The sequence below is a fragment of the Kocuria sediminis genome (assembly GCF_009735315.1).
Taxonomy (GTDB): Bacteria; Actinomycetota; Actinomycetes; order Actinomycetales; family Micrococcaceae; genus Kocuria; species Kocuria turfanensis.
This window is the reverse complement of sequence record NZ_WOGU01000004.1, coordinates 1-54,796: the sequence shown is the minus strand read 5'-3', so window position 1 is coordinate 54,796 and position 54,796 is coordinate 1. Positions and strand designations below refer to the sequence as shown.

Genomic DNA, 54,796 nt, shown 5'->3' with positions numbered 1-54,796 from the left:
TTGGTCACGGCCGACCCGGTAGTCGGCCACGGCTTGCCCCACCGGGGTGAACAGGGCCGGGTCCGGGGCGACCCGGACGGGACGCTGCACCCCGGCGGCGGCGTCGTCCCAGCGCTGGGCGAACTCCCCGGCCACCGTCTCGGTGTCCCGGAGCAGGGCGAGGAACGTCCTCACCAGCCGCCACAGCATCAGCCCGAGGAACGCGGCGCCGAGCAGGACGAGGACCGTCCACAGCAGGACCCAGGACCACCAGAGCATGTCCTCCAGTATAGGCGCGCCGGTCAGGGCTGTTCCGACGCCCCGTACGCGCGCAGCGCCGAGTTCACCCAGAGTTCCACCTGCGCCACCACGTCCTCGGGGCCGGCCACGGCCAGCTGCCCGCCGTAGCGGGTGACGAGCGCGCACACCGCCTCGACCGTCTGGAAGCCGATGAGCGCGGCCTCGTGGTCCGCGGCGGGACCGGTGCGGGGCCCGCCGGGCATCCGCACCACCGCGGTGCGGCTCGCGTGGTACTGGTCCGCGATCCACCGGCTGCGGCGGTCGGTGATCAGCACGACCTCCACGGTGTCCGGGGTGCCGGGGGCCGGGGGGGACGCCGCGGCGGCCTCCTGGGCGGCCGGGCGCTCCCCGGCCGGCCCGGCGTCCTCCACGGAGGAGATCCGGTCGAGCCGGAAGTTGCGCATCCCCTCGGAGGTCAGGCACCACGCGCGCACGTACCAGTGCGTGTTGGAGGAGAAGACCTGCACGGGGTCGACCACGCGCTCGGTGAGCTCGTCCCGGGACGGGACCACGTAGCGGATCCGGATCCGGCGCCGCTCCTCCACGGCCCGGCGCACGGTGGCCATGACGTCCGCCAGCGCCGGGGCGGGGGTGTCCGTGATGGGACGGGCGCCCACCGCGTTGGCCAGGACCCCGGCGTCCCCGGCGGCGCCGGCGACCTTGGCGATCGCCGAGGCCACGGCCTCGGAGTCCCCGCCGGGCACCGTGCGCAGGGTCTGCAGGCCCACCAGCAGCGCGGAGGCCTCCGGCTGGGTGAGCCGCACGGGGTCGGAGAGCTCGTCCGCGTTGGAGAGGTAGACGTGGCCGTCGTCCCAGGACGCGTCGATGAGCTGGTCGGGCATGTGCCCGGGCTTGCCGCACACGAACAGCGTGTTGAGGTCGGCGATCAGCTCCTGGTCGGTGATCCCGAAGCGGCGGGCGGTCTCCTCCAGCTCGGCGCCCTGGTGCGCGTAGACCCACCGGACGATCTCGAGCAGCCGGGAGAGGTGGTCGGCCGTGGAGAGCTTGTTGCGGGTGCCCTTGCGGGACTTCACGGTCCAGTCGACCGGCACGCCGCGGAACGCGGCCACGGCCGCGGCGGCGCTGCCGAGGCGGCGCACCACGGCGGCCCGGACCTCGGCCTGCATGGTGGGCGCCGTCCCGTCCCCGCCCTCGGGCACGACGACGCCGGGACCGGCCGCGGCGATCTCCTCGGCGAGGATCTCCGTCTCGGCGAAGGGGATGTGCAGCCGGTCCCACTCCCCGGCGGCCGCGGCGGGCTGCTGCCGGGAGGCCATCCGGCGCAGCATCAGGGCGTGGCCGGGGCGGGCGAGGACCTCGACGGTGCGCGCCGGGGCGTGGGAGACCATGTGGGAGAGCGCCTCGTTCATGGAGAAGCCCTCGGGCGGGTCGAACTCCTTGCGGGTCACCGTGACGTCGGACATGATCCGCGAGAGCCGGAACGTGCGGGAGTCCTTGCGGTCCAGGTCCCAGCCGACCACGTACCAGTTGCCGTAGCGGGAGCCGATCCCCCACGGCCGCAGCCGGCGGGTGGTGAGCTGGTCGGTGCTGCGGGCCAGGTAGTCGAAGCGTACCTCGCGGTGGCGCACGACCGCCGAGAGCAGCGGCTCGAAGGACGGCTCGTGGGCGGTGAGGGTGGGCTGGAGCAGCGGCGGGGCGTCGTCGTCGGGCAGTCCCCCGATGGCCGGCTCGAGCTTGCGCAGGGCGCGGCGGGCCAGCTCGCCCAGGGAGGCGTCCGTCCACGCGTTCGCCGCCAGGGCGAGCACCGCCGACTCCTCCGCGGTGAACTGCAGCGGCGGCAGGGTGAAGGACCCGCGCGGGATCCGGTACCGGTGCCCGTGCGTGTCGTCCGGGAAGAGGGGGTCCTCGGAGACCTCCTCGATGGGGTAGCCCAGGTCGCGCAGCTCCGCCTTGTCGCGCTCGAACATGCGCTCGAAGGCCTCGTCCGAGGCGGACTCCGCGTACGACGGAACGGCCTCCCGCAGCTCGGCGCGGGTGTAGCCGCGCTCGCGGGAGACCAGGGCGATGAGCAGGTTGAGAAGCCGCTCCGTCGATCGGGCTGCCATCCGGTGGGTCCTCAGCGCACGTCGAGGAGGTCCACCACGAAGATGAGGGCCTCGTCGGGGCCGATCACTCCGCCCGCGCCCCGGGAGCCGTAGGCCATGGCGGAGGGGATCTCCAGGCGGCGGCGGCCGCCGACCTTCATGCCCAGCAGGCCCTGGTCCCAGCCCTGGATGACCTGGCCGATGCCCACGGTGAAGTCCAGCGGCTGGCCGCGGTTCCAGGAGGCGTCGAACTCCTCGCCGGCGGAGAAGGTCACGCCGACGTAGTGGCAGGAGATCTGCTTGCCGGCGGTGGCCTCGGCGCCGGTGCCCTCGACGAGGTCGGTGACGACGAGCTCGGTCGGGGCCTCCCCCTCGGGGAAGTCGATCTCGGGCTTGGTGCGGTCGAGCCTGCGCTCTCCGAAGGACATGGGTGCTCCTGGTTCGTCGGGTCGTCGGCGGGGTGGCCGCCGGGGACGGTGGGGCCGCGGGCCCCGGCGGGGGCCGCGCCCCCACCGGGCCACCATAGCGGACCGGGACTACTCCTCGGTGGCCGAGGGCGACGCGCTGGGCGCGGCGGAGGGCTCCGCCTCGGCCGGGGCCTCGGGGGTGTCGACGGCCGCCAGGATGTCGACCACGAACAGCAGGTCCCCCGCGGGGTACTCGGAGTCCTCGCCGAGGTCCTTCTCCGTGCCGTAGGCCTGCTCGACCGGCACCGACAGGATCACGCGGGAGCCGGCCTTCTTGCCCGCCAGGCCCTCCTGCCAGCCCTCGATGACGTTGTCGAGGGGGAAGGACGCGGGGGCGCCCTTCTCATAGGAGGAGTCGAAGGTCTCGCCGTCGGACCACTTCACGCCCACGTAGTTGGCGATGACGGTGTCGCCCTCGGCGACCTCCTCGCCGTCGCCCTCGATGAGGTACTCGGAGACGAGCTTCTCCGGGGCGTCGCCCTCCGGCTTGGCCACGGTGGGCACGCCCTCGTCGTTCTCGGTGACCTCGGGCAGCCCCTTCGGGCTGTCCTGCGGCTCGCCCTCGATCTCGGTGGAGATCTTGCGCACGACCTCGTAGACCTCCACGGAGGTCGAGTCGTCGCCGGCGGCGCCGGAGGTCTCCGGGGAGGAGTAGGCGATGATCGCGCCCTCCTTGGCGCCCACCAGGGCGTCGTACATCTCCGGGATGGACTCCTGCAGCCCCTGCTCCAGGGTGAGCACCTGCCCGGCGCCCTGGGAGTAGGTCTCGCCGATCGAGGTGCCGTCCGAGCCCTTGAACAGCGCCGCCTGCAGCAGGATGGTGTCGCCCTCGGCGATCTCCGCGCCCTCGCCCTCGCGCAGCTCCTTCGCCCCGGCCTCCTCGGCGTTGAGCGGGGTCTCGAACGTCACGGACGGGGCGGTGCCCGAGGCCGGGTCGTTGCTGAGCTCGACGGAGTCGACGCCGGCCCCCGAGCAGCCCGCGAGGGCGAGCATCAGGGACAGGGCGGCAACGGAGGTGGTCAGGGTCTTTCGCACAGGTGTCTTCCTCGGGGGTCGGGCCGGGTGGGTCGGCGGAGTCGGGCGGCAGGGCCGGGCCGCGCCCAGCCTAGTGCAGGGCGCTGGATGTTGACTGGACAGCGCGCTCCGGCGGCCCGGCGCCGGGCCGCCGGTCACCGCCGCATCAGATGACGGGGGCGTCCCCGTGGGCGGGGCCGGCCTCGCCGGGGGCCGCCGCGCGCAGGGCGGCCACCAGGGCGTCGGCCTCGGGGTGCTCGGTGGCGAAGGGGTCCTTGCACAGCACGGTGTGCTGGGTGCGGTCGTTGACCTTCAGGTGCACCCAGTCGACCGTGTAGCGGTGCCCGGAGGCGACCACCGCGTCGATGAACCGGCCGCGGACGGCGGCCCGGGTGGCGGGCGGGGTGCGCGCCGCCTCCTCGACCCGTTCGCCGGGGACGAAGGTCGCGGCCTGTCCGCGCCGCTGCAGCAGGTTGAACAGCCCGCGCTCCGGGGCGGTGTCGTGGTAGGCGAGGTCCAGCTGGGCCAGGCGCGGGGCGGAGAGGTCGAGGCCGTCGCGGGCGGCGTAGCCGTCGAGCAGCTTCTTCTTGATGGCCCAGTCGATCTCGGTGTCGATGCCCGAGGTGTCCTGCCGGGCCACGGCGTCCAGGGTGCGCTCCCACAGCTCCAGCACCCACGGCACCCGGTCGTGGTGGGCGCCCTCCCGGTCGACGAACGCCCGGGCGGCCTCCAGGTGCTCCCGCTGCAGGTCCAGGGCGGAGCGCCGGGCGCCGTCGGCGAGCAGGACCGGGTGGGTGCCGGTGAGGTCGTGGGAGACCTCCCGCAGGGACCGCACCGGGTCGGCCATGGTCCGGTCCGGCAGGATCTGCCCGGCCTCGATCATCCGCAGCATCAGGTCGGTGGTCCCCGCCCGCAGGGCCGTGGTGGTCTGGGACATGGTGGAGTCCCCCACGATCACGTGCAGCCGGCGGTAGTGCTCGGCGTCGGCGTGCGGCTCGTCCCGGGTGTTGATCAGCGGCCGGGAGCGGGTGGTGGCCGAGGAGGAGCCCTCCCAGATGTGGTCCGCGCGCTGGGAGAAGGAGTAGCTGGGGGTCCCGGACCCCACCGGCACGGCCCCGAAGTCCTCCGGGCCGGCGGGGTGCACCTTGCCGGCGCCCACGAGCAGCTGGCGGGTGACCAGGAACGGGATGAGGATCTGCACGAGGCGGGCGAACTCGGTGCGCCGGGCGATGAGGTAGTTCTCGTGGGAGCCGAAGGAGTTGCCGCGGGAGTCGACGTTGTTCTTGAACAGGTAGAGCTGCCCGGGCACCCCCTCCGCCGCCAGGGCGTCCTGGGCCTGCCGCCGCAGGTCGTCGACCAGCAGCTCGCCGGCCTTGTCCTGGGCCACGAGGTCCTCGAGGCTCGCGCACTCGGCGGTCGCGTACTCGGGGTGGGAGCCGACGTCCAGGTAGAGCCGGCCCCCGTTGGGCAGGAACACGTTCGAGGACCGGCCCCAGGCCACCACGGGGCGGAAGAGCGTGCGGGCGGCCTCCTCCGGGCTGAGCTGCCGCGCCCCGGGGGCACTGTGGGCGATGCCGAACTCGGTCTCGATGCCGTAGATCCTGCGGTCCATGGGGGCTACTGGCCGCCCTTCTGGACGAAGCCCTTCACGAACTCCTCGGCGTTGGACTCGAGCACGCCGTCGATCTCGGCCAGCAGGTCGTCGGCGCTGCCGGTGCTGGTCTGCGCCTGGGACTGGGCCTGGGCGGCGGGGTGGGCGGGGGCGCCGGGCTCGGGCAGCTCGGTCTCCTCGCGGCGCTGGGCGCCGGTGCCGAAGATGCGTTCCTGGGCCATGAGTGGTCCTCCTGTGGTGGTGGGCGGGTGTGCTCAGCCGAGGGAGCCGGTGTGCACGAGGGCGGGGCGGGCGCCGGCGAGGGCGCGCACGAGGTGTTCGGCGTCGGGGGCGGCACCGATGAGGGGGCCGACGTCGTCGCGGGTGAGGTCCAGCGGCTCGGGCATCGCGATCCGCGCGCCGCGGCGGACTCCCGGCAGCGCGACGGAGACCGAGTCCCAGTTCGCGGTGAGCACGTCCTCGGGGAACCGGGAGACCAGGTGGCCCCGGAACCAGGCGCGGGTGTCCGCGGGCGGCGCGCCGGCCGCCCGCTCGATCTCCTCGGCGTCGAAGAGCGTGCGCATCCGCCCGCCCGCGACCAGCCGGTGGTAGAGCCCCTTCTCGGGACGCACGTCGGCGTACTGCAGATCCACGAGCGTCAGGCGGGGGTCGTCCCAGGCGAGTCCGTCGCGCTCGCGGTAGCCCCGCAGCAGGGCGTACTTGGCGACCCAGTCCAGCCGGTCGGCCAGGGACAGCGGGTCGGTCTCGAGGGCGTCGAGGACCTCCTCCCACAGCTCGAGGACCTCCCGGGTCTGCGGGTCGGGGCCGCCGCCGGCCTCCTCGTGGGCGCGGGCGGCCTCGAGGTAGAGGCGCTGCAGCTGGACCCCGGTGAGCTCCCGGCCGTCCCGGAGCGGGACGGTGGCGCGCAGCGACGGGTCGTGGCTGATCGCCTGCAGGGCGGCCACCGGGTCGGCGAGGCCGAGGTCCGGGGCGGCGCCGGCCTCGACCAGGCCCAGGACCAGGGAGGTGGTGCCGAACTTGAGCAGCCCGGCGGTGTGGGAGAGGTTGGCGTCGCCGATGATGACGTGCAGGCGGCGGTGCCGGCCGCGCTCGGCGTGGGGCTCGTCCCGGGTGTTCACGATGGGGCGGTGGACGGTGGTCTCCAGGCCGATCTCGCGCTCGAAGAAGTCGGCGCGCTGGCTGAGCTGGAAGCCCGGGCGCTGTCCGCGCGGGCCCAGGCCCACGCGGCCGGCGCCGCACATCACCTGGCGGGAGGCGAAGAAGGGCAGCAGGGCCGTGGCGAGCCGGTCGAAGGGCACGGAGCGGGGCACCAGGTAGTTCTCGTGGGCGCCGTAGGAGACGGACTTGTTGTCGGTGTTGTTCTTGTAGAGGTTCACGACGTCGAGGCCGGTGCTCGCGGCGCTGGCGGCCACGGCCCGGACGGCGTCGAGGGCCACGCGGTCCCCGGCCGCGTCCCAGAGGACGGCGTCCCGGGGAGCGGTGACCTCCGGGGAGGAGTACTCGGGGTGGGAGTGGTCCACGTAGAGGCGGGCGCCGTTGGGCAGGACGGTGTTCATCACGACCTGGGCCCAGTCCATGGACTCCGCCCAGAGCCCGGACTCGCGCAGGGCCTCGGCGGCGACCTCCTCCGCGGTGAGGACGGGGGCGACGTCGGTGAGCTGGGAGGGGTCGGCCTGCTCGCGCGGGACGGTGAACCCGCGGGCGTCCTCCAGGGGCGTCTCGCCGTGGTAGTCCCAGTCGGCGGTCGTGCGGGACGCGCCGAGGCGGCGGCGCACCAGGGCGGCGTAGGTGGTGACCACCTGGGTGGAGAGCACGGTGGCGTTGGCGTGCGGGTTGCCGGCGGCGAGCACACCGTACTCGGTCTCGGCGCCCATGACGCGGCGGACGGTCATGCGCCGGCCTCCCCCGGTGCTTCCCCCGGGGCCGCCGGCGGCGTGGCCGGCCCGGCGGGGTGGGGGTCGCGGTGCAGGACCACGCGCAGGTCGGTGATGGTGTCCCCGCGGCGCCCGGAGATCCGGGCCCAGTCCTCGGGGTTGGAGGTGTTGGGCAGGTCCTGCTGCTCGTGGAACTCCTCGTCCACCGCGCGGACCAGGTGGGCGCGGCCCAGGCCCCGCACCCCGGTGGTGAGCAGGTCCTTGATGGCCTGCTTCTTGGCCCGGTCCACCACGTTGCGGATCACGGCCCCGGAGGTGAAGTCGCTGAAGTAGAGGGTCTCCTCGGTGCCGTCGCGGTAGCTCAGGTGCAGGAACTGCGTGCCGGGGCTCTTCTCGTACATGCGGGCCACCGCGGCGTCCACGAGGGCGTCGACGGCGCCCGCGCGGGAGCCGGCGGCGTCGACCTCGGCCTGGCGCAGGGGCAGGTCCTCGGTGACGTAGAGGCGCAGGATCTCGGCGGCGCCCCGGGCGTCCGGGCGGTCGATGCGGATCTTGACGTCGAGCCGGCCGGGACGCAGCACGGCGGGGTCGATCATGTCCTCGCGGTTGGTGGCGCCGATGACGATGACGTTGTCGAGCCGCTCCACGCCGTCGATCTCGGTCAGCAGCTGCGGGACGATGGTGGTCTCCACGTCCGAGGACAGCCCGGAGCCGCGGGTGCGGAACAGGGAGTCCATCTCGTCGAAGAACACGACCACGGGCACGCCCCGGGCGGCCTGCTCCCGGGCGCGCAGGAAGATGGAGCGGATCTGGCGCTCGGTCTCCCCCACGTACTTGTCCAGCAGCTCCGGGCCCTTGATGTTCAGGAAGTAGCCCAGGGCCTTCTCGCGGCCGGCGCGGTCGGCGGCGCGCTCGGCGAGGGAGCGGGCGACGGCCTTGGCGATGAGGGTCTTGCCGTTGCCGGGGGGCCCGTAGAGCAGGATGCCCTTGGGCGGGGTGAGGCCGTGCTCCCGGTAGAGCTCGGGGTGGACGAACGGCAGCTCCACGGCGTCGCGGATCTGCTCGATCTGGGGGCCCAGGCCGCCGATGTCGTCGTAGGAGACGGCGGGGACCTCCTCGAGCACGAGCTGCTCCACGTCGGTGCGCTCGATGGGCTCGAGGGCGAAGCCGGTCCGGTGGTCGATGGACACGGCGTCCCCGATCTCCGGGCGCCGGCGGCGCAGCAGCCCGGAGAGGAGCAGGACCCGCTCCTCGTCGGAGCGGCCCACGGTGAGCACGCGGTCGTGGTCGACGATCTCCTTGACGGTGGCGACCTCCCCGGTCTGCTCGTAGTCCAGGACGGCGCCGACGGTGTAGTTCTGGTCCAGGAGCACCTGGCGTCCGGGCTCGCACGCGGCGAAGCTCACCAGGGGGCTCAGCGCCACCCGCATCCGCCGGCCCGCGACGAGGACGTCCAGGGTGCGGTCGGTGACGGCCGGACCGCTGCCGGTCTGCTCGCCCACGGGGGCGTGCCCCGGGTTGACCTGCACGACGGTGCCCTGGCTCAGCGGCGGGACGAGGTCGTTCTCCAGGGCGCGCTTGAGCTGGGTGATCTCGGTGCGGGTGGCGTCGAGCAGGCGCACCAGCTTCTGGTTCTGCGTCCCGGCGGCGGCGAGCTGCTTGTCGAGGGCGCGCTTCTGGTCCCGGAGGATGTTGACCTGCCGCTGCGCGTTGGTCAGGGCCCGGCGGGTCTGCTCCGCGTCGACCGGGACGGCCTGCTGCTGAGGGGGCTCGTTCACGGGCGGTCCTCCTGCTCCTCCCCCGGGGCGGGCGCGGCCGGTGCCGTGCCGCCGGGCGCCGTGCCCGCGACGTCGTCGGCGACGGGGCTCGGGGCGCCGGGACCCGTGCTCTCGGGCGCCGCGCTCGGGGGCACCGTGCTCGCGGGCTCCGTGGCGCTGGCGGCCCGCTCGGCCAGGCCGAGGGCCTCGCGGCCGGCCCGGCGCAGCTTCTTGTCGGAGACGTCGCGCTCGCCGAGGGCCACGGGGGTCCAGGCGTCGAGGTCCTCCTGGCTGTACTCGGACTTCGAGGCCCGGCGCTTGGGCGCCAGCCGCTCCGAGCCGTCCGCCAGCCGGCGGGCGGAGAGCAGGAACCCGGTGTGCGCGACCATCCGGTGGTCCGGGCGCACGGCCAGGCCCTCGACGTGCCAGCCGCGCACCATGGTCTCGGAGGCGTCCGGCTCGGTGAAGCGCCCGTGCGAGCGCATCGCCTCGGCGGTCCGGGAGAGCTGGGTGACGGTGGCGACGTAGCACATGACCACGCCGCCGGGGGCCAGGGCCGTGGCCACGGCGTCGAGGCACTCCCAGGGGGCGAGCATGTCCAGGACCACGCGGTCCACGGACCCGGGCTGCTCGTACTGGCCGAGCTCCTGGGCGAGGTCGCCGAGGGTGATCTGCCAGGCGGGGTGGGGCCCGCCGAACATGGTCTCGACGTTGCCGCGGGCGATGTCGGCGAACTCCGCGCGGCGCTCGAAGGAGTGCAGGTGCCCCTGGTCGCCCACCGCGCGCAGCAGCGAGATGGACAGTGCACCCGAGCCGACGCCGGCCTCGACCACGCGGGCCCCGGGGAAGATGTCGGCCATGGTGACGATCTGCCCGGCGTCCTTGGGGTAGACCACCGCCGCGCCGCGCGGCATGGACAGCACGAAGTCCTTCAGCAGCGGGCGCAGGGCCTGGTAGCGGAACCCGGCGGAGTTCTCCACGACGGTGCCCTCCGGCCGGCCGATGAGCTCGCCGTGGCTGAGCACCCCGCGGTGGGAGTGGAACTCGCCGTCGGCCGCGAGGGTGACCGTGTTCATCCGCCCGCGCTCGTCGGTGAGCTGCACGCGCTCCCCGGCCCGGAAGGGACCGCGCCGGTTGAGGGCGCCCCGCGGGGTGGCGGGCGTGGGGACGGCGGTCTGGTCAGCGGTTCCGGTCATCGGCTCACTTTCACGGGATGGCGTTGCGGTGCGGGGTCCTGCGGCGGACCCGGCAGGACCGTGGGTCCTCCCCCATTGTGTCACCGTGCCGTGCCCCCGTGGCGCGGGGCTGCCGCCGCGGGCGCCCGGGGGCTCACCCGGCCAGCAGGCGCTCGAGCGCCGCGCTGCGGAGCACCCCGGCGGGTGCGCCGCCGGGACCGGTGACCACGTAGCGGGGGTGGTCGGTGCGGGCGACCGCGCGCAGCAGGGCCTCCCCCTGCAGCTCCCCCGGCAGCACGGCGCCCTCGGGCAGCCGCTCCAGCACGGCCCCCAGAGGCGTGCCCGCACGCCGGTCGTCGGGCACGGCGTCGGCTGCGGCGGGCACGAGCAGGCCCACGGGCCGCCCGCCCGTGTCCACGGCCACGACGTGCGGCACGGCGCCGCCGGTGCCGGGGTGCCGGCCGGCGAGGTGGCTGACGACCAGCTGGTCGGTGCGGGCCAGGGACGCGTCGTGGGGCACCGTGACGGCGGGCTCGGCGAGGGCGGTGGCGCTGACCCCGTGCAGACGGGAGAGGATCCGGGCGGAGCGCAGCGAGGCGCCGGCGCCCTGCCACATGAAGGCGGCGATCAGGACCACGAGCACGAGCGCGGGGGTCTGCCGCCACAGCCCCGTGGCCGCGGTGCCGGCCAGCAGGAGGACGGAGAGGGCGCGGCCGGCCCAGGCGGCCACCACGGTGCCGCGGTGCTCCCGGCCGGTGAGCGCCCAGACCGCGGACTCGACCACGCGGCCGCCGTCGAGGGGCAGCCCGGGCAGCACGTTGAACAGGCCCACGATGAGGTTGGCCCAGGTGGTGAGGTCGAGCAGCACCCAGCCGAGGGACGGGGCGGGGTCCGCGGTGCGCAGCAGCGCCCAGCCGGCCAGGCCGAGGGCCAGGTTGACGGCGGGCCCGGCCAGGGAGACGACGGCGGAGGCCAGCGGGGTGGTGCGCACGTCGCCGAAGTGCGTGTGCCCGCCGAGGAGGCTGAGCACGATCCGGCCGGTGGGCCAGCCGAAGGCCCGGCCCGTCCAGGCGTGGGCCAGTTCGTGCAGCAGCACGGACAGGGCGAGGGTGAGGGCGAAGCCGAGGGAGGCGGCGTAGTTGAGCGCGCCCAGCTCGGGGTAGGCCCGCAGCAGCACGGGGGTGTAGAGGAGCACCGTGACGGCGGCGATCACGAACCAGGACCAGGACAGGGTGACGGGCACGCCGCCGATCCGGCCCAGGGGCACCCCGGCGCGTTCGCCGCTCACGCGTGGACCCCGGCGACGAGCCGTCCGAGGTCCTCGGGCGTGACACCGGCGAGCGTGGGCAGCACCGTGTCCGCCCCGGAGTCGTGGAGGGGGACCAGGTGGGGCACGCCCACCGTGTAGATTCCCGCGGCGGTCGCGGAGCGCACGCCCGTGCGGGAGTCCTCGACGGCGACCATCCCCCGGGGGTCCAGGGGACGCCCGACGCGCTCGGCCAGGCGGGCGGCGCCGAGCAGGTAGGGGTCGGGGGCGGGTTTGGCGGGGTGGCCGAGGTCGCCGGTGACGACGACGTCGAAGGTCCCGGGGCCGCCGTAGGCCTCGACGACGACCTCGGCGAGGGGCGCCTCGCTGCTGGTGACCAGGGCCAGGGGCACGCCGCGCTCGCGCAGGGCCGCGACGAGCTCCGGGGCCCCGTCCCGGTGGACGGTCCGCTGACGGGTGCGGGCGACGACCCGCCCCAGGAGGTGCTCGACGATCTCCCGGACCGTGAGGTCCACCCCGGCACGCCGGTAGACCTCCGCGGCGTCCTCCAGGCCGGTGCCGACCATGGCCAGGGCGTCCGCCTCGGTCCAGGTCCCGCCGTGGGCACGGACCAGCGCGATCTCGGCCTCGATCCAGTACGGCTCGGTGTCCACCAGGGTGCCGTCCATGTCGAAGAGCACCGCGGTGGGCAGGGGGGCGCCGGGGCGCGGGGCGGGCGGGGTGGGCATGGCCTCCATCGTAGTTCCCGCAACACGGGCCCCGGGCCCGGGGGTCCTCTTGCCGTGGATGCGCCTGCGCGTAGTGTGGGAGCGTGAGCAATTTCGACGAGACGTTCCCCCGACCGCAGGCCGGCCCGTTCGGCGTGGTCCGGGAGAGCGGCGACCAGGAGCGGGTGACCGTGCTGGTGGCCGCGTTCGAGGGGTGGAACGACGCCGGGGACGCGGCCACGGACGCCGTGCAGTTCCTGGCCGAGCACTACGGGGCGAAGGACGTCTTCGAGGTCACCTCGGACGACTTCTACGACTACCAGTTCTCCCGGCCGATCGTGCGCCGCGCGGCGACCGGCGAGGTGAAGATCGTGTGGCCGACGACCAAGCTGGCCACGGCCACGGTGCCGGGCACGAACCTGGACCTCGTCCTGCTGCACGGGTGGGAGCCGTCCTACCGGTGGCGCTCGTTCACCGCGGAGCTGCTGGAGCAGGCGACGCTGCTCGACGTCGACTTCGTCGTGATGGTCGGGGCGCTGCTGGCGGACGTGCCGCACACCCGGCCGATCCCGGTGACGAAGACCTCGGACACCGCGGAGCTGCAGGAGGAGCTGGGCGTGGACCCCTCCCAGTACGAGGGCCCCACCGGCATCGTGGGGGTCCTGTCCCACATGGCCTCCCTCGGCGGGTTCCCCACGGTGAGCCTGTGGGCGGCCGTGCCGCACTACGTGGCGCAGTCCCCGTCCCCGAAGGCGGAGCTGGCGCTGCTGCGGGAGATCGAGGAGCTGCTCAACATCACCCTGCCGCTGGACGTCATCGCCGAGGACGCCGAGGCGTGGGAGCGCGGGGTGAACGAGCTGGCCTCGGACGACCCCGAGATCGCCGCCTACGTCCAGCAGCTGGAGGAGGCGAAGGACACCACGGACCTGCCCGAGGCCACCGGGGACGCGATCGCCAAGGAGTTCGAGCGCTACCTGCGCCGGCGCCGCGACGAGAAGTGAGCGCGGCCGGGGCGCGGCGCGCCCCGGCCGGACGCAGGATCCCTGGCACCCGGTCCCGCCCGGTGCCGGTCCCCCGCTCGCCGACCCCCGGCGCGGCCGAGGCCCCGGCCGCGCCGCCCCGTGACCGGGGCCGCGGGAGGGCTCAGAGCACCACGCCCAGGCGGGCCTCCACCAGCTCCCGGACCAGGCGGGCGTCCGCGGCGGAGGGCTGCGCGGGGCCGGTGAGGGCGCGGGCGGCCCAGTCGTCCAGGGCCGCCAGGGCCGCGGGCGTGTCCAGGTCGTCGGCCAGGGCGGTGCGCACGGTCTCCAGCAGCGGGGCCGCGCTGCCCTCGGGGGCCGCGTCCAGAGCCCGGCGCCAGGTGTCCACCCGGGCCACCGCGCCGGCGAGCACGAGATCGGTCCAGAACCAGTCCTCGGAGTAGCGGTGGCCGAGGATCGCGGTGCGGATCACCGCCGCGTCCACGCCCTGGGCCCGCAGCCGCGAGACGAGCACCAGGTTGCCGCGGGACTTCGACATCTTCTCCCCGTCCAGACCGACCATGCCGGTGTGCAGGAAGTGCTCGGCCATCGGCCGGCCGGTCAGGGCCCAGCTGTGCCCGGCGCCCATCTCGTGGTGCGGGAAGACGAGGTCGGAGCCGCCGCCCTGGACGGTGAAGGGCGCCGGCAGGTGCTGGAGGGCGATCAGGGAGCACTCGATGTGCCAGCCCGGCCGGCCCGCCCCCAGGGACGCCCCGTCCCAGGCGGGCTCGCCCGGGCGGTGCACGCGCCACAGCATGGGGTCCAGCCGGTGGCGCTTGCCCGGGCGGTCGGGGTCCCCGCCGCGCTCGGCGAACAGCGCGAGCATCTGCTCCGGGTCCAGGTGGGAGACGTCGCCCAGGGCCCAGCCGTCCTCGGCCGCCGGCGCGCCGGCGGCCTCCACGTCGAAGTAGACGTCGCCGTCGGGCTCCCCGCCGGTGCCGGGCACCCGGTAGGCCAGACCGCGGGCGAGCAGGTCCTCGACGGCGGGCACGATCCGGTCGACGACCTCCGTGGCGCCCACGTAGTGCCGGGGCGGGAGGACGTTCAGGGCGCTCATGTCGGTGCGGAACAGCTCGGTCTGCTCCGCGGCCAGCTCCCTCCAGTCCACGCCCGTGGCCTCGGCCCGCTCGAGCAGGGGGTCGTCCACGTCGGTGACGTTCTGGACGTAGTCCACCGGTGTGCCCGCGTCCAGCCACGCCCGGTGCAGCACGTCGAAGGCCACGTAGGTGGCGGCGTGGCCCATGTGCGTGGCGTCGTACGGGGTGATCCCGCAGACGTAGAGGCTCGCCCGCTCCTGCCGGGGCAGCAGCTCCGCCCGCCGCCGCAGCCGGGTGTCCTGCACCACCGGCAGGGGGGCCTCGCCGGGGAGGTCGGGGACGGGTCGGGCGGACCAGGCTTTCATGCTCACCTCGGAAAGATCGGGAACGGGGCGGGGGCGGTCGCCGCGGCGCGGGACCTCTCACAACCTACCGGACCCGCAGGGGCCGTCCCGCCCGCGCTCAGGCGCTGAGCACGCCCAGGCCCAGCAGGACGAAGAGGGCAAGGCCCAGCGCGATCCGGTACCACACGAAGACGGTGTAGCTGCGGTTGGAGATGTAGTGCATGAACCAGCCGATGATCACGTAGGCGACGGCGAACGCGATGCCCGTGGCCAGCAGGGTCTCGGCCATGCCGTAGGGCCCGGACTGCGGCTCCCCCAGCGTCTGCGCCAGCTTGTACAGCCCCGAGGCGAAGACCGCCGGGATGGCCAGCAGGAAGGCGTAGCGGGCGGCGGCCTCGCGGGTGTAGCCCATCAGCAGGCCGGCGGTGATCGTGCCGCCGGAGCGGGAGACGCCGGGGATCAGGGCGAGGGCCTGGGCGAGCCCGAAGAGCACGCCGTGCTTGACGGTGAGGTCGTCGAGGTGCCTGGCCTGGCGGCCCACCCGGTCCGCCACGGCGAGGATCACGCCGAAGACCACCAGCATCGTGGCGGTGATCCACAGGGAGCGGAACTCCGTGTCGATGTAGTCCTCCAGCAGCAGCCCGAGCACGCCGATCGGCAGGGAGCCCAGGATGATCAGCCAGCCCATCCGGGCGTCCGGGTCGGAGCGCTCCACCCGCCCGACCAGGGACAGGGCCCACTGCTTCAGGATCCGGGCGATGTCGCGCCAGAAGTAGATGATCACGGCGGTCTCGGTGCCCAGCTGCGTGATCGCCGTGAACGCCGCCCCCGGGTCCGCACTGTTGGGCAGGAACTCCCCCACGATCCGCAGGTGCGCCGAGGAGGAGACCGGCAGGAACTCCGTCAGGCCCTGCACCAGGCCCAGAATGATGCTTTCGATCCAATTCACCCGGCCACCCTACGGCACCGGTGCCGTCGGAGGCGGCGGGACAGGCCCGCACGAGCAGAGGCACGGCCCCTCAGGCGGGGGCCGTGCCTCTGCGCGGCGTGGAACGGCGGGGGGTCAGCGGGAGGAGCGCGCCCCGCCCGCGTCGTCGAGGTCCTCGTAGTCCTCCTCGTCGACGAGGTCCTCGTCGAGCATCTCGTTGTCCTCGAGGAGCTCCTCGTCCCCGTCGTCCTCGTCGTCGTCCTCGTCCGAGTCGTCGTCGTCGGAGTCGTCCTCCTCGGCGAAGACGGTCAGCGGGGTGACCTCGTCGTAGGCGTCGTAGAGCGCCTCCTCGTAGGCGTCGAAGGCGTCTGCGATCGCGATGTAGGCCCCGTCGACCGCGGGGTCGTCGTCGCCGCGGCGGTTGGAGGCGGCGGCGAGGTGTTCTTCGAAGGCACTCACGAGGGCCTGCAGCGCGGCACGAGGATCATGACTCATGGAGTAGACGTTAGCGCTTATCCGTGCAGAATGGGGACCGATGAGAGAACAAGTCCGCACCAGCTCGGCGCCCCTGCTGCACGACGCCGACCAGCGCTACGAGTACCTCCTGCTCACCGTCGCCCCGCACGAACGGCTCAGCGAGGCGCGCGCCCGGCTGCGCGAGCACGCCGAGTACGGCAAGTGGGAGCTGACCCGCACCGTGCTGCTCTACGGCGGCACCCGCAAGTACTGGCTGCGCCGCCGCGTGATGCGCGTCGAACGCACCATCTGAGCCCCGCCCGGGTGCGGCTCAGGCCTCCAGCGGGCCCAGCAGCGCCTTGGCCACGGCCGCGTGCACCGACTCGCTGTCGGAGGGGTGGTAGATCCCGGCGAGGACGTCGCGGTAGAGCCGCTCCAGCTCCCCGCCCCGGGAGTAGTGGGCCCCGCCGGAGGTGCGCATCGCGAGGTCGACCACCTGCCGGGCCGTCTCCGTGGCCCGGTGCTTGACCCCGGAGAACAGCAGGAACCAGCGGGGCCCGTGGTCCGGGGCGCCGGCCGAGCCCAGGGCGTCGACGTCGGCGGTCAGCCGGTCCAGCTGCAGCTCCACCCCGTCGCGCAGCAGCGCGGCCTCGGCGATCTGCCACCGGATGTCCGGGTCCTGCGCGTAGGAGCTCCCCCTGGCCCGCGACCGGCGCGTCCTCGCGAGCTCCGCGGCCAGCTGCACCGCCCGATCGGCGATCCCCGTGTAGACCGCCGCCAGGAGCAGCTCGAAGCAGCCGAAGATGCCCCACACCACCGGGTCCGGGTTGGGGCCGGCCGGGGTGCGGGTGAGCACCTGGTCGGCCGGCAGCCGCACCGAGCGCAGGACCGTGCTGCGCGACTGCGAGGCGCGCATCCCCAGGGTGTCCCAGTCGTCGAGGATCTCGATGCCCTCGTCGTCGCGGGCGACGAAGCCGAAGACCAGCTGGGACCGCGGGTCCGCGTCGTCCCGGGCGTGGACGATCAGCCGGGTCCAGACCGGGGAGAGCGAGGTGAAGATCTTGGTGCCGGTGACCCGGTACCCGTCCGCGGTGGCCTCCGCGGTGGTCGCCGCGTCGAAGAGCACGGCGTCGTTGCCCGCCTCGGAGATGCCGAAGGCGAAGATCTCCCCGGCCGCGGCCTGCTCGAAGATGCCCCGGGCGCGCTCGTCCCCGCGCAGCCGCAGCGTGTGCCCCACGCCCACGAGGACGTGGTGCATGTTGATGCCCAGCGCCGTGGCCGGTGCCGCCGCCGCCAGCCGGCGCTGCGCCGCGGCGGCCTGGCGCAGCGTGAAGCCCAGGCCCCCGAACTCGCGCGGGACGAGCATGAGCGGGTAGCCGATGCGCACCAGGTCCGCGAAGTCCTCGTCGAAGAACCGGTTCTCCCGGTCGTAGCCGCCCGCGCGCGCACGGAACGTCTCCAGCAGCTCGTCGGGCAGCAGGGTCTCCGGCGTCAGGGTCTCGGGCACTCGGATCTCGGCCGGTGCGGCGTCCGCGCGGTCCATCTCGCTCCTTCGCCGGCCGGGCCCCCGGTGCGGTGCCGGGCGGCCGGGCCGGTCAGTCGTGGTCAGTGGTGCTCAGTGGTGCTCGGTGGTGGTCAGTAGCTGCTGAGCAGCCGGTGCAGCACGCGGGAGCCGAACTCCAGGGAGTCCACCGGCACGCGCTCGTCCACGCCGTGGAACATGGCGGGGAAGTCCAGCTCGTCCGGCAGCCGCAACGGCACGAAGCCGTAGCCGGTGATCCCCAGCGGGTCCAGGGACTTGTTGTCCGTCCCGCCGGAGAGCATGTACGGCAGCACCACCGCCTCCGGGTCCTCGACGTGCAGGGCGGAGACCATGGCGTCGACCACGTTGCCGGAGAAGGGCACCTCCAAGGCGATGTCGTCGGACTCGAACTCGAAGCCCACGCCGTCCCCGGCCAGCTCCGCGAGCTTCTCCAGCACCACCTCCCGCTGGCCCGGCAGGTAGCGCACGTCCAGCCCAGCCTGCGCCGAGCCCGGGACGACGTTGACCTTGTACCCAGCCTCCAGCATGGTCGGATTGGCCGTGGTCTGCAGGGTCGCTCCGACGAACCGGGCCACGGAGCCCAGCTCGGCGAGCAGCCGCTGCGGGTTCTGGGGGTCGAACTCCACCCCGGTCAGCTCCGTCACGGAGTCCAGGAACGCCCGGGTGGTCTTGGTCAGCTCCACCGGCCACCGGTACTGCCCGATGTTGGCCAGGGCGCTGGAGAGGCGGGTGACGGGGTTGTCGTCGTTGATCTGGGACCCGTGCCCGGCCGTGCCCTGGGCGTTGAGCCGCAGCCACATGAGGCCCTTCTCGGCCGTCTGCAGCAGGTAGGCGCGCCGGCCGCCGATGGTCGCCGAGTAGCCGCCGACCTCGCTGATCGCGTCCGTGACCCCGTCGAAGAGCTCGCGGTGGTGCTCGGCGATCCAGTGCGAGCCGTAGACCATGCCCGCCTCCTCGTCGGCGAAGAACCCGAACACGATGTCCCGCCGCGGCCGGGTTCCCGTGCGCACCATGTGGCGCAGCACCGAGATCATCATGGCGTCCATGTCCTTCATGTCCACGGCCCCGCGGCCCCAGATCATCCCGTCCCGGACCTCGCCCGCGAACGGGTCCACGGACCAGTCGGCGGCGATCGCCGGGACCACGTCGAGGTGCCCGTGCACCATCAGGGCGTCGGCGGACGGATCGGTGCCCTCCAGCCGGGCGAAGACGTTGGCGCGCCCGGGGGCGGACTCCAGCAGCGTCGTGGTCAGCCCCACCTCCTCGATCAGGCCCGCGACGTACTCCGCGGCCCGCCGCTCGCCCTTGGCGTCCCCGCTGCCGTAGTTGGAGGTGTCGATCCGGATGAGGTTGCGGCAGATATCGACGGTCTCCCCCTCCGGCGACGACGCCGCCGGGGCGGCGGGAACGGTCTGCGGATCGGTCATGGCGGTCCTTCCTGTGGGCGTGTGCGCGCGGGGTGCGGTCAGCGGATCGCGGTCAGCGGGCTTCGGTCAGCGGGTTGCCGTGTCGCGGCCGGGGTAGCGCAGCAGCACGAGACGCCCCGACTCCTCGACCACGACGACCTCCTCGGTCCGGTCGGGGGCGTCCTCGGGTGCGACCTCGAGCCGGTAGCCCTCCTCGGTGGCGGAGGCCTCGCCCTGGACCACGAGGGTGCGGTAGAGCTCGGTGTCCTGGTGCCAGCGCTCCAGGTAGGTGGGGCAGTACTGCGAGTTGCCGTCCATGGACCGGTGCACCAGGTCGTGCGAGAGCAGCTCGCAGGCGCCCGCCCAGTCACGCTCGGCCATGGCGTCCACGAAGGCCCGGGTGGTGCCCTCGGGCGTGTCGAGGTCGGGACCGCACCCGGCCAGGGCCACGGCGGCCGCGACGACCGGGGCCAGCCGGAGCGCGCGCCGGGCGCCGGCGGGGCGAATGGCGTGGTCGGTCATCGAGCTCCTTCCCGGATGTGCCCTGCCAGCCTATCGTTCCGCGGCCCGCGGACGGCCGCACGCCGCCCGCCGGGGCCGCCGGGGTGAAATCGGGCACTATATCCAGGGCGGGCTGTGACCCGCGGCACATCCGACGTCGGGTGCGCGTGTCCCCGCCGGTGAAAGCAACAATTTTGCATCTTTTCCATTTCTCATGGGAATTCCCTAGCATCTTCCTGGGCGCCTTCCCCAGCCCAATCTGTCTCGCGGTCCGGCCGGACCGCGATAGCCCCCCGCCGTGCGGAACCCCCACTTCTTTCCGCACGTGCAGACAGACCAGGAAGCAGAAGCACCCATGGCGAAACATCGCTGCGCCCCCGCGCGCCGTCACGGCCGCATGGCCGCCCTGGCCCTCTCCGCCGGGATCGGCGTCACCACCCTCGCCGGCACGTCGCTCCTCGCCGCCCCGGCGGCGCAGGCGGCCGCGCAGGACCTCGTCCAGGTCGACGCGCTCACGCGCCAGAACGACGCCCAGATCATCCTCGACGAGATCAATCGGTACCGGGCGTCCCTCGGTCTGAGATCGCTGAAGTACTCGGCCACGCTCTCCCAGGTGGTGCAGAAGGAGTCCGACCGGCAGGTGGTCGAGGAGAAGTTCTCCCACAGCACCAGCTTCCTCACCGATCCCCGGGTCGGACCGTACACGAACGCGAACGAGGTGATCGCCCTCGAGTACCACCGGGACGTGCGGGCGCTGGTGGCGTGGTGGAAGTCCTCGGCGGCCCACGACAAGGCGCTCAAGGACCCCCGCCACGAGGTGATCGGCATCGGCCTCAGCTACGCGGACGGCCGGCTGGAGAACACCGGCCAGCCCTGGCAGGTGCTCTCCACGGTCAACCTCTACGGCTACGCCAACGGGGGCGCCCCCGCGGACGCCTCCGCCCGCGTGGGCGGCACCCCGGCCTACAGCAACGAGACCTCCGGGCCGACCACGCCGATCCCGGGCCCCTCCGGCTACGGCGTGGCCGGCGCCATCGGGGCGAAGTACCACGCCCTGGGCGGTGCGTCCGTGCTGGGGGCGCCCGTCACCGCCGAGATCGGCGGTCTGCGCGGCGGCGGCGTCTACCAGGAGTTCTCCCTGAACGGCCGCAAGAGCACCCTGTACTGGAGCCCGGCCACCGGAGCCCACCGGCTCGAGAACGCCACGACCATCGGCCAGAAGTTCGTGGCCGCCGGACGGGAGAACGGCTACGGCTACCCCACCACGGAGGAGCGCCGGCTGCCCGACGGCTCCTCCTACCAGGTGTACTCCCGGGACGGTGCGGTGACCAAGGTGCTGTGGACCCGCGCCTACGGCGCCCGTGCGGTCAAGGAGACGGGCGCGATCGGCCGGGCCTGGAAGGCCGCGGGCTTCGAGCGCGGCTACGGCTACCCCGTCACCGACGAGATCACCTCAGGAACCACCGTCTACCAGCGCTTCTCCAACGGGTACAAGGTCATCTGGTCCTCGACCACCGGTCAGGTCACCGTCACCGGGTGGTGAGCCCCGCGCCAGGGGTCCCGTCCTCCGGGCACGGGCCCGCCGGGGGCGCTCAGAGCTCGAGCACGATCTTGCCGAAGTGGCGGGCCGCTTCCATCTCCCGGAAGGCCTCCGCCGCCTCGGCCAGGCCGTGCCTGCGGTCGATCACCGGGCGGATCCCGCTGCTCTCCAGCGCGCGCACGAAGTCGTCCTGGTCGCGGCGGCTGCCGACGATCAGGCCCTGCAGGCGGGCCTGCTTGGCCATCAGCAGCGCTGTGGGCACCTCGCCGCCGGGTCCGGTGAGCACGCCGATCAGCGAGACGTGCCCGCCGATGCGCACGGCCCGCAGGGACTGCGGCAGGGTGCCGGGGCCGCCGACCTCCACGACGTGGTCGGCCCCGCGCCCGCCGGTGAGCTCCAGGACGGTGCGGCCCCACCGGGGGTCCTCCCGGTAGTTGAGGACGTGGTCGGCCCCGAGCTCACGGACGCGCTCGATCTTTTCTGCGGAGGACGAGGTCGCCACCACGGTGGCGCCCATGGCCTTGGCCAGCTGCACCGCGTAGACGGAGACCCCTCCGGTGCCCAGGGTCAGCACGACGTCGCCGGCGCGCAGCCCGCCGTTCACCACGAGGGCCCGCCACGCGGTCACCCCGGCCGTGGTGATGGTCGCCGCCTCCGCCGCCGACCAGCCGGCCGGGGCGCGCGTGAACCACGTTGCCGGGCGCACCACGACCTCGCGGCCGTAGCCGTCGAGCCCGTCCCCGGGCACGCGGGAGAAGTCCGCGTCCACCGGCGGCCCGTCCAGCCACAGCGGGAAGAAGCAGGAGACCACGGTGTCCCCCGCGGCGAACTCCTCGACCCCCTCGCCCACGGACTCCACGACGCCTGCCCCGTCGGCCATGGGGATCCGGCCGTCCGCCGTGCGCGTGCCGCCCGAGACGACGAGGTAGTCGTGGTAGTTCAGGGAGCTGGCCTGCACTCGCACGCGGATCTCGCCCGGACCGGGGGCGCCGGGATCCGTGACGTCCACGAGGCGGAGCCGGTCGAGGCCTCCGGGTGCGTCGATGCTGAGCTGCTTCACGGGCGGTCCTCCAGATGGTCGGAAGCGGTGGCCGGAACGGGTGGCCGGTGCGGACGCCCCCACTTTATCAGCACACTTCCCATCGTGGTGGAGTCCGATTAGGGTGGCCTTACCGGGGTGCCGCGGAGCGGACCAGCGCTCCCCCGGCCCCGCGCCACTGCAATCCCCGACGGAGGCCACATCGTGTTCTTTCATCAGCAGAAGCTCCAGTACAACGCCACTCCCGAGGCGCCGGACGCGGTCTACGCGCGCAAACTGCAGGAGGTGATCGGCGGCCAGTACGGCGAGATCACCGTGGCGATGCAGTACAGCTTCCAGGCCTGGAACGCCCACATCCCCGGCAAGTACCGGGACCTGCTCTTCGGCACGGCCGCCGAGGAGTTCGGCCACATCGAGATGCTCGCCACCATGGTCGCCCAGCTGTTGGAGAAGGCCCCGCTGGGGATCACCGAGGAGGCCGTGCAGGGTGACCCGGCGGTCGCGGCGGTCATCGGCGGCACCGACCTGCAGCACGCCATCGTCGCCGGGGCCGGGGCGCGGCCGGTGGACTCCATGGGCAACCCCTGGTCCGGCTCCTACGTCACCGCCTCCGGGAACCTGCTGGCGGACATGTCCTCCAACGTCAACGCCGAGATGCAGGGCCGGCTCCAGGTCGCCCGGCTCTACCACATGACCGACGACAAGGGCATCCGCGACATGCTCTCGTTCCTGCTGGCCCGCGACACCATGCACCAGAACCAGTGGATGGCCGCGGTCAAGGAGCTGCAGGCCGACGGCCTGGAGCAGATGCCGGTGCCCTCGAACTTCCCGCAGTCCAAGGAGGCCACCGAGTTCTCCTACGACTACTACAACTTCTCCGACGGGGCGACCGCCGCGCAGGGCTCCTGGGCCTCCGGGCCCACCCCGGACGGCAACGGCGAGTTCGGGTACAAGGACCAGCCCATGGCCGGGGTGCCGATGCCGCCTCCCACGCACCCCGACGCCCGGTTCTACGGCACCACCGAGGTGCCCAACCGGGTGGAGAAGGTCGCCGGCGCCCTCCAGGACAAGCTCAACAGGGAGTAGGCCCCGGCCCCGCCGCAACACCCCGCCGACACTCCCGTGCCCACGGGTGCGGACACGGCCGGGGCCCGGGACGGCATCTCCGTCCCGGGCCCCGGCCGTGTCCGGTCAGCGCTCGAGCGCGTCCCGGACCGGGTCCGGTCAGTGGGCGCCCACGGCGCGGGCGTGCCGAGCCGCGGCCTCCGCGCCCTGCGTCCAGCGCTCCCCGTGGCCGGGGAGGACCGTGCCGGCCCCGGTGGCGGCCACGGCGTCGAGGGAGTCCAACGCCACGGTCGTGTCCGCGGTGGCGGCCGCCGCGACGATCTGCGGGCCCCGCCGGCCGGTGTAGGGGTCCAGGGTCACGAGCGCGTCCCCGCTGAGCACGGCGCCGCGGTCGGGCAGGTTCAGGATGCAGTGCCCGTCCGTGTGGCCGGGGGTGTGCACCACGACGGGCCGGCCCGGCACCGGCAGCGCCGTCCCGGTCTCCAGGGGGCTGAGGTCCCGCACGCCCTTGACGGCCAGCGCCCCGGCGGCGGCCATGCGACCCAGCAGCGGCAGCGACCGCGGGTGGCCGAGGGGGTAGAGGAACCGGTTGCGCTCCGGGCGGTACCGGTAGGGGTGGGCCGCCAGCCGCGCGTCGGCGGGGTGCCCGAGCACCGGCACCCCCCACTCCTCCTGCGCGCGGCGGGCGAAGCCGACGTGGTCGAAGTGCGCGTGCGTCAGCACGAGCGCGCGCACCTGGTCGGGACGCCGGCCCCGGTCCTCCAGGGCCCCCAGGAGCATGGGCCACATGCTGGGCAGTCCGGCGTCCACGAGGGTGACGCCGTCGTCGTCCTCGACGAGATAGCAGTTGACATGGGCATGGGTGATGCGGTGGATGCCGTCGGCCACGTGCGGGGTGAACATGGGTCTCCTCACTCGATCAGTGTGCTGAGCATACCGCTCGGCTCACCGCGACCGGGAGGGTGCCCGGACGGGGCGACGCGGTAGAATGGACGCGGCAAGGCTCCGGCTCGAGGATTCCCCCGGCCCGGCCGGGAGCGTCCGTCACTCCCCCCGAGAGGACCTGCTGTGCTCCGTCAGCGTTCCGACGTCCTGCCCACCGTGGAGATCGTCGCCGTCCCGTTCCACCGCTTCCGCCGACGGAAATGGTCCCTGACCTTCGTCCCTGCGGGCGGGGGCCGTCCCCTCCGGCGGACGTTCCCGGCCTTCCGCGACGCTGTGCAGGCCGCCCGGGAGCTGGCGCTCGCCGAGCGCATCCGCGGCTGAGACCGGCCGGGCCCGCAGCCGCCGGCGCAGGGTCGCCCGGGAGTGCCCCGCGGTGCGCAGCCGCGAGCCGGCGTAGGGCACGCCGCCGCGGCACCGGGCGCCCAGGGCCGCCCACACGCACACCGAGCGCTCGAGCACCCACGCCGGGGCCCACAGCACGGTGCTCGCCGGGTAGACCCGACGGCCCCCGGCGCGCCGCCGGCCGGCCTCGGCCACCGCGCAGACCAGCACGCCCAGCCCGGCCAGGCGCAGCGGGCGGCGGGCGGACCAGAGCAGCACGGGCAGCCACGACAGCTCGACGGCCAGCCGTCCCGGCTGTGCGAAGTCGTCGTAGGCCTGCCGCACCCGCTGACCGGCGAAGTGCGCGGCACGGGGCGGGACCCGGCCCACGAGCACGTCCAGGGCCCGGATCTCCCGTCCGCCCGCGGCCGTGACGGTGCGGATCAGCTCCAGGTTCTCGAACAGGACGTCGCCGTCGTAGCCCCCGGCGCCGAGCAGGGCCGAGCGGCGCACGCCCAGCGTCCCGGGGTAGTCGCCGCCCAGGGCCCGGTTGAGCAGGGTGCGGCCGGTGTCCCAGCGGGCGTGCCACGGGAGGTCGAGGAAGTAGTTCTGCGGGCGGACCAGCTCCGCGTCCGCCAGCAGCGCGACCACGGCGGCCAGGGCGTCGTGGGCGTAGCGCACGTCGTCGTCGGCCAGGACGAGGCGTTCCTCGGCCGCGTGCCGCACACCGGTCATCACGCCGGCCACCTTGCCGTTGGCTCCCGGCCACGGCTCCGGGCGCAGGAGGCGCACGGCGCCGGGCAGGGCGCGCCGGTGGGCCTCGAAGAGCGCCTCCGCGGAGCCGTCGACGACGGTGACGGGCAGCCACCGGACGACCTCGGCGAGGTAGGCGGCGAGATCGGGCAGGTCCTCGTCGTCGGTCCACTTCAGCGGCAGGACGTAGTGGGCGTCCTCCAGCGGTGCGGCGGGGCGGGGCGGGGCGACCATGGGCACGTCCTCCGGGGCGCGGAGATGTCGATGGGCTCGCTGCTGAACCGGTTCGGATTGTGCCGCTCCGGCGTCCGGCGGGACAAACGACCGTGCGGAAATCGGACAGGTCGCCGGTGCGGCGGCCCCGGGTCCCTCACTCCCCGAGCGCCTCCAGCACCACCTCGGCCACCGCGCGGCTGGACTGCGGATTCTGTCCCGTGACCAGGTTGGCGTCGCGGATCACGTGGCTGGACCAGGCGGGCCCGGTCTCCACGACGGCGCCCTTCTCGCGCAGCACGGTCTCCAGGAACCAGGGAGTGTTCTCACCGGTGCCCCCGCCCAGCTCCTCCTCGTTGGTGAAGGCCGTCAGGCGCCGGCCGGCGAACCGGAAGGTGCCGTCGTCCTGGGCGCTGAGCAGACCGGCGGGGCCGTGGCAGAACGGGGCGATGAGCCGCCCGGCCCGGTCGGCGGAGGTCAGGATCCGGCCGAGGGACGGATCGTGCACGAGGTCGGCCATGGGCCCGTGCCCGCCGGGCAGCACGAACGCGTCGTAGTCGGCCGGGTCGACCTCGGACAGGACGAGGGGCGCGGACAGCTCCGCGTCGATCTGCTCCAGGTAGGCGCGGAACGCGTCGGCCTGCTCCTGACCCCCGGCCATCTCGGGGGCGAAGCTGGCCTGGTCGACGGTGGGCCGGCGCCCGCCGGGGGTGGCGATCTCGACGGTGTGCCCGGCCTCGCGCAGCACCCGGTGCGAGACGACGAGCTCCTCGGCCCAGAAGCCGGTGGGGTGCGTGGTGCCGTCGCGCATGGTGAGGGCGTCGGCGGCCGAGACGATCATCAGAACACGAGCCATGGTGGGTTGCTCCTCCGGTGCGGTTTCGGTGCGGTTGCGGTGTCGGTGCGGTGTGCCGTGGCGGGTCAGCCGGCGGCGGTGAGCTCCTCGTAGGTCGCGTCGTCGAGGTGGATCCCGGCGGCGCCCATGTTCTCCTCGAGGTGCTCGAGGGAGGCGGTGCCCGGGATGGGCATCATCACCGGGGAGCGGCGCAGCAGCCAGGCGAGCGCGATCTGGGAGGTGGTGGCGCCGAGCCGCCCGGCGGCCGCGGCGACGGGCCCGCCCGGGCGGGCCAGCTCCCCGGCCGAGATCGGCGCCCAGGGGATGAAGCCGATGCCGTGCTCGGCGGCGTGGTCCAGGACGTCCTGGGAGGAGCGGTCGGTGAGGTTGTAGCGGTTCTGCACGGTGGAGACGGTGAAGTGGTCCTGGGCGGCCGCGAGCTGCTCGACCGTCACCTGGGACAGCCCCAGCGCCCGGACCTTGCCCTCCTGCTGGAGCTCGCGCAGGGTGCCGAACTGGTCCTCGGCCGGGACCTGCGGATCGATCCGGTGCAGCTGGAGCAGGTCGAGGGCGTCGACGCGGAGCTTGCGCAGGCTCAGCTCGGTCTGCTGGCGCAGGTACTCCGGGCGGCCCAGCGGGATCCACTGCCCGGGCCCGGTGCGGGCGAAGCCGACCTTGGTGGCGATCCGCAGGCCGGCGGGGTACGGGTGGAGGGCCTCGGCGATGAGCCGTTCGCTGACGTCGGGGCCGTAGGCGTCGGCGGTGTCGATGAAGTCGACGCCCAGCTCCACGGCGCGGCGGAGCACGCGCACGGCGGTGTCGCGGTCGGCGGGCTCGCCCCACACGCCCTCGCCGACGATGCGCATGGCGCCGAAGCCGAGGCGGTGGACCGTCCCGAGGTCCTGGAGGTCGATGGTGGCGGGCACGGTGGTGGTGCCGGTGTTGTCCGTCATGCGTGCCGCAACGGCCCCGCCCGGCCGCTTATTCCGCCGGCGCAGCGGGTCCGTCGCGGGCGCGCGGCTATCCTGGGCCCCACGTCGTTTCATCCGAGGAGGACCCGTGGAGCAGCAGGACGACCCGCGCACGATCGTGATCACCGGTGCCAGTGACGGCATCGGTGCGGCCGCCGCCCGCCGGCTCCGCGGCGATGGGCACGAGGTGGTGGTCGTCGGCCGCTCGGCCGAGAAGACCGCCGCGGTGGCCCGTCCGCTCGGGGCCCGGCACTTCAGCGCCGACTTCGCGCGGCTGGCCGACGTGCGCCGCCTCGCCGGTGAGCTGCGGGAGGCGGTGCCGCGGGTCGACGTGCTGGTGAACAACGCGGGCGGGATCTTCGACCGCCGGGAGCTCACCGAGGACGGGCACGAGACGACGTGGCAGGTCAACCATCTGGCGCCGTTCCTGCTCACCCAGCTGCTGCTGGACCGGCTGCTGGAGAGCCGGGCGGCGGTGGTGAACACCTCGAGCGTGGCCGCGCGGCTGGGCCGATTCCGCCCGGAGGACCTCGGCGACGACCGGCGGTGGTCCCCGCAGCGGGCCTACGGGGACACCAAGCTCGCCAACATCCTCTTCGCCCGGGGTCTCGCCCGCCGCCACGGCGAGCAGGGGCTGGCCGCGGCGGCGTTCCACCCCGGGGGTGTGGCGACCAACTTCGCCTCGTCGACCAGCACTCCCCTGCGCTTCCTCTACGGCACCCGCCTGGGGCGCCGGCTGATGATCAGTCCCGAGCGCGGCGCGGAGACCCTGGTGTGGCTCGCCGAGGGCACTGCCGGGCGGGACTGGGAATCCGGGGGCTACTACGAGAAGAAGAGGCCGGCCCGCACGAACCCGCGAGCGCACGACGACGCGCTCGCCGACGCCCTCTGGCAGCGCAGCGCCGAGCTGGTGGGTCTCAGCCCGGGTCCCTCGGCCCGCTGAGCACCAGGGCGTCGACCTTCGCCCACAACTGCTGGAGCGTCCCGTCGTTGACGACGGTGGCGCTGATCCAGCGCGGGTCGATGCCCGCCTCGGAGGGGTGGGGGTCCTCCGGCCCGGCGGTGCCCGGGCGCACCACGTGCACCACCCGGCCGCCCGCGCGGGTGATCGCGGCGGCCTCGACGTCGAAGCGCACGTCGGTGAACACGACCCGCCCGCCCAGCCGCCGGGCGGTCTCCAGGCCCCGGTCCGCCCAGACCGTCTCCCCGAAGACCGCCTTGCCGGCCTCGTTGCCGATCTTCTGCAGCAGGGTGCGGATCTCCCGGTGGACCGGGTCGTGCGCCTCGTCCTTGAGCCGGTCCCAGTCCCCGCCGGCCTCGGCGAGGACCGCGGAGAGCCGCAGCGGCAGGCCGGCCCGCACGCCCACGAGCGGGTCGAGGCGGACCAGGAACAGCCGCAGCGGATCGGCGAAGGCCACCCGGGAGTAGCCGTGGGCGGTCACGAGGCGGTCCCCGCAGCTGTCCTTGCCCGCCTGCTTGCGTCCGTGCAGGCCGATCAGCTGCAGTCCGGTGTCGTCGGGCGCGGCCATGGCCAGCCTCCTTCGGTGCGGGCGCGGACTCCTCCCAGCCTACGGAGCCGCGGCTCCGCTGCACCAGGACGCCGTCCTCCGTGAATTGCACTATGATGTCGAGAGTGCAATATGTGATGGATCCGGGGCGCGCCCCGTGAGCGACGACGCGCGGGAGCGGCGGATGCGCCGCACCCGGCGGGCGCTGATCACCGGCGCCCGCCGGCTCACGGCCGCCCACGGCCTGGCCGGCTTCACCGTGGAGCAGCTGTGCGCGGAGGTCGGGATCTCCCGCCGGACGTTCTTCAACTACTTCGCCGCCAAGGACGACGCCGTGCTGGGCACCCCGGCCCGGGACCCGCTCGAGGCCTTCGGGGAGCAGTTCGTGGCCGGCGGGCGCGACCCGGGGGGACCGGGGCTGCTGGAGGCGCTCCAGGAGCTCGTCGTCCGGTCCTTCGCGCTGTTGGAGGGCCCGCACGACCGCGCCCTGATGCTCGAGGTCCTGCGGCGGGAGCCCGTGCTGCTGCAGCGGCTCACGGAGTCGATGGACCGCCACGTCGCCCAGCTCGCGGGGCTGATCGCCCGCCGGCAGGGTTGCGCGGCCGGCGACCCGTTCCCCGGGGTGGCCGCGGCCGCCGTCTCGCACCTGGCCGGGCACACCGTGCACGAGCTCCTCGAGGGGCGTCCCCCCGGCCCGGACCCGGAGGAGTCCCCGCCGTCGGCGGAGTTCGCCGACCGGCTGGCGCGCAACGTCCGCCTGGCCGAGGTGCTGTTCTGCCCTCCCGCCGCCGTCCCGGCGGCGGCACCGGGGGATCCCGCGGCCGTCCCCTCGGCCGCCTCCCCGGCAGCCGCCCCCACCGCAGACCCGTCCTCGGACACCGAAGGAAGCCCATGACCACCACCCCGCCCGCGGTCGCGCAGGACGCCCCGCTGCTGGTGCTGACCCAGCGCCGCATCTGGATCATCTTCTCCGCCCTCATCGCCGGGATGATGCTCGCCAGCCTCGACCAGACGATCGTCTCCACCGCGATGCCGACCATCGTCGGCGATCTGGGCGGCGTGGAGCACCAGCCCTGGATCACCACGGCCTATCTGCTGGCCACCACCATCGTCATGCCCGTCTACGGCAAGTTCGGCGACGTCCTGGGCCGGCGGAACCTGTTCCTGGCCGCCATCGCCCTGTTCACCCTCGCCTCCGTCGGCTGCGCCGTGGCCACCGGGTTCTGGCAGTTCGTCACCTTCCGCGCGCTGCAGGGCCTGGGCGGCGGCGGGCTCATGATCCTCTCCCAGGCGATCATCGCCGACATCGTGCCGGCCTCCGAGCGCGGCAAGTACATGGGCCCGCTCGGGGGCATCTTCGGGCTCTCCGCCGTGGCGGGGCCGCTGCTCGGCGGCTACTTCGTGGACCACCTCACCTGGCAGTGGGCCTTCTACATCAACATCCCGATCGGGATCGCGGCCTTCGCCATCGCCTGGTTCACCCTCACCCTGCCGCACAAGCGCGCGACCCGCAGGATCGACGTCACCGGCGTCCTGCTGCTGTCCGCGGCGACGACCTGCCTGCTCTTCTGCACCGAGTTCGGCGGGGACGCCGAGCACGGCTGGGGCGCGCCCGGCACCTGGGCCTGGGCCGGCGGCATGCTCGTGGCCGCGGGGCTGTTCGTGTGGAACGAGACCCGGGCCGAGGACCCGATCATTCCCCTGGGCCTGTTCCGCAACCCGGTCTTCGTCAACGCCACCGCCATCGGCCTCACCCTGGGCCTGGGCATGTTCGCCGCCATCGCGTTCGTCCCGACGTTCCTGCAGATGTCCTCGGGCACCTCGGCCGCGGAGTCGGGACTGCTCATGGTCCCCATGATGGTCGGCCTGATGGGCACCTCGATCTGGTCCGGGCTGCGGATCTCCCGCACGGGCCGGTACAAGGCCTACCCGCCGGCGGGCACGCTCGTCACCGCGTCCGCCATGCTGGCCATGACCACCCTGACGGCCGCCACGCCCATCTGGCTGATCTGCGTGTACCTGTTCGTGCTCGGCGCCGGCCTGGGCCTGATCATGCAGGTCGTCGTCCTCGTGGTGCAGAACGCCGTGGACCCGTCGCTGATCGGCACCGCCACGAGCACCAACAACTACTTCCGCGAGGTCGGCGCGGCCCTCGGCGTGGCGATCTTCGGGGCGATCTTCACCAACAACCTCTCCGAGAGGCTCACGGCGGTCTTCACCGGCGCCGGCGCCTCCGCCGAGCAGGCCGGCCAGGCCACCGCGACCCTGGACCCGCAGACGCTGGCGCAGCTGCCCGGCCCCGTCCGCGAGGGCGTCGTCGCCGCGTACGCGGAATCCCTCGCCCCGGTGTTCTGGTACCTCATCCCGTTCATGCTCGTGGCCTTCCTCCTGGCCGTGTTCCTCAAGCAGATCCCCCTGTCGGACATCGCGGGCATGGTGGCCCGCGGGGAGGCCATCGGCGGGGAGGAGGCCCGGGCCCACGAGCAGGCGCTGCGCTCCGGCTCGACCCCGTCCCCGACCGGCCGCGGGACACCGCCCCAGAACTGACCGAAAGACCATTCGCAGCCGCGAACGACTCCGCTAGGTTGGGCGCGGGCGGGCCGCTCCCGCGGCCGCCCGGACTGCTGCAGACCTCCCGGAAGGACCTGTCATGATCGATCTCACCGGCTCGTTCGACGCCTACTTCAACCCCAACTTCACGGCGATCCTCGGAATGTTCCTCGACTTCTTCCGTGCGGTGCTGGGCGTGGGCTGAGCCCCGACGCGCACGGCACCGTCTCGGCGCCGCCGGATCCGTCCGGCGGCGCCGAGTGCGTGTCCGGGGGCGTCCCTCCCCCACCGCGGACAGGACCGCCGGGACGGCACCTGCTGTGCACCGGACCGACCGGCACCCCTTCGGGCGGGACTGCGCCGGGCGGAACTGCACCGGGCGCACCTGCCCACGGCGGGGCCGCGTCTGCCGGGACGGCGACTACCGGGGCCGCCGGGCGACGCTGCGCACGGCCAGCGTGGTGCACACCAGATAGGTGAGGGTGGCCGCCAGCACGACCAGCAACGAGGCGGACCAGGTCTGGGTGCGTTCGTGCACGAACCCCAGGACGGCCGGCGCCAGGGCGCCGAAGCCGTAGCCGATGCCCTGCACCACCGCCGAGATGCGCCCGGCCGAGGGGCCGTCGTGGGCCAGGCGCATGATCGCGACGAAGATCACCGTGATCCCGCCGCCCTGGGCCACGCCGCCGACGGCCGTCCAGGCCCACCACTGCTCCGGGGCCAGCAGCAGGCCCAGCGGCAGGAAGAGCCAGGCCGCACCCACGGCACCGGCCACGGCCGCCGTGCCGGCGCGGCGGGCCGCCAGCGGGACCCCGAGCGCTCCGGCGATCGCGAAGACGTGGAAGAAGGAGGACGCCGCCCCGGCCTCGACCGGGGACATCCCCACGTCCTCCACGAGCAGGGTCGGCAGCCAGGCCGTGACGCCGTAGAAGGCGAACGCCTGCCCGGAGAACCCCGCCGCGAGGCCGGCGGTGGCCCAGCGCCCGCTCGCGCGCCCGGCCGGCCTCGGCGCCGCGGGGGCCTGCGGCTCCGGCACGAGCGCTCGCCGCCGCCCCACGGCCGGCAGCCAGACGAGCAGGGCGAGGACCACGGCAAGGGCCGACGACGCCAGGCCGATCCGCCACCCGGTCGCCGCGGCGACCGGGGCGGTGAGCAGCGCCGCGAGGGTCGACCCGATGTTCAGGGCCGCCGTGTAGATGCCGGTGGCCGCCGCCTGCCGGTGCGCCGGGAAGTCCCGGCGGATGATCAGGGGCACGGCGATGTTGCCCACCGTGATCGCCACGCCGATCAGCACCGTGCCCGCCATCGTCGCCGTGGTGTCCCCCGCCGAGCGCACCACCGCGCCGACCAGCACGCCCAGCAGCGTCAGGGTGATGGCGAACTCCACCCCGACGCGGCGGATCGTCAGCGAGGCCAGCGGGGAGGCCACGGCGAAGCAGAGCACGGGGATGCTGGTGAGCAGCCCGGCCTGGGCGGCGGAGAGACCCAGCTCCTCGCGCAGCTCCCCCAGCACCGGCCCCAGGGCGACGATGGGGCTGCGCAGGGTCAGGGCCAGCAGGCCGATGCAGACCATCAGCAGCCAGGCCCGCGGCGCGGCTCCCCGGTGGCCTCGGTCGGCGGGCGGCTCGGCACGGTGCATGGTCACGACTTTCGGCAGGGGGAGGTCGGCGGGAGCGGGCGCACCCCCGCTCGCGCGGTCGGGCCGACCCCGGTCCATCATCGCCCACCCGCACCCGGACCGCCCACCGGGCCCGTCCGGGCGCTGCTTCTCGCGGTCGGCCGGGACTGCTACCGTCGGCCCATCACCCGCCGGCGCCGGGTCCGGCCCGACGCCGGAAGGACCGTCGCCACCGTTCCCCGCTACTCGATCTCACCCGCCGTTCTCACCCGCCGTTCTCACCCTGAGGAGGATCCCGTGCCCGACCCCCGCACCCTCGGCGGCGCGAGCGGCGTCGGCGCCCGCGCGGTGGTGATCCGCGGCGGGCCAGGGCTGCGCACCGAGCGGCGCACCGTCGTCGACGAGTCCGAGCGCACCGTCACCGTCGACGACGGCACCCGCTTCTCCAGGGCCACCGGCCTCGTGTGGAGCCCGGCGACCCTGGACACCGCCGACCTGGACGCCGCCCCCGCGCGCCTGGTGACCGAAGGACACCCGGACTTCGAGCAGCTGTGGGCCGACGCCGGGCTGAGCGCGTTCACCGACACCGACCACGCGGCCTACGTCGAGGGCCTGATCGCGGCCAACCGGCTCGCCCGCCGCGGGGACGTGCACGATCGCTACGACGTCGCGGCCATCATCGACGAGCTGGCCGCCATCCACCCGGACCTCGAGGCGGTCCCCGAGGACCTGTTCTGGGCCGTCGTCGACAAGCACACCCGGGACGAGGGCCGGGACCTCACCCCCTGACCGGGCACCTCCGGGGCCCGCGGTCCCCGGCCGCCCGCCTTCATGTCCTTTGTGACGCGGGCGTCACCGTTCCGGTCTATGCTTCTGCAAACCCCGTTGCCGGCGCGCCTCGCCCGCGTGCCGCGAACCCAGGAGCCCCCCATGCCCCGTCGCGTCCTGCTCTCCGCCGCCGCTGTTGCCTCCGCCGTCTCGCTGGTCCTCGCCCCGGCCGCCGAGGCGGCCAAGGACCGGACGACCACGGTCGCCGGCCCGTCGAAGAAGATCAGCAAGCCCACCGAGCAGGTCGCCGACCCGGTCCCCGAGGCGTCCGCGGAGTCCCCGGTGTCGCCCTCGGCGGACCTGACCGCCACGACGACGACCGTGGCGCCGTCGGTCATGACCGCCGCAGCCGCTCCGGCCGCGGAACCGCAGGTCCGGACCTGCCCGCTGCGCTTCGGCGTGGGCACCCCCGGCGGCCCGGCCGCCGGCGGCGAACTGGCCGAGGTCGCCTCGCTCACCGGGGAGAAGCCCTCGATCGTGCTGGGCTACAAGGACTTCCGGCAGCCCGTCCCCTACTGGGAGCTGGAGCAGGCCCGTTCCGCCGGGGCCACGACGCTGCTGACCTGGGAGCCGTGGATCTGGGGCGGGGGGCTCGACCAGCCCGCCTACGCCCTGGACCGGATCGCCGCCGGCGACCACGACGCCTACATCACCGACTGGGCCACCCGGCTGGCGGACTGGGGCGGGCCGGTGATGCTGCGCTTCGGCCACGAGATGAACGGCAACTGGTACCCGTGGGCGGAGGGCGTCAACGGCAACGGGGCCGGCGACTACGTGGCGGCCTACCGCCACGTCCACGACATCTTCACGGCCGCCGGCGCCGACAACGTGGAGTGGGTGTGGAACCCGAACGTCCCCTACTGGGGCTCCACCCCGCTGGACGGTCTCTACCCCGGCGCCGACTACGTCGACACCGTCGCCCTGGACGGCTACAACTGGGGCACCTCGCAGAGCTGGTCGAGCTGGCAGCAGCCCTGGGAGCTGTTCGGCTGGGGTCTGGCGGAGATGCGCCGACTGGCGCCGGGCAAGGAGATCATCGTCGCCGAGACCGCCTCCGCGGAGGCCGGGGGCTCCAAGGCGGAGTGGAACGCGCACCTGGTGTACTACCTGGCCGACCAGCCGGACGTGACCGGCCTGGTGTGGTTCCACTACAACAAGGAGACCGACTGGCGGATCAGCTCCTCGGCCTCCTCCGCCGCGGCCCTGGCGCACCAGCTCTCCGTGCGCCCGTGCCCGTGACCGGCTGAGCTGCCGCGTGCCCGGCGCCCCCGCTCGGCACGCGGGCCCGGCCCGGCACTCCGGCGGCCCGCGCGGCGGGCGGAGCCTCCCGCCGTCGACGTCAGGACCGGAGGAGCTGCGGCGCCGGCCCCTCCTCGAGCCCCTCGCTCCGATCGGCCCGCGCCGCGAGGCGCGCGTACGGCCCGCCCGCGGCCCGCAGCTGCGCGGGCGTGCCGCGCTCGACGACGCGGCCGGCGTCGAGCACGACGACCTGGTCGGCGTTCTCCACGGTGGAGAGCCGATGGGCGATGGTCAGGGTGGTCCGGCCGGCCGCCAGGCGGTCCAGGGCGGCCTGCACCTGCGCCTCGGTGGTGTTGTCCAGCGCGCTGGTGGCCTCGTCGAGCACGAGCACCGGGGGATCGCGCAGCACGGTGCGGGCGATCGCCAGGCGCTGCTGCTCCCCGCCGGAGAAGCGGTGGCCCCGGGCGCCGACCAGGGTGTCCAGCCCGTCGGGCAGCCCGGCCACCGTGTCGGCGATGCGTGCGGCGCCGAGGGCCCGCCACAGGTCGGCGTCGGAGGCACCCGGCTCGGCCAGCAGCAGGTTCTCGCGCACCGTGGCGTGGAGCAGATAGGTCTCCTGCGACACGACCCCGACGACGCGCGCGAGCTCCGCCGGATCGACGTCCCGCACGTCGACGCCGTCGATGCTCACGCGCCCGTGCGTGACATCGTTGAGCCGCGGCAGCAGGGAGCCCAGGGTGCTCTTGCCCGAGCCGGTGGCCCCGACCACGGCGGTGGTGGTGCCCGCGGCCAGCACCAGGTCGACGTCGTGCAGCACCTCGGCCCCGTCGTCGTAGGCGAAGCGGACGCCCTCGAGCCGGACCTCCCCGCGCACCGTGCTCGGGTCCAGCCGGACGGGCACGCCCGGGGCCGAGATCTGCGGCACGAGGTCGAGGTACTCGAAGATCCGGCTGAAGAAGGCCAGTGCGGCGACCCACTGCACGCCGATGTTGAGCAGGCCCATCAGGGGCCGGAAGACCGTCCCCTGCAGGGCGGTGAACGCCACCAGGGTGCCGATGCTCATCCCCGCACCGGTGGCCGGGAACCCGGCGGCGAGGTAGACGACGGCAGGGATCGCCGCGAAGACGACCTGCATGGTGGCCATCCGCCAGCGGCCGGCCAGCTGGCTGCGCAGCTCCAGGTGCACGAGCCGTTCGGAGCGGGCGGCGAAGCGGGCCGCGTCCCGCGCGGTGGTGCCCAGGGTCTTGGCCAGCCGGACCCCGGAGACCGAGAGACCCTCCTCGACCTGGGTGTGCAACAGGGCCAGCTCGCGCTGGCGTTCGTCGGTGACCTCGCGCCGGATCAGCGCCACGCGCCGGGCCAGCCAGACGGCCGGCGGCAGGACCGCCAGCGAGATCAGGCTCATCGCCGGGGACAGCGCGATCATCGCCGCGGCCGTGGCCACGGTGGTCGTGAGGTTCGACGCCACCCCGGTGGCCGAGGTGGTGACCACCGACTGCATGCCGGAGATGTCGTGCGTGAGCCGCGACTGCACCTCCCCGCCCCGGGTGCGGGTGAAGAAGCCGAGCGACTGCGCCTGGAGGTGCCTGAACAGGTCCACGCGCAGGGCGTGCATCACCTGCTGGCCCATGGCGGTGGCCAGCCAGGTCTGGACCACGCCGAGCACGGCGGTCAGGGCGGCCACCCCGACCATCGCGGCGGTCAGCAGCAGGAGCAGACGCGTGTCCCCGCGGGGCAGGGCCTCGTCGATGACGCCGCGGACCAGGAACGGCTGGGCCAGGTTGATCACCGAGGCCGCGGTGATGAGCACGACCACCCCGCCGATCGTGCCGCGGTGCGGGGCGAACAGGGCCGCGATGCGCCGCCGGCTCACGGGGCGGCGGGCCAGCTGCGCCCGGTCGGCCGGATCGGGCCGGGCGGCACGGCCCGCACCGCCGCCGCCGAGGGGCACCGCACCGGGCGGTCCGGGGACCCCGGAGCCGTGACCGGCGGCGCGCCCGCGCGCGGGACCGTGGGTGATGGTCATGGGATCCTCCTCCGCCAATATTGTGGAGGTTACCTCTCTATGAGGTTACCGGCAAGGCCGGTAGGATGAGGCCATGCCCCACCACGACCCGGACTCCCTCGACGAGCTCCTGCTCGGCGCCTTCCGCCGGCTGCGCCGCCGGTGGGCGTCCCAGCTGGCACCCTTCGGCCTGACCCCGCACCAGTTCCGGGCGCTCGACGCGCTCGCCGGGGCCCCGGCCTCCCGCGACGTCGGGGAGGCCGGGGCGTGCGGCGGGACGGCGGGGCGGCGCGTGAAGGATCTGGCCGAGGCGCTGCGCATCGCCCCGCGCTCGGCCACCGAGGTCGTGGACCTGCTGCAGGAGAAGGGGCTGGTGGAGCGGGTCGCGGACCGCACCGACCGGCGCGCCACCCTCGTCTCCCTGACGCCGCCCGGCGCCGCCCTGCGCGGGCGGGTCCGCGCGGCCCGGCGCCGGGAGTCCGACGAGTACTTCTCCCGGCTCACCCCCGAGGACCGGGCCGAGCTGGAGCGGCTGCTCCGTCTGCTGGCAGCGGACGAGCCCGGGTGCACGCCCCGGAACCGGGAGGGGACGCCTAGGATCGGGAGCACCACCGTCCAGGAGAGGAGCGTCACCATGACCGCCCAGCAGCCCGAGGACCGCGGCGAGGCCTTCGCCGAGCAGCAGCAGGAGGACCTGCACGTCGTCGACGACGACGCGCTGACCGACTCGACCACCGCCGACAACCGGCGCATCGACGCCGACCCGGCCGAGGGCGGGCCCGTTCCGACCGAGGACGTCCAGGCACGGACCGGGCCCCCCGCCGACAACCAGTGACCGCCGCGCCGGCGCCCGCTTGACCACCGCCGTCGCGGTGCGCGTCCATGAGCTCAGTCCCAGGAGGCACCCGTGTCGCAGTCATCCTCCGCCCGAGGCCGGGACGAGCCCGGCGGACGAGACCTGGACGACGAGATCCGGGCTCTGATCGCCGGCTACCAGGAGCTGCACAAGCACGACGAGCGGGTGCGCCGCATCGGCCGGCGCACCTACACCGGCCGTCCCGCCGACGGCTCGAGCGAGGACCGGATCCCCGAGGTCCGGGAGGAGGACATCGCCCCGGCGCTGCAGCACCAGGACCTGCGCAGGATCTCCGCCGGGATGCTGCGCACCGAGCAGGACATGGCCGCCTACGCCGCCCGCTTCGCCCAGCGCAGCACTGCGCGCGACCCGGCGGGGAAGGACCTCGACCGGCAGGCCCACGCGGTCGACGCCGCAGGCACGCACTGGCTCCTGATGGTCGGGCAGAACCGGGACCACGGTCTGGTGGCCTGCCGGTTCGTGCGCGAGAAGGGCATCCCGCACGCCCGGATCGTGTCCTTCACCGCCGCACGGCTGCCGTTGCCCATCCTGGTCGTGGAGCTGGACCCGCAGGCCCGGCCGTGACCATCCGCACCGGCGTCCGCTCGGCGGCGAACGCCCCCGGCGCGCCGGCCGGGTCCTTCCGCGCCGGCCGGTGCGCCGGGCCGCCCGGGTCACCCGGTGGTGGGCGGCGCGGCTGCCCCGGGCTCACGTGGTCGCGCGGGTCCCCTGCCCGGACCGGTTTCCCCGCGAGGCCATGAGCCGGTCCACGACCAGGGCGAGGAGGGCGGCGAACACGGAGATCAGCACCACGGCCCCTGACGCGGCGAGCAGCCCGGAGACGGCCAGCCACGGGGTCACGGCGGCCACCACCCACACCAGCACGGCGTTCACCGCCAGGGTGAGCAGGCCCAGGAGCAGCACCGAGCCCGGCTGCGGCAGCCGCGCGGTGACCAGGGGCACCAGCGCGTTGACCAGTCCGATCAGCAGGGCCACCAGCAGGTGCGCGAACACGCCGCCGGTCAGGGTCACTCCGGGGAGGATCCAGGCCGCCAGCTCCACGGCGGCGGCCAGGACGACCCAGCGGATGAGAAGGGACGTGATCATGACGCACTCCTCGGTCGGTCCGGTCGCGACACCTCCAGTGTGCGGCGGCGGGGGCGGGGGCGGATCACCCGTACGGGGTGATGCGCGCCCGGCCCCGCCCGCGGAGGCTGGAACGGACCCGCGGCGCCCGTGGGCGGCCGAACGACGTGGAGGGTTCGATGAGCTTCTGGGACTTCTTGTGGCTGCTGCTGATCTGGACACCGCTGGCGGTGCTCTGGGGCGTGGCCCTGGCGGACATCTTCCGGCGCGACGACATCTCCGGCAGGCCCAAGGTGCTGTGGACGATCCTCGTTCTCCTGCTGCCCCTGCTGGGCACGCTGATCTACCTGCTGACGCGCTCGGTCGGCACCGCCGAGGAGACGCACGCCGCGACCGGCCGGGCCCGCGTCGAACCGGCGCCGCCCACCAGCGCCCAGCAGCTGACGATGCTCGCGGACCTGCGCGACCGCGGCGTCCTCACCCCGGAGGAGTTCGCCGCCGGGAAGTCGCAGCTGCTGGGCTCCCGTGCGGCACCCGCGGACGACCGGGTCGTAGCGCGGCCCACGGAGGCCTCCGCCGCCCACCCCGCGGCGCCCGCCGCCTGAGCCCCGCCGGAGGCCGACGCCGCCGGGGGCCGGGCGGTCACCCGGAGCGGAACCGTCGTGTCGGCGGGGCCGGCTTGGCCCCGTGCGTGGGATGTCCCCGCAGGGAGGTCGCGCAGGCGACGCCCGCGGCGGTTCCCTTGCCGAGGGCGATGGGCACCAGCTGCAGTCCCGCGGTGATGTCCCCCGCGGCGTAGACGCCCTCGACGCTGGTGAGCTGGAAGCCGTTGACGACGATCCCGCCCTCGTGGTCCAGCTCGCAGCCCAGCTCGAGCGCGAGCTCGTGGGTCGGGTGGTGGGCGTAGGAGAAGAAGACCTTGTCCCCCTCCACCAGCTCGCCACCGGCCAGCTGCACCCCCACCAGGGCCCCGGGCTCCCCGACCAGCGCCTCGGCCACCCCGTCCACGACCTCGGCCCCGTGGTCGGCCAGCGCCGCCCGCTGGTCCTCCCCGAAGCACGGGTCGGTGGTGTCGGTGACGATCCGGACCGTGTCGGCCCAGTCGAGCAGCTCCGACGCGTAGGCGGGGACCTGGTCGCCGGAGCCGAGCACGATCACCACCTGGTCCTGCGCCGTGGGCCCGTCGCAGGCCGGGCAGTGGTGCACGTCCGTGCCGTAGTGGTCCTGGATGCCGGCGAGCTCCGGGAGCCGGTCACGGACCCCGGTGGCCAGCACGACCCGCAGCGCGGACACCTCCGCCCCGTCCACGACGGCGCAGAACCGGCCACTCTCGTCCTTCCGGACGGAACTGACCGTTCCGTGGCGGAGCACCACCTCGGGGTACTGCGCCAGACCGGCCCGCGCCTCGGCCAGCAGCTCGTGCGGGGTGGTCGGGTCCCGGCCCAGCAGACCGTGGCCGCGGTCGGCGGGCAGGTTCCGCTGCTGCCCGGCGTCGACGACCAGCGTCGAGCGGCGGTAGCGGCCCAGCCAGGTGGCCGCCGACAGGCCGGCGGGCCCGCCGCCGACCACCAGCACGTCGACGGCAGGGGGCAGCTCAGCGGTCATGGTTCCTCTTTCCCGGCTCGTGACGGGCACGGCATCACCCGTCCGGGTCCACCCTACGGAACCGCCCCCGGTACCCGGCGTGCCCGTGCGGGATCGGGACAGCCCCCGTCCCGGCCGTCGGGGGTCGCGGGGACCGGCTCAGCCGGCCGGCGGAGCCGGAGGCGCGCCGGCCGGGGATCCGCCCGTGCCGCCGCCGGTGGGGGTGGTAGTGGTGTCCACCCCCGCGGTCAGGGTCACGGTGTAGCCGTCGGTGACGCTGCCGGTGACCGCCCCCAGCTGACTCGCCCCGCCGTCGTCGCCGAAGACGTTGTCGGTGGCCAGGGTGAGCCGGGCGAGGTTGGCCACCGAGGACGCGTAGCCGGCAGTGGCGTAGACGGCGTCGCAGGCGTTCTTCGGCAGCGCCACCTGGGAGGTCGCGATCGCAGAAGTGGAGTCGGTAATGGAGGCCTGGTCGGGGTAGACCTCGAAGTGGATGTGCGGCCACCGTCCCGGGTAGCAGGCCGGGAAGATGCTGGTGAAGCGCACCCTCCCGTCGTCGTCGGCGATCTGCACCCCGCGCAGGTAGTTCTGATCGGTGACCCCCTCGGAGTACATGGAGTAGCGGCCCTCCCGGTCGCAGTGCCACACGTAGACGGCCACCCCGGCGAAGGGCACCCCGCCGCCGGCCAGATCGGCGACGGTCAGCTCCAAGGTCATGGGCACCCCCTCGGCGGTTCCGGTAGCGTCCCCGAAGCTGGTGCGCAGGTCGCTGCGCACGATCCCGCTCTGCTCCAGCACGTCCGGGCCGTTGGAGCCGTCCCCGGGATAGGGGCCGGCGGTCTCGTCCGGGATCTCCTCGCCCGCCAGGGCCGTGGCCGAGGGCGAGGCGGTGGCCGGGGACGAGGCCGGCGAGCTCGTACCGGCGGAGGGTCCGCCGGTCGCCCCGCACGCGGCCAGGCCGGCCGTGGCCGCGTCCACGCCGAGGAACCCCAGCACCCGCCGCCGGCTCACCAGCGTGCCGAGGTCGAAATCCAGGCCCTGGTCCACCACCTCCTCCTCCGGCCGGGGCAGGCGGCGCCCCTCGTAGCGGAGCATCGTCTCGTGCGGGGAGCGCGGGGAGTGCGGGGCGTGTGGGGCGTGCGGGTCCATGGGTCCTCCATCGGTGTGGCCGGGTACGGGCCACCACGCTAGGAACCGCTCCTGTGCCCGCACTGGGCCGGATGCTGCGCTCGGCTGTGCGCAGTCACGGACGCCGTCGGGCTCGAACCTCCCGGGCCGACAGGTCCGGGGAGCCGCTGGGATGCCCGGGCCGATCAGGCGCGGTGACCGGGGCGGTGCCACTCGCTGGGGGCCACGAGCTCGAGGGCGGGTTCGAGGATCTCCACCTCACCGGCCGAGATCAGGGCGCCGGGGCTGTGCCCGTCGGCCTCGCAGCGCACCAGCACCACCATGCCCAGCTCGGCGGGCTCGTAGGGAGCGCACAGCACGGTCTCCCCCGCGCGCAGGCCGAGTCCCGGCCGGTCGGCGAGCACCCGGCACCGGGACACACTGGACACGTCGACCGCCGGCGTGGGCTCGACGACCACCCCGACCCCGATGCCCGGAGAGATTCGCACGGACTCGGCGCCGGAGGGCATGAACTCCGGATCGGCAACACTCATCAGGCGGACCTCCAGATCGTCGAACGCACCGGGACACACAACGGGTCCCGGCGCCGGGCGGGGTGCTCGACGACGCTGTCCCTCCCAGGATAGGAGCCCGCGCGACGAACAGGAAGCAGGCTGTGGAATCTTTCACCTGGTGTTCACCGGACCACACCGGCGATCCTGCGCCGCGCGCACCAGCCCACCTGTGCGCTTGTGCCCCGAAGTGGGGGCTGCCACGGCACCGGGCACCCGCGTAGTCTCGGCCGTGTCGGCGAGCCGCTCGCACACCGTGGACGGAGTCCACGCGGAGCGGCCCGACGAGGCAGGCCACGTCGGGGGGCGTGGGTCTGCCGGAGCGCAGCGCCCTTCCAGCGGCGCGCGTCGCCCGTGGCGGCCCCGCCCTTCGGCGGGGCCGCCACGGAGCCGCCCGGCGAGCGCCGGGACGGGCGGCCCTCGTGCGTCCTCGGGGCGGCGGGCAGCTCAGGATCCCGCGGAGGCGACCGCGGGGCCCTCGGCCAGCTCCCGGGCGATCTGCCGGGCCCAGGTCTCGACTCCTGCCCAGTCCCGGTAGTCGCCGAAGTGGCCGCCGATCCCCCGGAAGAGCAGTCCGGCCGCGCCCGGCAGCAGATCGGGCCGGGTCACGCCCGACAGGAGGAGGTGCCCGCGCGGACGCACGACGTCCCGCAGCGCCGCGGCCAGATGCCGGTCCTGGGAGCGGTGGGCCGGCCCGCGGAGGAGCCGGGGCAGTCCGGCCGACATTCCCACGCTGAACAGCCACACGGGGCGGGACAGCAGGTCGTCCCGGTGGCGCCGGACGAACTCGGTGGCCTCCGGCAGCCAGGCCTGGTTGTAGATGGCGCTGCCGAGCACCACGGCGTCGTATCCGCCCACATCCGCGATCCGACCCATCCGCTCGACGTCGACCGTCGCCCCCTGGTTGCGCAGCACCTCGGCGATCCGCTGGGAGATCTCCGCCGTCGATCCGTGCGCACTGGCGTGTCCGACGAGAATCCGCATGGCTGCCCCCTTCCCCGGTGTGCGTCCAGGGTAGGCCGGTGGCCGGCCGGTCGTCCCGGGGCGGTCCCGTGTATGACGATCTCCGCGGCCGCTCCCGGGGGCCGGTCCCCGCCGGCACCGGGGCGGCCTCCGGGAGCGGCTGCCCTCGAGGAGACCGCCTCGAACGGTCCCCGGGGCTCCGCGCGGACGGGCCGGGGTGCCGGTGAACACCCAGCCGCGCTGGAGGCCCCGGCCAGGCTGGGGTGGCACGATCGGCGTGCGCCGCAGATCGTGACGCACAGCACCCCCCCCCCCGGAGGACCATGAGCGCCCCCGCACCGACCCCCGCTCCCATCCGCGGCACCGGCGCCCGCCCGGCAGCCGGCCCCGAGCACCGCCGCGCGGCCCGGGCCACGCTGCCCGGGATCGGTGTCGGCACGGACCCGCAGATCCGCCCCGCCGCCCCCGCCACGCCTCTGTCTCGCTACCGGGTGCGCACCGACCGGCCGGGGCTGAACCTGCGCGCCGGCGAGATCGTGCTGTGCGCCGTCTACGAACCGGCGTCCCTGGGCATGGTGGTGCTGGTGCGGTGCGAGTCCGACGGCCACGCCCCCGGTGCGCTGCTGCCGGTGCGCGAGCTCGAGCTGGTCGAGCACACCGGGACGGTCGCGGGGCCGGTCGTCTGGTCCGCGCCGGGAGTCCGCGGCTGAGCGCTGCGCCGCGGGAGAGTCGGGCTCGCCCGGGGAGGTGTCCGGCCCGGGCCGGGGAAGGTCGTGCGGGCACCGGCCCCGCCGGTCGTCGCCCCCCGCCGCGGTAGGCTCCTGCCGCCGGTTCGGCGCCTCCGGAAGGCCGCCGTCACCGTCCGGTGACGACCGCACCTGTGCCCGCCCCGGATCTAGACTGGCGCCCATGACGGTCCTGGACGTGGGGCGCATCGTGGTCGGGATGGCGCTGCTGGTCTCGGGCGGGGAGCTGCTGGTGCGCGGGGCCTCCGCGCTGGCGGCCCGCGTGGGGCTCTCCGCCCTGGTCATCGGACTGACCGTGGTCTCGTTCGCCACGTCGGCCCCCGAGCTGACGGTCACGATCAGTTCCGTCCTGGGCGGGGAACCGGGACTGGCCCTGGGCAACGTGGTGGGCAGCAACATCGCCAACGTGCTGCTCGTGCTGGGGCTGACCGCGCTGCTGGCGCCGCTGGCCGTCACCCACCAGCTGCTGCGCTTCGACCTGCCCCTGCTGGTGCTGGTGTCCACGGCGCTGCTGCTCGTCGCCCTCGACGGCCGGGTCGACGTCGTGGACGGGGCCCTCCTGTTCGCGGCGGTCGTGGTCCACGGCGTGCTGACCGTGCTGATCGGCCGCCGGGACGCCGCGACCCCGGCCGCACCGCACGGCGCGGCCGGGGACCCGCTGCCCACCGACCCCGGTGCCGACCGGACACCGGGGATCTCGGCCCTCCTTTCGCTGGTCCTCGTCGCGGCGGGGGTCGGGCTGCTGGTGGTCGGGGCCACGGTCCTCGTGGACGGAGCGGTCAACATCGCCGCGGCCCTGGGGGTCAGCGGCCTCGTCATCGGGCTCACGGTGGTCGCCGTGGGGACGTCCCTGCCCGAACTGGCCACCTCGGTCATCGCGGTGCGCCGCGGGCAGCGGGACCTCGCCGTGGGCAACGTGGTGGGCAGCTGCCTGCTGAACCTCGGGCTGGTGCTCGGGGTGCCGGCGATGCTGTTCGCCGGCGGACTGCCCGTGCCGGCGGCGGCGGTGGCCCTGGACATCCCGGTGATGCTCGCGGCCGCGGTGGCGCTGCTGCCCATCGCCTTCACCGGGTTCGCCGTGGCCCGGTGGGAGGGTGCCCTGTTCCTGCTCCTGTACCTGTTCTACACCGGGTACGTGGTCCTGGAGGCCGCCGAGCACGATGCCCTGGACGGGTTCACCGCCGTGCTGGTCTCGTTCGTGCTGCCCCTGCTTGTGCTGACCCTGGTGGCGGTGTCCGCCCACGAGGTGGGACGGCGCCGCGGGCGCCGTCAGCTCGACCGGCACGCCGGCGCACCGTAGCGGGGCGGCTCGCTCTCGCACCGCCCTGCCCGGCCCGGCGGGGCTCGAGCGCCCCGGCGCCTGCAGCGGTGCCGAGGCCGGTGCGACGGTGACGGCCGGACGTCGCACCACCGCTTCATCCGATCCGGGTGAGGCCAACAACCGGCCCGGCGGGCGATCCTGAAAGCGGGCATCCGCCGGAACCGCTTCGGCCCATGTCCGACACCGGCGCACCAGGGGAAGGACCAGCTGTGGACTCGACGCAGAAACCGGCCGGCGCACCGATCAGCGCGGCCCACCAGGAGCAGACGGCATCGCTGCCGTGGCACGACGACCAGGACGTCGCCGACGCCGCCCGAGGGTTCCTGGGGGCGGTGGAGCCGGGGGTGATCCGCGACGCCGAGGGCCGCGTGGTGTGGGACAACGACTCGTACGTGTTCCTGGCCGGCGACGCCCCGCCGACGGTCCACCCGAGCCTGTGGCGGCAGTCGCGGCTGAACGCGATGCAGGGACTGTTCGAGGTGGTGCCGGGGCTCTACCAGGTCCGCGGGCTGGACCTGTCCAACGTCAGCTTCATCGAGGGCACGCGCGGAGTGATCGTGCTCGACCCGCTGATCTCCGCGGAGACGGCCGCGGCCGCCCTGGGCCTGTACCGGGCCCACCGCGGGGACCGGCCGGTGACGGGGGTGGTCTGCACGCACAGCCACGTCGACCACTTCGGCGGCGTCCGCGGCGTGGTGTCCCCGGAGGACGTCGACTCCGGGGCCGTGCCGGTGCTGGCGCCGCAGGGGTTCACCCGGCACGCCGTGAGCGAGAACGTCTACGCCGGCACCGCCATGGCCCGGCGGGCCGCGTACATGTACGGCGCCGCGCTGCCGCGCGGTCCCCGGGGGCAGGTCGGCGCGGGTCTGGGACAGACCACGTCGACGGGCAGCGTCGGGCTCCTCCCGCCGACCCGGGAGATCGCGAGGACCGGCCAGGAGGAGGTCCTCGACGGCGTGCGCATGGTGTTCCAGATGGCCCCGGACAGCGAGGCGCCGGCCGAGATGCACCTCTACCTGCCGCAGCTGCACGCGCTGTGCACCGCGGAGAACGCCACGCACGTGCTGCACAACATCCTGACCATCCGCGGCGCACAGGTCCGCGACGCGCACGGCTGGGCCGGGTACCTCACCGAGGCGCTCGAGCTGTTCGGCGGCGACCTCGAGGTGGTCTTCGCCTCCCACCACTGGCCGACCTGGGGCCGGGAGCGGGCGGTCGCGTTCCTCGCCCTGCAGCGGGACCTCTACGCCTATCTGCACGACCAGACGCTGCGGATGCTCAACCAGGGCATGACCGGCCCGGAGATCGCCGAGGCCATGGTCCTGCCCCCGGCCCTGGAGAACGCCTGGCACGCCCGCGGCTACTACGGGTCCGTCAGCCACAACGTGAAGGCCGTCTACCAGCGCTACATGGGCTGGTACGACGGCAATCCCGCTCATCTGTGGCCGCACCCACCGGTCGAGGCGGCCCACCGCTACGTGGAGTTCATGGGCGGGGCGGACGCCGTCGTGGACAAGGCGCGGACCTCCTTCGCCGCCGGTGACCTCCGGTGGGCCGCCGAGGTGCTGAACCACGTGGTCTTCGCCCGCCCCGACCACGAGGCCGCCCGGGAGCTGCTCGCCGACACGTACGAGCAGCTCGGCTACGGGGCGGAGAACGGCACCTGGCGCTGCGCCTACCTCTCCGGCGCGCACGAGCTGCGCCACGGCACCGGCGGCACGCCGGCGAGCACCGCCGGCGCCGACGTGGTGGCCCAGCTCACCCCCGGCCAGCTCTTCGACGCGCTCGCCGTGCGCGTCAACGGGCCCCGCTGCTGGCACGAGCAGATCGTCCTGGAGCTCGCCCTCAGCGACACCGGCGCCCGTTACCGGCTGGAGCTGCGCAACGGCGTGCTCACCCACACGGTCGCCTCGCCGGGCGGCCGCGCCGACGCGGTCCTCCACCTGCCCGCCGCGGCCCTGCCGCGCCTCGCCGGCGCCGTCGCGGACCCGGCCGCGCTCACCGCTGCGGGCGTCGTGGTCGACGGCGACGCCGGCGCCCTCGGGCGGCTGCTGGCGGCCCTCGACGCCCCTGATCCCGGGTTCGCCATCGTCACCCCTTGACGAGCGGCCCGGGACGGCCCCGGCGCGAAGCGGGTCACGGACCCGGTCGTCCCGGGCCGTGCGGCGGCGCGGGTGCTCCCTGAGCGACCCCGTCAGCCGGAGCGCAGCCCGCTGAGTCCGTTGCCGAGCAGGACCGCGCCGATGACCACCAGCACGACGGTCATCACCAGGGCACTGTTGGCGGTCATCCACGCCTTCGCGGCCGCCAGCACCGGATCGGCCCGGTCCCCCAGCGCCACGCGGAGCAGCACCGGCGCGGCCACCCCGAGACTGGCCACCACCGTGAACAGCGCGAGCGCGGCCACCTGGTGCACCACGTCGCCCGTGGCGGTCCCGATCGCGGCCGCTCCCGAGACGACCAGCACGGCGTTCTTGGGGTTCACCGCCACCAGCAGGAAGGCCACGAGCACGGCGCGCGAGGGGGTCATCGTGTCGATCGCCGCCAACCACCGCGCCGGCTCCTCGTCCGCCCGGGACCGGCTCCGCCACTGCTTGACGCCCAGCAGGACCAGCGCCCCGCCGAGCACGATGCGCAGGAGTCCGGCCCACGGCGCGGGGTCGTCACGGGGCAGGCTCGTGTCGATGACCACGAGGGTGAGGGCGGCGACCGCCCCGATCCCGGCGACCCATCCGAGCAGGAACCCGGTGACCGCCCCCCGCCGCCCGCCGGTGACGAGCATCAGCACGAGCACGGCGACGGGCATGGACGCGGCGAGCAGACCCACCGCGATCGGCAGGCTTGCCACTGTTGCTGCCAGCACGGCCACCTCCTGACCACCGGGGCGTCCTCGGCGGCGCATCCCACCCATCATGCTCCGGCCCCCCGGCCCCACCGGTGATCACCCGCCCAGGGTGACGCCGTGATGACGCACGGGCCCGTCACCGCACCGCCGCCACCGGCGGTCGCTGCCGCCGCGCCGTCGTCGCGGTGGACCGCCAGGCCGTGTCAGAGCGCGTCGATAGCCTCGGCACCATGAGGAACGCCCCCACCTCTCCCCCGGACCTGCAGGGTCCGACCACCTCCACCCCGCGGTTCGAGACCGCCCGGCGCAACTTCCAGCTCGCCCGCTTCGAACTCACCGCTGCGGCCCTGCAGGAACTGACGGTCCGGGTCCGGATCCGGTTTCCGCAGGCGAGGGAGCTGCTGATGCTCTGCGACGACGTCGAGGACGGCCTCTACCTGGCGGGCATCACCGACGGCAGCGGGAGGGCCCTTCCCACGAGCGGGCCGCTGCTCGACGACCGCACCACCACTCAGGTGATCGGCAATCTGCGCGGGTCCTATCTCGCGCTCCTGCCCGGGGTCGTCCACGACCCGGTCGAGCAGTCCTTCCGAGTGCACCTCGTCCAGCGCTCCACCGGTGTCGCCGGCTGAGGCCTGTCGCCCCGTCACGGCCCGCACCGGGGAGGTCGCGCCTTCTCCTGTTCAGTCGCGCGTCTCCTCGACCCCCGTCCGGCTCAGCGCCGCCGTGCGACCGGGTGACGGGGTTCCCGGCCGATGGCGCGCGGCGGGGACGACGGCGAGGACGCCGATGAGGCCGGCGACCGCGAAGGTGAGGACGGGCGAGGTGGACCCCATGAGGACCCCCAGGAGGACCGCGCCGGCCGCCTGACCGACGGCCAGAGCGATGAACAGCGCCGCGGTGCCCGCGGAGGCACGCTCCGGGACCACGCGGGTGGCCCAGAGGATGAGGACACCGCACAGGGCGGTGTAGCCGGCCCCGAACACGGCCACGGAGACGTACGCGGCCAGGGGCGAGCCCGGCGCCGCCCCCAGGACGACCGTCGAGACGGCCATGGCTCCGACGGTGAGGTGCCAGGCCGCGCGCAGGCTCCAGACCTGCACGATCGTCCCGGCGGTCGCACCCAGCACCCCGAAGGCTCCCAGGACCATCCACGCGCCGATCGAGTAGGCCTCCTCGCCCGTGCGGGAGGTGGCCAGGACCGTGCGCCCGAAGGTCCAGACGGCGGCACTCGAGGCGCCGGCCAGCGCTGCCGCGGCAATGGGCCGGGCCAGGGACGCCAGGTCCCGGGCGCGCACCCGTGGCGGCGGCTCCGGAGCCTGGGCCCGGTGGACGGAGCGGTCGGCCCGGAGGGTGGCGAGGGTGGCGAGGACCACCAGAGCGGCCATGGCCGCCCAGCCTAGGCGCCACTGCTCGGTCGTGAGGAGCATGAGGACGCCCGCGGTGACGATGCCCGCTCCGGTGCCGGCGTTGACGACCGTCTGTGCGCGCTCCTGGCGCGCTGGGACGATGTCGCGCTCGATGAGCGTGACCAGGCCCGGGGTGGCGAACCCGGCGCCGGCGCCGGCCAGCACCACGCTCCCGGCGAGGACGACCACGGTGGGGGCGACGGCCACCCCCGCCGAGCCCAGCGCGGCCGTCGCCCCGGCGCACACCACGACCAGCCGCGGGCGGGCCGCCAGGCGCGAGGCCAGGACCGCGGCGAGGCAGAAGGAGAGGAAGCTGCCGGCCTGGATGAGCCCGGAGACGGCCGACCCCATCGGGAAGGCCTCGGTGAACCGGGGCAGGAAGAGCCCGTAGCCGAAGCGCGCCAACCCGTAGGTCGCCGCGATCAGCGCCATTCCGCTGAGCACCAGAGCTCGCATCGCTCCTCCTGGAGATCGCCATTTCAGAACGGTCGTTACACTACACCACAACGGTCGTTCTGGAATCTGGTCCTTACACTGGGAGGGTGACCACCGCCCAGAGACTTCCTGCGCGCGACCGGCTGCTCCAGGCGGCCGACCGCGTGCTGTTCGACCGAGGCATCCGGGCCACGCCCGTCGACGAGCTGCTGCGCGAGGCGGAGGTCTCCGCGGCCACCCTCTACGCGCACTTCGGCAGCAAGGACGCACTGGTCGCCGAGGCCCTGCGGAACCGGCTGGCGGACTGGCGGGCGGTCTGGGACCAGCACATCGTGGCGGCCGGCGACGACATGGCCCGGCTGCTGGCGGTGTTCGACGCGCTGGCCGCCTACCGGGGTGGCCGGCACCGGCCGGCACGCTGGTGCGCCTTCCTGGCCGCGGCCACCGAGCTCCCGGACGCCCCCGACGAGATCTCCGAGGTCCTGGGCGCCGACACCGCCCTGCTCGCCGAGCGGCTCCTGCAGCTGTCCCGCCCCCTCGCCGGGGCGCGTGCCCAGGACCTGGCCGACGAGGTGCTGGTGGCCTACAGCGGCGCCCTGGCCGCCCTGCTGCGCGGCAGCCCCCGGGATCCGATCCAGGTCGGCCGCCGCCTGGCCCGCACAGCGGCCGAGGCCCACTCGCGCGGCTGACCCGTGCGGGCGCGGCCTCCGGTGCCGGGCAGGACCGTCCGGGGGCGGCATCATGGGTCCATGAGCGCATCCCAGGACCCCACACCACGCACCGTCGAGCTGCTCCGGAGCGCCACCGGCCACTACACCGCCCGCAACGCCGCGGGGGCCCAGGTCGCCTTCGGCCAGGGCGAGGATCTGCTGTCCCCCGTGGAACTGCTGCTGGCCGCCCTTGCCGGGTGCTCGGCCGTCACCGTGGACACCGCCACCGCGCGCAGCGCGGAGCCCTCGGACTTCCGGGTCGAAGCCTCGGGGCGGCAGATCGTGGACGAGAACGGCGGGAACCGCCTGGAGGGCCTGCACCTGTCCTTCCACCTCGCGTTCCCCGACGATGCCGCCGGGCGCAAGGCCGCCGGCATGGTCGAGCGCCTCGTGACCCTCTCCCACGACAAGTACTGCACGGTCTCGCGGACGCTGGAGCACGGAACCGCCGTCCGCCACGACGTCAGCGTCGCCTGCGCGGCGGACGACACCCGGTAGACGACCGCCGGAGCGGCCCCCTGCCTGTGCCGGAACCGCCCTGCGGGCGGCCGACCACGTCATCACCTTCGGCACCGCAGACGCGGTGCCCGTCCACCCGGACACGGAGCACCAGGACTGGGGCGCGGACCGCACCGTCTCCGGAAACCCCGAGCACCTGGAGGCGCTGGTGGCCGAGGTCGACGAGAAGGTCCGGTCCCTGTGGCGGTCCGTCCGCCGCTGATACGGCCGCGGTGACACCGCCGCCGCCGAACTGACGGGAACCGCGGCGGCGCGCACGGCCGACGCCCGAAGGACGACGGCCGTGGCCGTCGGCCGGTCGCCTGCGCCTCGTCCGCGCCGGCCCGTTCAGGCCCCGCCGGCTCCCGCCCGGCAACCGCCCCCCGGCCCGTCACCGCAGAGGACCGCTGGGGCCGGTGCGCGTCGGACCCGACCCGCTCGCACGCTAGTGTGTGCGGAAAGGAACATGCATTTGCATGTGTTGCACCGGGCTGCCCCCTCCCACGGCGGGCGGGACCGGCCACCGTCCACGGCGATCAGAGCATCGCCGAACGACTCTCCGGGCCGAGCCGACGCGCCGCCCGGCACCGCCCCGAAAGGCCGGGATGCGCAGCACGTCGTGGACCACCAGGACATCCGTCATCGGCTCGGGAGCAGTGCTGCTCACGGCCCTCACCGCTTGCGCGGACACCGCTTGCGCGGACACCGCCGCCCCCGGCGCTCCGCCCACGGCCTCGGCTGCGTCCAGCGCACCGGAGCAGGCCGCGGCGCAGTGGTCCTACGAGGGGGCCACCGGCCCCCGGCACTGGGGGGAGCTCGCCGACGAGTTCACGACCTGCAGCACCGGAACGGCGCAGTCGCCGATCGACGTCCCCAGCGACCCGGTGCTGTCCTCCGCGCCGATCGAACTCGACTACACGTCCGCCGACTTCCGGGCCCGCGACACCGGCCACACGCTCGAGCTCCACGCGCTCTCGCCGCAGAGCATCACGGTCGACGGGACCGAGTACACCTTCCAGCGGATGCACTGTCACGCACCGTCCGAGCACACGGTCGACGGCGTCGCCTACGCCGCGGAGTTCCACTTCGTGCACCGGTCCGACGACGGCGACCTCGCCGTCGTCGGCGTGCTGGCCACCGCAGGCCGACACAGCGCCGCGTGGTCGTCCGTCACCGACGCGGTCTCCGCCGCGGCGGACGAGGACGCGCCGGCCGTGACCGGGTTGACGCTCGCCTCCTTGCTCCCCGAGTCCCTGGACCACTACGTGTACGGCGGCAGCCTCACCACGCCACCGTGCAGCGAGGACGTGCGCTGGCTCCTGCTGCAGAGCCCCGTCGAGCTGGGCGCGGGCCAGATCGACGCCTTGCGTTCCGCGCACGCCGACAACAACCGTCCGGTGCAACTCCTGAACGACCGTGAGGTCCGGGAGGTCGACCAGTGACCCGCAGAGGATGACGACTCCGACGCGCCCCTGGCTCACGTGCCGCAGATCGCGGTGAGCTCGTAGACGACGGCCGAGCTCGTCGCCGGTCCACGGCAGGTCAGCCGGCACGGCGGCGCGCGGTGGGCCCGGAGCTCGACGTCGACCCGGCCGGGGTGCGGCGGGCGGCCGGTGAGGCGGATCCGCCAGCGGTCGCCGTGGCGGGACGTCTCGGCCACCGTGTAGTCGTTCCGACCGGCCGGACCGAAGCGTCCGAGGGCGGCCGCGACAGCGGCCTGCTGGGGCGGCGTGAGATCCGTGTAGCCGCGCAGGTGCTCCGCGTGCACCCGGCCGGCCAGGTGCTCACCGAGCACGACGACGGAGGACTCGGCGTCGAGACCCCCGTAGTAGACGCCGTCGGGGGCGATCACCGCGTTGCCGGCGAACCTGTCCCCGCCGACGTGGGCGCACTCCCACACCAGCTCCGGCCAGTGCTCGCTCAGCGCCCGCGCCACGGGCCGCCCGTGCACGGCGCAGCAGGGGTCGTGCTGACCGTGGGCGCAGACCAGCACGACCGGCGGGTGGCCCAGCTCCCCGGGTGTGCTGAGGGCTGTGGCGATGCCCGCCAGGTCCTCGTCCCGGTCCCACGTGCCCCACTGCTGACGACCGGCGCCGTCGGGCCCGTGGCGCAGCACGGCCCAGCGGCGGGCCTCCTCGCCGCTGCGGCGGCCGTGCCGCCTGACCAGCAGCACCCGGGCCCGCACCGCCTGGGCGGCGGCGAACACGAGCGCCTTGGTCCCCGGCTCCAGGTCGAGGCCGTCGAAGCCGTTGACCGGCCACCCGCCCCGGTGCTCGACGAGGACCCACACGAAGCCGCGCGGCGCGGTGCCCGCCATCGGGTCACCGCGACCCCGGGCGGCCTCGGCGCAGGAGAAGCGTTCCGTGGTGGTCACTGCGGCGACGTCACCGCTCGGCGGGGACGACGACGCCCGCGCGCAGCAGCCGGGCGACGAGCTCGACGCCGAGGTCCTCCGCGGTGTGCACCTCCCCGTCGAGCAGGCGCACGACGGCGGGCCGATCGGTCTCCGGGAAGTCGAGCCAGCCCACGCGCGTGGTCAGGCGGGAGCCCTCCATCCGGGCCGCCAGCGCCTCCCGGAGCCGCACCGGGGAGTCGGGGCGCAGGCCCTCCACGGCCGCCAGCTGGGCCAGCGGGCCCAGCGGGGCGGGTCGCCCCTGCCCCCTCCGGGTGCGGTGGAACAGGGCCGTGGAGTCCGCCGCGGCGACGGCCGTGGCCAGCCGCTCGCGGACGGCGTCGAGCTCCCCGCCGGGACCGTCGAAGCCCAGCGGCAGCGTCGTGCGCATCTCGGGATCGTCGGCCAGCAGGGCCAGGGCCGCCTGGGCCAGCTGCTCGGCCAGGGCATGGCGGGTCCAGCTGTGGATCCCGAGCGTGAGATGGATGGAGACCTCGTGCTGTGCCTGGGCGGCGTGCAGCCAGCCCCGCGGCAGGTAGAGGGCGTCGCCGGGCTCGAGCACGGTGTCGATCCGGGCCGTGCCCTGCGCGGCCTCGGCGACGGCGGCGCGGTGAGCGGTCCAGGGCTGATCGCGCAGCGGGTCCGGGTGGACGGGCTCGTGGATGATCCAGCGCTTGGTGCCGGCGATCTGCAACACGAAGACGTCGTGGACGTCGTAGTGGTCGTCGAACCCGCGGTTCTGCGGCGGGGTGACGTAGGCGTTGGCCTGGACCGGGTGCCCGAGCTCGGTGCTCAGCCGGGTGCTGAAGTCGGCGACCGGCTCCCACGTGCGGTGCAGGGCCTGCAGGACGAGTGTGGCCCCGTCGGCGAAGCTGCGCCAGAGCGCGGTGTCGTCGAGCTGGTCGGGAATGGTGGCGCCGACGCCGGCGGAAGAGGTGAACGACGAGTCGGGGATCGTGGAGCCGTCCTTGGCGACGCGCAGGAAGGGCGTGCGCAGTCCGCGGCGCGCGACGAGGTCGTCGACGGCTGCGGCGGAGAACAGATCGGAGAAGTCCCCGGCCCTGCGGGTGAGCAGTGCTGTGCGTCCCCAGACCTCGCGGGCGAACTGCTCCCGGCCGATGTCGATCAGGCGGGCCTCCAGGACCCCGGCGTCGTCTCGGACGCCGGGTTCCTGCGAGTCGGTGCGGGCGTCGCGCATGCTCAGCTGCCCCGTGCTTCGGCTCCTCCGTCAGCGCCGCCGTCGGCGCCTCCGTCGGCTCCCCCATCGGCACCGCCGTCAGCACCGCCGTCGTGGACGCCCGGGACGCCGGCCGCGCCGCCGTCGGCCGGACCTTCCGCGCCGCCGTCGGCTCCCCCATCGGCACCGCCGTCGGCACCGCCGTCAGCACCGCCGTCAGCACCGCCGTCGTGG

54 protein-coding genes (1 of these 54 cut by a window edge) are annotated in these 54,796 nt (G+C 74.4%); 20 read left to right on the top strand and 34 right to left on the bottom strand.

Going from position 1 to position 54,796, the window contains the following annotated elements:
• From GMA12_RS05955 to GMA12_RS05905, 11 genes are all read right to left on the bottom strand, one after another.
• Positions 1–258, bottom strand: the 5' portion of a protein-coding gene (locus GMA12_RS05955) for a hypothetical protein (RefSeq protein WP_156268159.1). The gene continues 111 nt to the left of window position 1, outside the view; only the first 258 of its 369 coding nucleotides appear in the window; its start codon is at positions 256–258; the stop codon falls past the left edge of the window.
• Positions 259–281: 23 nt separating this feature from the next.
• Positions 282–2,345: a WYL domain-containing transcriptional regulator gene (locus GMA12_RS05950; RefSeq protein ID WP_156268157.1), complete on the bottom strand. Its 2,064-nt coding sequence runs from the start codon at positions 2,343–2,345 to the stop codon at positions 282–284.
• A gap of 11 nt (positions 2,346–2,356) precedes the next feature.
• Positions 2,357–2,752: an FKBP-type peptidyl-prolyl cis-trans isomerase gene (locus GMA12_RS05945; RefSeq protein WP_156268155.1), complete on the bottom strand. Its 396-nt coding sequence runs from the start codon at positions 2,750–2,752 to the stop codon at positions 2,357–2,359.
• Positions 2,753–2,860: 108 nt separating this feature from the next.
• Positions 2,861–3,826 (bottom strand): FKBP-type peptidyl-prolyl cis-trans isomerase, encoded by a 966-nt coding sequence (locus GMA12_RS05940; RefSeq protein WP_162459535.1) that lies wholly within the window; start codon positions 3,824–3,826, stop codon positions 2,861–2,863.
• A 145-nt stretch (positions 3,827–3,971) separates the two neighbouring features.
• Entirely contained in the window at positions 3,972–5,417 is a 1,446-nt protein-coding gene (pafA, locus tag GMA12_RS05935) for a Pup--protein ligase (RefSeq protein ID WP_156268153.1), read from the bottom strand.
• A gap of 5 nt (positions 5,418–5,422) precedes the next feature.
• Complete coding sequence (locus GMA12_RS05930) at positions 5,423–5,638, bottom strand: ubiquitin-like protein Pup (protein ID WP_156268151.1); 216 nt, start codon at positions 5,636–5,638, stop codon at positions 5,423–5,425.
• A 33-nt stretch (positions 5,639–5,671) separates the two neighbouring features.
• On the bottom strand, positions 5,672–7,309 hold the full coding sequence (gene dop, locus GMA12_RS05925) for a depupylase/deamidase Dop (RefSeq protein WP_156268149.1): 1,638 nt from the start codon (positions 7,307–7,309) through the stop codon (positions 5,672–5,674).
• The gene (gene arc, locus GMA12_RS05920) at positions 7,306–9,069 is read right to left on the bottom strand and encodes a proteasome ATPase (protein WP_162459534.1); all 1,764 of its coding nucleotides are present in this window, start codon (positions 9,067–9,069) and stop codon (positions 7,306–7,308) included. Before arc ends, dop begins: the two co-directional genes overlap by 4 nt.
• Complete coding sequence (locus GMA12_RS05915; protein ID WP_156268147.1) at positions 9,066–10,244, bottom strand: tRNA (adenine-N1)-methyltransferase; 1,179 nt, start codon at positions 10,242–10,244, stop codon at positions 9,066–9,068. The genes arc and GMA12_RS05915 overlap by 4 nt, the downstream gene beginning before the upstream one ends.
• Positions 10,245–10,377: 133 nt before the next feature.
• Positions 10,378–11,511 carry a site-2 protease family protein gene (locus GMA12_RS19515; protein WP_156268145.1) on the bottom strand — a complete coding sequence of 378 codons (1,134 nt, stop codon included), beginning with the start codon at positions 11,509–11,511 and terminating at the stop codon, positions 10,378–10,380.
• Positions 11,508–12,218 carry an HAD family hydrolase gene (locus tag GMA12_RS05905; protein ID WP_156268143.1) on the bottom strand — a complete coding sequence of 237 codons (711 nt, stop codon included), beginning with the start codon at positions 12,216–12,218 and terminating at the stop codon, positions 11,508–11,510. Before GMA12_RS05905 ends, GMA12_RS19515 begins: the two co-directional genes overlap by 4 nt.
• 83 nt (positions 12,219–12,301) lie before the next feature.
• Here GMA12_RS05905 and GMA12_RS05900 point away from each other — a divergent pair, with 83 nt between their 5' ends.
• A complete protein-coding gene (locus GMA12_RS05900; protein ID WP_053004689.1) occupies positions 12,302–13,198 on the top strand; it encodes a PAC2 family protein in 897 nt (298 codons plus the stop codon).
• Positions 13,199–13,340: 142 nt separating this feature from the next.
• Here the strand turns inward: GMA12_RS05900 and mshC are convergent, their stop codons facing one another.
• From mshC to GMA12_RS05885, 3 genes are all read right to left on the bottom strand, one after another.
• Entirely contained in the window at positions 13,341–14,618 is a 1,278-nt protein-coding gene (mshC, locus tag GMA12_RS05895; protein ID WP_156268141.1) for a cysteine--1-D-myo-inosityl 2-amino-2-deoxy-alpha-D-glucopyranoside ligase, read from the bottom strand.
• Positions 14,619–14,715: 97 nt separating this feature from the next.
• Positions 14,716–15,546, bottom strand: coding sequence for an undecaprenyl-diphosphate phosphatase (locus GMA12_RS05890; protein ID WP_162459533.1), 831 nt, complete (start codon positions 15,544–15,546; stop codon positions 14,716–14,718).
• 114 nt (positions 15,547–15,660) lie between these two features.
• Positions 15,661–16,020, bottom strand: a complete 360-nt coding sequence (locus tag GMA12_RS05885) for a primosomal protein (protein ID WP_156268139.1) — start codon at positions 16,018–16,020, stop codon at positions 15,661–15,663.
• A gap of 40 nt (positions 16,021–16,060) precedes the next feature.
• On the opposite strand from GMA12_RS05885, the gene GMA12_RS05880 reads away from it, so the two are divergent.
• Complete coding sequence (locus GMA12_RS05880) at positions 16,061–16,294, top strand: DUF5703 family protein (protein WP_156268137.1); 234 nt, start codon at positions 16,061–16,063, stop codon at positions 16,292–16,294.
• An 18-nt stretch (positions 16,295–16,312) separates the two neighbouring features.
• Here the strand turns inward: GMA12_RS05880 and GMA12_RS05875 are convergent, their stop codons facing one another.
• The 3 genes from GMA12_RS05875 to GMA12_RS05865 all read right to left on the bottom strand — a co-directional run bounded on the left by GMA12_RS05875 (position 16,313) and on the right by GMA12_RS05865 (position 19,452).
• Positions 16,313–17,524, bottom strand: a complete 1,212-nt coding sequence (locus tag GMA12_RS05875) for an acyl-CoA dehydrogenase family protein (RefSeq protein ID WP_156268135.1) — start codon at positions 17,522–17,524, stop codon at positions 16,313–16,315.
• Positions 17,525–17,616: 92 nt separating this feature from the next.
• Positions 17,617–18,951, bottom strand: coding sequence for a M20/M25/M40 family metallo-hydrolase (locus GMA12_RS05870; RefSeq protein WP_156268133.1), 1,335 nt, complete (start codon positions 18,949–18,951; stop codon positions 17,617–17,619).
• A gap of 66 nt (positions 18,952–19,017) precedes the next feature.
• Complete coding sequence (locus tag GMA12_RS05865) at positions 19,018–19,452, bottom strand: hypothetical protein (protein ID WP_156268131.1); 435 nt, start codon at positions 19,450–19,452, stop codon at positions 19,018–19,020.
• A gap of 334 nt (positions 19,453–19,786) precedes the next feature.
• Between GMA12_RS05865 and GMA12_RS05860 the strand changes: the two genes are divergently transcribed.
• Positions 19,787–20,974 (top strand): CAP domain-containing protein, encoded by a 1,188-nt coding sequence (locus GMA12_RS05860; RefSeq protein WP_156268129.1) that lies wholly within the window; start codon positions 19,787–19,789, stop codon positions 20,972–20,974.
• A gap of 49 nt (positions 20,975–21,023) precedes the next feature.
• Here GMA12_RS05860 and GMA12_RS05855 read toward each other — a convergent pair whose 3' ends face one another.
• Entirely contained in the window at positions 21,024–22,031 is a 1,008-nt protein-coding gene (locus GMA12_RS05855; protein ID WP_162459532.1) for a zinc-dependent alcohol dehydrogenase family protein, read from the bottom strand.
• A gap of 183 nt (positions 22,032–22,214) precedes the next feature.
• Here GMA12_RS05855 and GMA12_RS05850 point away from each other — a divergent pair, with 183 nt between their 5' ends.
• A complete protein-coding gene (locus tag GMA12_RS05850; protein ID WP_162459531.1) occupies positions 22,215–23,096 on the top strand; it encodes a manganese catalase in 882 nt (293 codons plus the stop codon).
• A 138-nt stretch (positions 23,097–23,234) separates the two neighbouring features.
• Here the strand turns inward: GMA12_RS05850 and GMA12_RS05845 are convergent, their stop codons facing one another.
• From GMA12_RS05845 to GMA12_RS05830, 4 genes are all read right to left on the bottom strand, one after another.
• A complete protein-coding gene (locus GMA12_RS05845; protein WP_156268125.1) occupies positions 23,235–23,978 on the bottom strand; it encodes an MBL fold metallo-hydrolase in 744 nt (247 codons plus the stop codon).
• A 141-nt stretch (positions 23,979–24,119) separates the two neighbouring features.
• On the bottom strand, positions 24,120–25,328 hold the full coding sequence (locus tag GMA12_RS05840; protein ID WP_156268123.1) for a glycosyltransferase family 2 protein: 1,209 nt from the start codon (positions 25,326–25,328) through the stop codon (positions 24,120–24,122).
• Positions 25,329–25,464: 136 nt separating this feature from the next.
• The gene (locus GMA12_RS05835) at positions 25,465–26,163 is read right to left on the bottom strand and encodes a type 1 glutamine amidotransferase domain-containing protein (RefSeq protein WP_156268121.1); all 699 of its coding nucleotides are present in this window, start codon (positions 26,161–26,163) and stop codon (positions 25,465–25,467) included.
• 65 nt (positions 26,164–26,228) lie between these two features.
• Positions 26,229–27,095 (bottom strand): aldo/keto reductase, encoded by an 867-nt coding sequence (locus GMA12_RS05830; protein WP_156268119.1) that lies wholly within the window; start codon positions 27,093–27,095, stop codon positions 26,229–26,231.
• Positions 27,096–27,201: 106 nt separating this feature from the next.
• Between GMA12_RS05830 and GMA12_RS05825 the strand changes: the two genes are divergently transcribed.
• Positions 27,202–28,056 (top strand): SDR family NAD(P)-dependent oxidoreductase, encoded by an 855-nt coding sequence (locus GMA12_RS05825; RefSeq protein WP_370830421.1) that lies wholly within the window; start codon positions 27,202–27,204, stop codon positions 28,054–28,056.
• Here GMA12_RS05825 and GMA12_RS05820 read toward each other — a convergent pair.
• Complete coding sequence (locus tag GMA12_RS05820) at positions 28,031–28,642, bottom strand: deoxynucleotide monophosphate kinase family protein (RefSeq protein WP_156268115.1); 612 nt, start codon at positions 28,640–28,642, stop codon at positions 28,031–28,033. The two genes, GMA12_RS05825 and GMA12_RS05820, sit on opposite strands and share 26 nt — an antisense overlap.
• 136 nt (positions 28,643–28,778) lie before the next feature.
• Here GMA12_RS05820 and GMA12_RS18525 point away from each other — a divergent pair, with 136 nt between their 5' ends.
• Both GMA12_RS18525 and GMA12_RS05810 read left to right on the top strand, forming a co-directional pair.
• Positions 28,779–29,516 carry a TetR/AcrR family transcriptional regulator gene (locus GMA12_RS18525; RefSeq protein ID WP_370830419.1) on the top strand — a complete coding sequence of 246 codons (738 nt, stop codon included), beginning with the start codon at positions 28,779–28,781 and terminating at the stop codon, positions 29,514–29,516.
• Complete coding sequence (locus tag GMA12_RS05810; RefSeq protein WP_240898647.1) at positions 29,513–31,168, top strand: MDR family MFS transporter; 1,656 nt, start codon at positions 29,513–29,515, stop codon at positions 31,166–31,168. Before GMA12_RS18525 ends, GMA12_RS05810 begins: the two co-directional genes overlap by 4 nt.
• A 424-nt stretch (positions 31,169–31,592) precedes the next feature.
• On the opposite strand, the gene GMA12_RS05805 is transcribed toward GMA12_RS05810, so the two are convergent.
• Positions 31,593–32,810: an MFS transporter gene (locus GMA12_RS05805; RefSeq protein ID WP_156268113.1), complete on the bottom strand. Its 1,218-nt coding sequence runs from the start codon at positions 32,808–32,810 to the stop codon at positions 31,593–31,595.
• A 276-nt stretch (positions 32,811–33,086) separates the two neighbouring features.
• Between GMA12_RS05805 and GMA12_RS05800 the strand changes: the two genes are divergently transcribed.
• Both GMA12_RS05800 and GMA12_RS05795 read left to right on the top strand, forming a co-directional pair.
• A complete protein-coding gene (locus tag GMA12_RS05800) occupies positions 33,087–33,578 on the top strand; it encodes a hypothetical protein (RefSeq protein ID WP_156268111.1) in 492 nt (163 codons plus the stop codon).
• 141 nt (positions 33,579–33,719) lie between these two features.
• Positions 33,720–34,856, top strand: a complete 1,137-nt coding sequence (locus tag GMA12_RS05795) for a glycoside hydrolase family 26 protein (protein ID WP_240898646.1) — start codon at positions 33,720–33,722, stop codon at positions 34,854–34,856.
• A gap of 100 nt (positions 34,857–34,956) precedes the next feature.
• Here the strand turns inward: GMA12_RS05795 and GMA12_RS05790 are convergent, their stop codons facing one another.
• On the bottom strand, positions 34,957–36,882 hold the full coding sequence (locus GMA12_RS05790; RefSeq protein ID WP_156268109.1) for an ABC transporter ATP-binding protein: 1,926 nt from the start codon (positions 36,880–36,882) through the stop codon (positions 34,957–34,959).
• A gap of 73 nt (positions 36,883–36,955) precedes the next feature.
• Between GMA12_RS05790 and GMA12_RS05785 the strand changes: the two genes are divergently transcribed.
• On the top strand, positions 36,956–37,696 hold the full coding sequence (locus tag GMA12_RS05785) for a MarR family winged helix-turn-helix transcriptional regulator (protein WP_156268107.1): 741 nt from the start codon (positions 36,956–36,958) through the stop codon (positions 37,694–37,696).
• A 72-nt stretch (positions 37,697–37,768) separates the two neighbouring features.
• On the top strand, positions 37,769–38,302 hold the full coding sequence (locus tag GMA12_RS05780; protein WP_156268105.1) for a hypothetical protein: 534 nt from the start codon (positions 37,769–37,771) through the stop codon (positions 38,300–38,302).
• 123 nt (positions 38,303–38,425) lie between these two features.
• On the opposite strand, the gene GMA12_RS05775 is transcribed toward GMA12_RS05780, so the two are convergent.
• Positions 38,426–38,824, bottom strand: coding sequence for a phage holin family protein (locus GMA12_RS05775; protein ID WP_156268103.1), 399 nt, complete (start codon positions 38,822–38,824; stop codon positions 38,426–38,428).
• Between the two features lie 158 nt (positions 38,825–38,982).
• Between GMA12_RS05775 and GMA12_RS05770 the strand changes: the two genes are divergently transcribed.
• Positions 38,983–39,408, top strand: a complete 426-nt coding sequence (locus GMA12_RS05770; RefSeq protein WP_162459530.1) for an SHOCT domain-containing protein — start codon at positions 38,983–38,985, stop codon at positions 39,406–39,408.
• Between the two features lie 37 nt (positions 39,409–39,445).
• On the opposite strand, the gene GMA12_RS05765 is transcribed toward GMA12_RS05770, so the two are convergent.
• The 4 genes from GMA12_RS05765 to GMA12_RS05750 all read right to left on the bottom strand — a co-directional run bounded on the left by GMA12_RS05765 (position 39,446) and on the right by GMA12_RS05750 (position 43,050).
• Positions 39,446–40,408, bottom strand: a complete 963-nt coding sequence (locus GMA12_RS05765; RefSeq protein ID WP_156268099.1) for an NAD(P)/FAD-dependent oxidoreductase — start codon at positions 40,406–40,408, stop codon at positions 39,446–39,448.
• Between the two features lie 138 nt (positions 40,409–40,546).
• Positions 40,547–41,536: an intradiol ring-cleavage dioxygenase gene (locus GMA12_RS05760; RefSeq protein WP_370830408.1), complete on the bottom strand. Its 990-nt coding sequence runs from the start codon at positions 41,534–41,536 to the stop codon at positions 40,547–40,549.
• Positions 41,537–41,700: 164 nt separating this feature from the next.
• Positions 41,701–42,048 carry a hypothetical protein gene (locus GMA12_RS05755; protein ID WP_156268097.1) on the bottom strand — a complete coding sequence of 116 codons (348 nt, stop codon included), beginning with the start codon at positions 42,046–42,048 and terminating at the stop codon, positions 41,701–41,703.
• A gap of 465 nt (positions 42,049–42,513) precedes the next feature.
• Complete coding sequence (locus GMA12_RS05750; protein ID WP_156268095.1) at positions 42,514–43,050, bottom strand: flavodoxin domain-containing protein; 537 nt, start codon at positions 43,048–43,050, stop codon at positions 42,514–42,516.
• Positions 43,051–43,352: 302 nt separating this feature from the next.
• Between GMA12_RS05750 and GMA12_RS05745 the strand changes: the two genes are divergently transcribed.
• The 3 genes from GMA12_RS05745 to GMA12_RS05735 all read left to right on the top strand — a co-directional run bounded on the left by GMA12_RS05745 (position 43,353) and on the right by GMA12_RS05735 (position 47,198).
• Complete coding sequence (locus GMA12_RS05745) at positions 43,353–43,739, top strand: hypothetical protein (protein ID WP_156268093.1); 387 nt, start codon at positions 43,353–43,355, stop codon at positions 43,737–43,739.
• Between the two features lie 199 nt (positions 43,740–43,938).
• The gene (locus GMA12_RS05740) at positions 43,939–45,075 is read left to right on the top strand and encodes a calcium/sodium antiporter (protein WP_156268091.1); all 1,137 of its coding nucleotides are present in this window, start codon (positions 43,939–43,941) and stop codon (positions 45,073–45,075) included.
• A gap of 230 nt (positions 45,076–45,305) precedes the next feature.
• Positions 45,306–47,198, top strand: coding sequence for an alkyl/aryl-sulfatase (locus tag GMA12_RS05735; RefSeq protein WP_370830403.1), 1,893 nt, complete (start codon positions 45,306–45,308; stop codon positions 47,196–47,198).
• A gap of 92 nt (positions 47,199–47,290) precedes the next feature.
• On the opposite strand, the gene GMA12_RS05730 is transcribed toward GMA12_RS05735, so the two are convergent.
• Positions 47,291–47,959, bottom strand: coding sequence for a GAP family protein (locus tag GMA12_RS05730; RefSeq protein ID WP_162459529.1), 669 nt, complete (start codon positions 47,957–47,959; stop codon positions 47,291–47,293).
• A 212-nt stretch (positions 47,960–48,171) separates the two neighbouring features.
• On the opposite strand from GMA12_RS05730, the gene GMA12_RS05725 reads away from it, so the two are divergent.
• A complete protein-coding gene (locus tag GMA12_RS05725; protein WP_156268085.1) occupies positions 48,172–48,573 on the top strand; it encodes a hypothetical protein in 402 nt (133 codons plus the stop codon).
• A gap of 51 nt (positions 48,574–48,624) precedes the next feature.
• Here the strand turns inward: GMA12_RS05725 and GMA12_RS05720 are convergent, their stop codons facing one another.
• Entirely contained in the window at positions 48,625–49,806 is a 1,182-nt protein-coding gene (locus tag GMA12_RS05720) for an MFS transporter (protein ID WP_156268083.1), read from the bottom strand.
• Positions 49,807–49,892: 86 nt separating this feature from the next.
• Here GMA12_RS05720 and GMA12_RS05715 point away from each other — a divergent pair, with 86 nt between their 5' ends.
• The 4 genes from GMA12_RS05715 (at position 49,893) to GMA12_RS05700 (ending at position 52,435) form a co-directional block, all read left to right on the top strand.
• Entirely contained in the window at positions 49,893–50,474 is a 582-nt protein-coding gene (locus GMA12_RS05715) for a TetR/AcrR family transcriptional regulator (RefSeq protein WP_162459528.1), read from the top strand.
• Positions 50,475–50,534: 60 nt separating this feature from the next.
• On the top strand, positions 50,535–50,993 hold the full coding sequence (locus GMA12_RS05710) for an OsmC family protein (protein ID WP_156268079.1): 459 nt from the start codon (positions 50,535–50,537) through the stop codon (positions 50,991–50,993).
• A gap of 85 nt (positions 50,994–51,078) precedes the next feature.
• Entirely contained in the window at positions 51,079–51,216 is a 138-nt protein-coding gene (locus tag GMA12_RS05705) for a hypothetical protein (RefSeq protein ID WP_156268077.1), read from the top strand.
• Between the two features lie 382 nt (positions 51,217–51,598).
• Positions 51,599–52,435, top strand: coding sequence for a carbonic anhydrase (locus GMA12_RS05700; RefSeq protein WP_162459527.1), 837 nt, complete (start codon positions 51,599–51,601; stop codon positions 52,433–52,435).
• A gap of 35 nt (positions 52,436–52,470) precedes the next feature.
• Here the strand turns inward: GMA12_RS05700 and GMA12_RS05695 are convergent, their stop codons facing one another.
• Positions 52,471–53,310 carry a sucrase ferredoxin gene (locus GMA12_RS05695; RefSeq protein ID WP_156268453.1) on the bottom strand — a complete coding sequence of 280 codons (840 nt, stop codon included), beginning with the start codon at positions 53,308–53,310 and terminating at the stop codon, positions 52,471–52,473.
• Positions 53,311–53,377: 67 nt separating this feature from the next.
• Positions 53,378–54,583 carry a cupin domain-containing protein gene (locus GMA12_RS05690; RefSeq protein ID WP_156268073.1) on the bottom strand — a complete coding sequence of 402 codons (1,206 nt, stop codon included), beginning with the start codon at positions 54,581–54,583 and terminating at the stop codon, positions 53,378–53,380.
• Positions 54,584–54,796 lie beyond the last annotated feature (213 nt).

What these genes read in the sequence shown, in the direction of transcription:
- GMA12_RS05950 (WP_156268157.1), bottom strand. Translation starts at nt 2,345, where the DNA reads ATGGCAGCCCGATCGACGGAGCGGCTTCTCAACCTGCTCATCGCCCTG.
- GMA12_RS05945 (WP_156268155.1), bottom strand. Translation starts at nt 2,752, where the DNA reads ATGTCCTTCGGAGAGCGCAGGCTCGACCGCACCAAGCCCGAGATCGAC.
- pafA (WP_156268153.1), bottom strand. Translation starts at nt 5,417, where the DNA reads ATGGACCGCAGGATCTACGGCATCGAGACCGAGTTCGGCATCGCCCAC.
- GMA12_RS05930 (WP_156268151.1), bottom strand. Translation starts at nt 5,638, where the DNA reads ATGGCCCAGGAACGCATCTTCGGCACCGGCGCCCAGCGCCGCGAGGAG.
- dop (WP_156268149.1), bottom strand. Translation starts at nt 7,309, where the DNA reads ATGACCGTCCGCCGCGTCATGGGCGCCGAGACCGAGTACGGTGTGCTC.
- GMA12_RS05915 (WP_156268147.1), bottom strand. Translation starts at nt 10,244, where the DNA reads ATGACCGGAACCGCTGACCAGACCGCCGTCCCCACGCCCGCCACCCCG.
- GMA12_RS05905 (WP_156268143.1), bottom strand. Translation starts at nt 12,218, where the DNA reads ATGCCCACCCCGCCCGCCCCGCGCCCCGGCGCCCCCCTGCCCACCGCG.
- mshC (WP_156268141.1), bottom strand. Translation starts at nt 14,618, where the DNA reads ATGAAAGCCTGGTCCGCCCGACCCGTCCCCGACCTCCCCGGCGAGGCC.
- GMA12_RS05885 (WP_156268139.1), bottom strand. Translation starts at nt 16,020, where the DNA reads ATGAGTCATGATCCTCGTGCCGCGCTGCAGGCCCTCGTGAGTGCCTTC.
- GMA12_RS05880 (WP_156268137.1), top strand. Translation starts at nt 16,061, where the DNA reads ATGAGAGAACAAGTCCGCACCAGCTCGGCGCCCCTGCTGCACGACGCC.
- GMA12_RS05875 (WP_156268135.1), bottom strand. Translation starts at nt 17,524, where the DNA reads ATGGACCGCGCGGACGCCGCACCGGCCGAGATCCGAGTGCCCGAGACC.
- GMA12_RS05870 (WP_156268133.1), bottom strand. Translation starts at nt 18,951, where the DNA reads ATGACCGATCCGCAGACCGTTCCCGCCGCCCCGGCGGCGTCGTCGCCG.
- GMA12_RS05865 (WP_156268131.1), bottom strand. Translation starts at nt 19,452, where the DNA reads ATGACCGACCACGCCATTCGCCCCGCCGGCGCCCGGCGCGCGCTCCGG.
- GMA12_RS05860 (WP_156268129.1), top strand. Translation starts at nt 19,787, where the DNA reads ATGGCGAAACATCGCTGCGCCCCCGCGCGCCGTCACGGCCGCATGGCC.
- GMA12_RS05845 (WP_156268125.1), bottom strand. Translation starts at nt 23,978, where the DNA reads ATGTTCACCCCGCACGTGGCCGACGGCATCCACCGCATCACCCATGCC.
- GMA12_RS05840 (WP_156268123.1), bottom strand. Translation starts at nt 25,328, where the DNA reads ATGGTCGCCCCGCCCCGCCCCGCCGCACCGCTGGAGGACGCCCACTAC.
- GMA12_RS05835 (WP_156268121.1), bottom strand. Translation starts at nt 26,163, where the DNA reads ATGGCTCGTGTTCTGATGATCGTCTCGGCCGCCGACGCCCTCACCATG.
- GMA12_RS05830 (WP_156268119.1), bottom strand. Translation starts at nt 27,095, where the DNA reads ATGACGGACAACACCGGCACCACCACCGTGCCCGCCACCATCGACCTC.
- GMA12_RS05820 (WP_156268115.1), bottom strand. Translation starts at nt 28,642, where the DNA reads ATGGCCGCGCCCGACGACACCGGACTGCAGCTGATCGGCCTGCACGGA.
- GMA12_RS05810 (WP_240898647.1), top strand. Translation starts at nt 29,513, where the DNA reads ATGACCACCACCCCGCCCGCGGTCGCGCAGGACGCCCCGCTGCTGGTG.
- GMA12_RS05805 (WP_156268113.1), bottom strand. Translation starts at nt 32,810, where the DNA reads ATGCACCGTGCCGAGCCGCCCGCCGACCGAGGCCACCGGGGAGCCGCG.
- GMA12_RS05795 (WP_240898646.1), top strand. Translation starts at nt 33,720, where the DNA reads ATGCCCCGTCGCGTCCTGCTCTCCGCCGCCGCTGTTGCCTCCGCCGTC.
- GMA12_RS05790 (WP_156268109.1), bottom strand. Translation starts at nt 36,882, where the DNA reads ATGACCATCACCCACGGTCCCGCGCGCGGGCGCGCCGCCGGTCACGGC.
- GMA12_RS05785 (WP_156268107.1), top strand. Translation starts at nt 36,956, where the DNA reads ATGCCCCACCACGACCCGGACTCCCTCGACGAGCTCCTGCTCGGCGCC.
- GMA12_RS05775 (WP_156268103.1), bottom strand. Translation starts at nt 38,824, where the DNA reads ATGATCACGTCCCTTCTCATCCGCTGGGTCGTCCTGGCCGCCGCCGTG.
- GMA12_RS05770 (WP_162459530.1), top strand. Translation starts at nt 38,983, where the DNA reads ATGAGCTTCTGGGACTTCTTGTGGCTGCTGCTGATCTGGACACCGCTG.
- GMA12_RS05765 (WP_156268099.1), bottom strand. Translation starts at nt 40,408, where the DNA reads ATGACCGCTGAGCTGCCCCCTGCCGTCGACGTGCTGGTGGTCGGCGGC.
- GMA12_RS05760 (WP_370830408.1), bottom strand. Translation starts at nt 41,536, where the DNA reads ATGGACCCGCACGCCCCACACGCCCCGCACTCCCCGCGCTCCCCGCAC.
- GMA12_RS05755 (WP_156268097.1), bottom strand. Translation starts at nt 42,048, where the DNA reads ATGAGTGTTGCCGATCCGGAGTTCATGCCCTCCGGCGCCGAGTCCGTG.
- GMA12_RS05750 (WP_156268095.1), bottom strand. Translation starts at nt 43,050, where the DNA reads ATGCGGATTCTCGTCGGACACGCCAGTGCGCACGGATCGACGGCGGAG.
- GMA12_RS05745 (WP_156268093.1), top strand. Translation starts at nt 43,353, where the DNA reads ATGAGCGCCCCCGCACCGACCCCCGCTCCCATCCGCGGCACCGGCGCC.
- GMA12_RS05740 (WP_156268091.1), top strand. Translation starts at nt 43,939, where the DNA reads ATGACGGTCCTGGACGTGGGGCGCATCGTGGTCGGGATGGCGCTGCTG.
- GMA12_RS05725 (WP_156268085.1), top strand. Translation starts at nt 48,172, where the DNA reads ATGAGGAACGCCCCCACCTCTCCCCCGGACCTGCAGGGTCCGACCACC.
- GMA12_RS05720 (WP_156268083.1), bottom strand. Translation starts at nt 49,806, where the DNA reads ATGCGAGCTCTGGTGCTCAGCGGAATGGCGCTGATCGCGGCGACCTAC.
- GMA12_RS05710 (WP_156268079.1), top strand. Translation starts at nt 50,535, where the DNA reads ATGAGCGCATCCCAGGACCCCACACCACGCACCGTCGAGCTGCTCCGG.
- GMA12_RS05700 (WP_162459527.1), top strand. Translation starts at nt 51,599, where the DNA reads ATGCGCAGCACGTCGTGGACCACCAGGACATCCGTCATCGGCTCGGGA.
- GMA12_RS05695 (WP_156268453.1), bottom strand. Translation starts at nt 53,310, where the DNA reads ATGGCGGGCACCGCGCCGCGCGGCTTCGTGTGGGTCCTCGTCGAGCAC.
- GMA12_RS05690 (WP_156268073.1), bottom strand. Translation starts at nt 54,583, where the DNA reads ATGCGCGACGCCCGCACCGACTCGCAGGAACCCGGCGTCCGAGACGAC.